The following is a 57,671-nucleotide window of genomic DNA, read 5'->3' as shown; positions in this document are numbered from 1 at the left end:
CCGGGCGGAAAACTGCTGGCTATTGAAATGGCTGCAGAAAATAAGTTGGTTAAAGAGGAACTGAAGCCATTAAAAGAATTATATGAAGCCGCACATTTTCGTATAGAAACAGAGTGGATGCGGGCATTCGATCATGCAGGTTTTCAGCGTATACAGGTGAAAAAACCCGATGTTCAATTTGACCCGGAAAATATAGACACGGTTCCTGACTTTGCAATTTCCGAGCCAATGGATCCAGCTTATTTTAATATTATGAAGGAGCATGAGGAAATGATGAAATACTATGAGGATAAATTGGGATTTCGCGTTTTTAATTGTATAAAGTAATAAATAGAATGCCGGAAATCCCGTTTAAAATGGATTCCGGCTTATTTTTTCATGCATCAATATCAATAAACTTTCTGCCCGAATTTCTTTTTGGAATGGTAATTTTCAACGTATCTTTATGAAAGGATGCTTTCGTATCTTTTTCGGATACATGGAATGGCAGGGTAATCAACCGTTCCGTTTTTTGAAAGGACTGTCTCCTGTCGTTATATTTGGTCTTATCATTCTTTTCTTCCAATATAGTCATATCCTCTGCCGCAATCCGAAGCCGATTCCCGATTATTTCCAGTTCAATCTGATCTTTTTTTATTCCCGGCAAATATGCTTCAACAATAATGTCCATATCTGTTTCATACATATTTACATCAAATGACTTTAAATTGAAGAAGGAATCGAAATTGCGGATGGATTCATTCAAGAACGAATCCATGTGATTAAAAATATCCTGAAATCCTGATTTGTTGGACCAAGGGAGATTATCTTTATTCGATGACATAAGCTTCACCTCTTATTTTTTGTTTTACTTTAGAATATGCGAATAGACCAATTGTGTAGTGGGCAAATGATTTAGAAAAAATAAGTGCTAATTCAGTGTAATGCTCTCTTTGCTCCATCCATACAATTTTCAAGATTTATACATTGACTTAAGTAAGTAAGCGGTATAATATTGATTATAGGTGAAAATCATTCTCATTTGACTAATTGATAACCTGTGAATAGCAACGGAACCTTTGGGGGTCGAGAATATGAGTTTTATTCAACTGAAAAATATAACGAAAAACTTTCATCGCAAAGGTCAGCCGGCTGTCAATAACCTTAATTTAAACATCGAGCAGGGTGAGATCGTTACATTGCTTGGACCAAGCGGTTGTGGAAAAACGACAACCTTACGAATGGTTGCAGGGTTTGAACAGCCTGATTCTGGAAAAATTAAAATAGATGATTTAACTGTATTCGATAATTATAAATCCGTTCCTCCTGAAAAACGTGGAATTGGGATGGTTTTTCAGGATTATACATTATTTCCACATATGACCATTGAGAAAAATGTGTCTTTTGGCCTGTCAAAATGGAGACGAAAAGACAGAAAACAAAGGACTGAAGAAGTTTTGGAACTTGTGGGGCTTGCCGATTACGCCCATAGATTTCCAAGTGAATTATCCGGCGGTCAGCAGCAGCGTGTGGCGCTGGCACGAGCAATGGCACCAAAACCGCATGTTATTTTAATGGATGAGCCATTCAGTAATCTGGATGCAGGATTGCGGGAGAAAATGCGTTTTGATGTGTCAAATATATTAAAACAGGCAAATACAACAGCTATCATTGTTACTCATGATCAAAAAGATGCTTTTTCTATCTCAGACCGTGTTGTAGTGATGAGTAATGGTATTGTTCAGCAGGTTGATGAACCCCGCAGGATGTACCGTTGTCCAAGGAACTGTTTTGTGGCGCAGTTTGTAGGTAAAACAAACCTGTTGCCGGGTAAGCTTTGTCCGGATATGATGCATGTGGATACCCATATTGGCCGGGTTTCTCTGCCTGAAAGGACGGAGCAGCTATTGGAAGAGGTTCACGTATCCATCCGCCCTGAGGGTTGCCGGTTAACAGAACAAGGGCAGTACAGCGGTAAAGTGGAAAGGGTAACTTATGGTGGAGATTATCAGGAGCTGGAAATCAGTCTGCCTGCCAATCCGCTTGTCAATGAACCGATGATTATTTATGCCCCGGTGGAAAAAGAAGTGGAGATCGGCTCCATTGTATCTTTTGAAATAACCCCCGAATTGGTAGCACTTGTTGAAAATTAATTAGACCCGATATATGTCATAAGGAAAACTGTGATAACTCAGTTGTCTCTGTTTTCCTTTTTAGTTTGATTTGATTTTGAACAACTAATAAAACCGAACTTGTGTTTAAAAAAAGTGATTGTTGACTTTAAAATGGATTTTCAATAGAATAAAGAAGCAAGTCTATAATTGATAATTGTTCTCAATTATGTCGGTTACATAAAGCGATTTCCAAGGAGGAGAATGAAGTGAAAACACAGGTTAAAATATTAATATTTATGATCTCCATCGCCGCTGCAGTGCTTGTTTTGGCTGCCTGCGGTTCTAATAATGAAGAAGAAACCATGGATAGCACACAAGAAGATGCTGCACTGGAAGAAACAGACGAATTGGTTGTTTATTCTGCCAGAAATGAACGGTTTGTGCAGGATTTACTTGATAAATTCAGTGAGGATACAGGCATTGAGGTAGCGGCTTTACATGGTGCTGACCCACTGCAAATTGAGGCAGAAGCAAATAATGTACAAGCAGATATATTTATATCCAATGACCTTGGAGCGCTCGGTTATTTACACAGCCAGGGTTACTTGGCAGGCACTGACCCCGAAGACATCGACACAATTCCAGAACAGTTCCGCTCGGAAGATAATGCATATTTTGCTATTTCAGCAAGGACACGCGGATTTATTTATAATAAAGAATTAGTGTCCGAAGATGATTTGCCTAAGAGTATGGAAGATCTGTTTGAAGAAGAATGGGCTGATGTGCCAAATGGCTATGCCATTACAAGAGGTGGGAATGGTGGTATGATTGGCAATGTATCTGCTCTCCGTCATGAATGGGGAGATGAAAGAACTGCTGATTGGATCAGTGCCATTCAGGAGCATGCAGCCGGAATTTATGAAGGTCACGGTGATATTAGGAGAGCAGTTGGTGCTGGTGAACATGCATTTGGGCTGGTGAATAATTATTATTATCATCAGCAATTGCTTGAGCCTGCGGATAATAATGTTGGTTTTATTTATCCGGATCAGGGAGAAGATGAAATGGGGGCCATTGCCAACGCTGCAGGTATCGGGAATGTAAATGGCGGTCCAAATGAACAAAATGCGATGATTTTTATTGAGTGGCTGCTGGAACCGGAAAACCAGAAGCAATTTGTAGGTGAATCATTGGAGCTGTTAATTAATTCCGATATCGAGGTGGACTACCCGGAAGAAGTCCAGGAACAGGTTGTCAACTTTGAAGATTTGAAAATACAGGATATGACCATCACGGACCTTGGAGAGCATTTTGAGGGTACGAAAGATTTAATTGAACAATCAGGCCTGGATCTGGAGTTAAGATAGTGTAAATCATCGCTATAGGAGCATTTTTATGAAGGGGAAAAAACATGAGAAACAAATAAAAAGAGACCAAAACAAGGCTGGCGGCATTATGCCTCAGCCTGTTTTAAGTTTCTTTAGAAAAAACTGGCGTTTAACCTGGGGTGGAAATCCGCCTGGGCCAATTCTTCTGATTATGGGTTTATTCGTGGCAATAGTTATGGCGATACCCATTATCTATGTCGTTTTTCAATCGCTGTTTGCAGGCGCTGATCGCTGGCTTCGCTTATTGGATGACCGAATCCCGGAACTTTTGTGGAACACACTGTCCCTTACATTGGTTGTAACTTTTTCAGCTGTTGTCATTGGAGTATCTCTGGCTTGGTTTGTAGTGCGGACAGATTTACCGGGAGGAAAAGTATGGCGGTGGTTGCTTGCGCTGCCACTGGTGATCCCTCCGTATGTAGGTGCGGTTACCTATATTATCGTGCTTGGACCGAGTGGTTGGGTTAGGGATCTATGGGAGGGAGCTGGCTTCCTGGGAGAATACAATCTTGACATTTACTCCTTTGGGGGTGTGGCATTTGTTTTAGTTATGTTCACTTATCCTTATGTCTATTTAATCGCAAGTGCTTCACTAAGAAGGATGAACAGAAACTATGAAGAAGTTGCCCGCTCGCAAAATATGTCGACAGGTCGTATTTTCTGGAAAATTAACCTGCCCTTTTTACGTCCGGCAATCGGTGCAGGTGCCATCTTAATTGCACTGTATGTATTGTCCGATTTTGGTGCGATTGCGATGATGCGGTATGTTACGTTCACGGCGGCCATCTATTTTCAGACGGCGAGTTTTGACACGGAGTCTGCAGCCGTATTGAGCCTGGTGCTGATTGTAATAACTGTCATTATTTTATGGATCGAAGGGTTTACAAAAAGGAAAAGTAATTACCATCAGACCTCCAATACATTTAAAGCACCGGTTCAGCTTTCCCTCGGGAAATGGAAACCGTTTGTACTTTCATTTGTCATTATTGTTTTTTTACTTTCGGTGTTGATTCCGATTGCAGTACTTATATACTGGTCATTCATTGGAGTGCAAATGGGTGCACTTGATTCCAGATTCTTTGGATTTGTGTGGAACAGCTTTCGCTTGTCAGGAGCCGCTGCCATATTATGTATGGTGTTGGCTATCCCAATTGTTTACTTAAAACTGCGTTACCCTTCTTTTATTTCCAACGGGATCGATAGGCTGAGCTATGCCGGTTATGCGCTTCCAGGTGTCATTGTGGCTCTTGGTTTTGTATTTATTTTCAATAATCATTTACCGGTATTGTATAATACATTTTATGTGGTTGCCATTGCATTTATTGTCCGTTTTCTGCCACAAGCGATGCAATCCACCACAGCTTCATTAAGTCTCGTATCTCCACGTGTGGATGAAGCCGCAAGAAGTCTTGGCTATCCACCATGGAAGGTATTAACAAAAGTTATTATTCCAACAATCTTACCTGGTGTCCTTGCAGGTGGGGCTTTAGTATTCGTCAGTTCAATAAAGGAGCTGCCTGCTACGTTAATGTTAAGGCCTCCCGGATTCGATACACTCGCCGTCAGGGTGTATTTCGAAGCAACGGAGGGAATCTATCATTTGGCGGCACCTGCAGCATTGCTGATCATTATTGTATCCATTCTGCCATTGCAGATTTTGTTAAGAAAGTATTAATGAAGACAGAAAAAGAATTTTGATATTTGTAAAGCAGCAGAAATAAGCTTAGTTTTCTCTTATACAGGAAAAACCGGGTACACACATGCGTGTATCCGGTTTTTCGTACTGATACTCAATAAATCGCAAGTTTAGACTACTGGGGCACAGAATGCCTCTTTGCATCGATTATTTCAATTACACGAAACAAACATAAAATTTATTTACCCGGTAGAAACACCGTCAAGAATCAATTTATTTTAACTGGAAATTGGTATGCTAAAGTCAAAGTTTTTATCTGAAATTTAGTAATAAGCGTAAAATCCGGTTTATTCATTAATAATTGACAGGTATTAATAGACAACGGCAATCATTTGTAGCTCATTATATCTCATCGGGAATAATCACGTTATTCACCGGTTTATGCTTTTTGACGTTAATTTTGCTTATGTTAATCTTATATAGTAACTAAAATAAAATAATTTCATTTCCAGGAGGTGAGAGCATCAATACAAGCGGAATTGGTGAAATGACATTAACAACTGATATAGAGACTGATTTTCATTTTCGTAAGCCGACCAAAGAAGATGGAGCAGCTGTATGGGAGCTGATTAAAGATACAAAGGTACTTGACCTCAATTCTTCCTACAGTTACATCATGTGGTGTGAAATCTTTGCTGAAACATCCATCGTGGCGGAACGGGAAGGGAAGACGGTTGGCTTCATTTCCGGGTTTATCAATCCGAATAATCCGGGTTCATTGTTCATCTGGCAAGTAGCTGTCAATGCTTCCGAACGCGGCAGAGGATTGGCAACCAAGATGCTTCGTCAATTGCTGCATCGTACAGCAGAAGATGTTCAATATGTAGAAGCAACGGTTTCTCCATCAAATAAACCGTCCCAGTCATTATTTAAAGGTCTTGCAGAGAAGCTTGACACCAATTGTGAGATCAGTGATTACTTTACATCAAACGACTTCCCGGATGAAGGGGAAGAGCATGAAGACGAATTACTGTATACAATTGGACCGATTTCAAAAGAAAATAAATAATTAAAGGATGATTTAGTTGACAACGGCAGTATTAAACGATACGAAAATGAAAACTTTTGAAGAACTGGAATCAGAAGTAAGAAGTTACAGCAGAGGCTGGCCGACGGTTTTTGACAAATCGAAGGGCTACAAGCTGTGGGATACAGATGGCAAAGAATACATCGATTTCTTTGCCGGTGCAGGTACATTGAATTATGGTCACAATGATGATGCCATGCAGCAAAAACTAATTGAATACATTCAGAATGATGGCATTATCCATAGCCTCGATATGGGTACAACCCCGAGAAAAGAGTTTCTCGAACGCTTCAAAGAAGTAATACTTACACCACGAAACCTTGATTATAAAATTATGTTTCCTGGGCCGACGGGTACAAACACGGTAGAAAGTGCATTGAAAATTGCCAGGAAAGTAACCGGGCGTGAAACAGTAATCAGCTTTACAAATGCGTTTCACGGAATGACGATTGGTTCTCTTTCCGTGACAGGGAACTCCTTTAAACGCCATGGCGCAGGTGTCCCGCTGCATCACTCGGTTTCCATGCCGTTTGATAACTATGTGGAAGGTTCCGATTCCATTGCATATCTGGAACGGTTTTTGGAAGATAGCGGAAGTGGTGTTGCACTGCCGGCTGCAATTATACTGGAAACTGTTCAGGGTGAAGGCGGCATTAATGCAGCGCGCATGGAATGGCTGAAAAAAGTGGAGGAACTGTGCAAACGCTGGGATATTCTGCTGATTATCGATGATGTCCAGGCTGGGAATGGCCGGACCGGTACTTTCTTCAGTTTTGAACCAGCAGGTATTGATCCGGATATTGTGTGCCTCTCCAAGTCGATTGGAGGAATTGGATTACCAATGGCGATCACGTTAATCAAGCCGGAGCATGACCAATGGGGACCTGGTGAGCATAATGGAACCTTCCGCGGTAATAATATGGCATTCATTGCGGCGACAGAAGCACTGAAAAAATGGGAGAATGATGATTTTTCCAATGAAATAAAAGCCAAAGGCGAATACTTGAGAAAAGCAGTGGATATGCTGATTGAGAAATATCCGGAATTAAACGGAGAAGCCAGAGGAAGAGGTTTAATGCAAGGCATTGCCGTAGAAAAAGCAGAATTAGCAGGTGAAATTTGTGCCGAAGCATTTAACCGCGGGCTGATTGTGGAAACTTCCGGACCGGATGATGAAGTTGTAAAATTCCTTCCGCCACTGATCATTGATCAGGAAGGCTTGGAAAAAGGGCTACAACTGCTGGAAGACAGCATAAAACACGTCCTTGCAAAATAAAATAACCAACAGCAATAAGCTATAGAAGATCAGACAGAGAGGGGAAAATAATAGATGATCGTAAAATCACTGGAAGACTTAATTGGAACGGAAGATCATACAAAATCCGAAAACTGGGAGAGCCGCCGTTTTATCTTGAAAAAAGACGGGGTAGGCTTCAGTATGAATGATACAATAATCAAAGCAGGGACAGATAATTTCTTCTGGTATAAAAACCATATTGAAGCGGTATACTGCATTGAAGGCGAAGGGGAAATTGAAAAGGTGTCCACTGGTGACGTCTATCAGATTAAGCCAGGAACCATGTATCTATTAGATGAACACGACAAACATCGTCTTCGTGCACGCACACAAATGCGTATGGTATGTGTGTTCAACCCGCCGTTGGTTGGAACGGAAACACATAATGAAGAAGGGTATTACCCGCTTCTTACTGAATAATGGTTTGAAAAATCACCTGGAATGGGAGTGATCCCATACCGGGTGATTTTTTTATTGGAAATGACTGGTGAAGTAGTTAGTATATTTGTAAATTAATCAATGTCGAACAAAACAAAAAAATACAGTAGTATGAAATTAAAAATCTGGTACAAAATACGATGGAAACTAAAAAACGAGGAGAGATTCGAATGTCACAACAGCAAGCACAGCAAACACTTCAGCAGATTCAGCAAATTGCTCAGCAATTGGAGCAGCAGGAACAGCAAAATGCCCAGCAGCTGCAGCAGCAGACCCAGCAGCCGGGAGCACAGCAGCAAGCAGGAAGCATGGGCGCCCAGCAAATGGCGCAAATGGAACAAAATGCGGCACAGCAATTACAGCAAATTCAACAGCTTTGCAATCAGTGTGAACAGGAAATGATGAATCCGTAACTGAACCATGACTGTGAGAATAGGCTGTTTAAGGCGAGACCATATTCACTCACGCAGGGTAGCGCCTTTATTCAGCCTCTTTTTGTTGTTGCTAAAATTCTTTAAGCAATAGGCAGGCATTTTTGGTTTGGTGAAATACCTTCACGTATTTGTTAAGTAATTCACATATACCAGACTTTGTTATCTGTGGAAGAAATCGCAACTGCTCCGGCCTGCAGTGCAGTCAGAACTATTTCTTTTTCACAAACCAATCCGCTTGCAATTATTGGTGTATTAATTTTCTCTTTTACCCATTTGATGGACTGTGGCATACCACCGGGGAGGATTTCAATGAAAGTTGGTTGTGATTGAGCTATTTGTTTGTCTATACTGTGGAAGGAAAATGAATCAACCAAGAAGAATCGATGGACTGTATAAAAATGATATCTATGTGCTGCATGAACCATATGAGCTTTAGTGCTAATAATGCCATCTGCATTAGTATGGTCATTTAGAAATTGAAGCGCTACTTCGTCATTTGAAACTCCTTCGAGCAGGTCCACATGTACAAATGCAAGTTTTCCATGATCTTTGATTTTATTTACGATTTGCCCAATGTTGATTATAGTACCGTAAAGGACAAAGACTGTATTACAATCAGTCCGAATTGCTTCTTCCAAGCCTTTTTCATCTTTTACAGATGCAATTACCGGATTTTCTTCCAAGTTTTTAATTACTTTATTATTACTCATCATATAACTCCTTATATAATAAAATACTCTAATAAAGTATTATACAACAACTAGATAAGTAGTAAAGGAAAAGTGCTTCAATTTGTCGATTCATGGTGAAATTTTCCCAAGGGAAGTTGACATAATGAAAATAAAAACATATACTATAAAACAGTTCCATAAGTTATAAACGAAGTTACTAGAGCCGAGAGAAAAGTAACTTCCCTTGGGGGAAGTGTGCTTTTCTCTCTTTTTATTCCTATATAAATCTGAGGAAATCTAAGGTGAAAAGGTGAAAAAATGGAAATAACACAATTCTCAATGGACTATTTTTCTTTGAAAGGAAAAACAGCTATCGTTACAGGAGGAAATACAGGGTTGGGACAAGCATTTTCCTTAGCATTGGCAAAAGCAGGGGCAAACCTGTTCATTCCAAGTTTTGTGGAAGATGATGGAACTACAAAGCATCTAATCGAAAATGAAGGCAGCCGAGTCGAATTTTTGCAAATGGACATTACAAAAGATGGAGCACCGAAGAAATTGATAGAAAAATGTCTGGAAGTTTATGGTTCACTTGATATTGTTATCAATAGTGCAGGTCTAAATAAAATTGCGAGATTCAAGGACTTTGACAGAACAAAATGGGACCCCATGTTGCAAGTGAATTTGACTGCTGCATTTGAAGTTAGTCACGAGGCTGGTAAATGGATGATGGAACAGCAACAGGGAAAGATAATAAATATATGTTCATTATTTTCCTTTCTTGGAGGCCAAGGTTCACCTGCCTATGCTGCCAGCAAGCATGGACTGGCAGGTTTAACTAAGGCAATGGCGGATGAACTGGGAGCCTATAATATTCAAGTAAACGGGATTGCCCCCGGTTATTTTGCAACAGACCTGACTAAAAAGACAAGGAATGATCCGGAGGCCAACCAAGGAATACTAAATCATACCCCCGCAAATCGCTGGGGAGAACCAGCCGACCTGATGGGAGCTGTTGTATTTCTTTCCAGTCAGGCAGCAAACTATGTAAATGGACATATTTTAACAGTCGACGGAGGCTACTTGGTTCGTTAGTGATGGAGAGGGATGATGAGGTTATGAAACATAACAAATATATCATCGGTGTCGATGGAGGTTCTCAAAGTACGAAGGTAGTAATTTATGATTTATATGGAAATAAGATAAGTGAAGGAAAGCAACCCCTCAAGCCAATGCATACTCCCGGAGATGGAATAGTTGAACATCCGGATGATGACTTATGGAATTCATTAATACATGCCAGTCAAAAAGCTTTAGAGCGTTTCCCCGGTAATAAAGAAGAAATAATCGGCGTTGGACTTTGTACGATTCGTTTTTGTCGCTGCCTTTTAAAGAAGAATGGGGAACTTGCAGCACCTGCGATGAGCTGGATGGATGATCGTGTATCCAAACCCTATGAACACACAAATAAGGAGACAGCATATGTGACGACATCCTCTGGTTATATTACACACCGACTGACAGGGGAGTTCAAGGATACTTCAGCTAACTATCAGGGGATGTGGCCAATCGATACTGATAATTGGGAGTGGAGTAAAGACCAAACTGTACTCAATTATTTTAATATCCCAAGAGAAATGTTGTTTGACCTTCAGCCGCCCGGGAGCATCTTAGGTCATTTAACAAAAGAAGCATCGGAAGCTACAGGTATACCGAAAAATATTCCTGTTATTGCTACTGCAAATGACAAAGCAGTTGAAGCACTGGGAGCTGGCCTTTTGAATGAGAACACAGCCTTGATTTCTTTAGGCACTTATATCGCAGGAATGGTACCTAGTGAGAAAAATATAAAAAAAACAACTGATTATTGGACGAACTTTGCATCTGTGCCAGGCAAGTATCTGCTGGAAAGTAATGGAATCCGTCGCGGTATGTGGACGATCAGCTGGTTTATGAGCCTTTTTGGGGAAGATTTAATCAAGCGGGCTGAAGCAGAGCAGTTAACGCCTGAAGCGCTTTTAAACAGGGAAGCTGAACTAAATGTTCCTGCTGGAAGTGATGGGCTTATTACTATTCTGGATTGGCTTGCTCCTTCTGACAAAACATTCCGGAAAGGTATGATGATTGGTTTTGATGAACGTCATACTGCTGCGCATATGTATCATTCCATTTTAGAAGGAATCTCCATGACAATGAAAAATAATTTAGAGGCGTTATTTGCAGAAAGAAAAATGAATATGAAAGAAGTATTTGTTTCAGGTGGCGGTGCCAAAGGGGACGTGCTCATGCAAATGATGGCAAACGTATTTGGGGTTCCTGCTAAACGGAATAAAATTATTGATTCTGCGAGTCTGGGAGCTGCGATTAATGCAGCTGTTGCCTTAAATGAATATTCAACCTATTCCAAGGCTGTTGAACAAATGGTTAGCACCAAAGATATATTTTCACCTGATCTGGAGAAGCATGACTTTTATAAAAAATTAAATACTGAAGTCTACCGGCATGTAACAGATTATACGGATGAGCTGCTAATGAAATTGTATTCCTTGAAAAATGACTAATAGAATATTTGACCACATCCAGGCGCTAACGGCATTTTTAAAGGAATGGCAAATGCCTTAGTATTTATGAGTTGTTGCATTACAGAGATTTATTTGTAAAAATATGTTTAAGGGAGCATAGATGAATGAGACTATCGAGAGAACAAATTATTAAAGATTTAAGAACTATCTTGTCGGAGGAACAAATTATTACAGACGAAAAGGTGCTCAAGGATAATAGTGTTGATCGATTTCGTAAATACGAGACCATTCACGGAGTTTACACACAGCCTATTCCTGCTGCAGTGGTAAAGGTGAAAAGTGCACAGGAAATTTCCAATCTTATTACTTACATGGATGAAAACAGAATAAATGCCGTACCAAAGACTGGCGGATCAGCAACTGAAGGGGGACTGGAGACTGCAGTTGAAAATTCTGTTGTCATTGATGGTTCGGAGATGAATGAAATTATAAATATTGATCCGTATAATATGCTTGCTACGGTTCAATGTGGAGTACCTTTAGAAGAATTGGAAAATAGTCTTCGCGAACAAGGGCTTACTACTGGTCATTCACCACAGTCTAAGCCACTGGCACAAATGGGAGGACTCGTGGCAACTCGAAGTATTGGCCAGTTATCTACATTGTATGGCGGCATAGAGGATATGGTGGTTGGGTTGGAAGCTGTATTTCCAAATGGCGAAATTACCAGGATAAAAAATGTTCCAAGACGGGCAGCGGGACCGGATATTCGACATGTTATTATAGGGAATGAAGGTGCTCTCTGTTACATCACGGAAGTAACTGTCAAAGTTTTTAAATACCAACCGGAAAATAATCAATTCTATGGTTATTTACTGGATGACATGAAAACTGGTTTCGAAATACTCCGGGAGGTAATGGTGCGAGGGTATAAGCCATCAGTTGCCAGACTTTATGACATAGAAGATGCAGCCGATCATTTCGATTTCTCCAAAGGTAAATGTGTATTGATCTTTATGGCAGAAGGACCTGAGGCAATTGTTCAGGCTACAGGTGAAGCGATAGAGGAGATCGTGGCTCAATATAACCACTGGGAAAAGGTGGACAGCAATAAGATACAACACTGGTTTGAAAACCTGAATTGGGATCCTGCTAAAGTAGAGGAGGAACGTAAAGAAATAAAGGAAACAAATAACATTGGTTTTACTACTGAGGTATCCGGCACATGGAGCAACATTTATGAAATATATGAAAACTGTATTCAGCGTATCAGGAAGGAAATCCCTGATATAACCATGCTGGGCGGACACTCTTCTCACAGTTACATGAATGGGACAAACATGTACTTCGTTTACTATTACGACGTAGTGAATATAAAGCCGGATGAGGAGATAACCAAGTATCATTATCCTATAAATAAGATCATCGTAGAGGAAACTTTAAAAGCAGGGGGCTCTATGGTACACCATCATGGGGTTGGTAAACACCGGACTCCATGGATTAAGGATGAATATGGCTCTTCCTATTATATTTTGGAAACCCTGAAAAAGGCATTTGATCCAAATGGAATTATGAACAAGGGAACGATTTATCCGGGCGATGAAAGCTGAATAATGATATAGTGTTATTCCCATGCTCTTTAGTTCGCGGAGGAGGTGACTAAATGATTGATTTTTTTAATTATGTTCAGAATGACTGGGACAGTATTTATGCATATACGATAGAACATCTGGAGCTGGTTAGCTTAGCAATTGTCATTGCCATATTCATCGGTGTTCCGCTGGGTATTTATTTGACTACAAATAAATACCTGGCGGAAACAGTATTACAGGTGGCTTCCATTATTTTAACCATACCCAGTATTGCCTTATTTGGGATCATGATTCCTATTCTTTCCATCATTAATCAGGGTATTGGCTTTCTGCCGGCATTAATTGCGCTCGTTCTGTATTCTCAATTGCCGATTATCAGAAATACGTATACAGCCATTCAGAATGTGGATCCCAATATAAGAGATGCTGCAAAAGGGATTGGCATGACCACTTTTCAACGCCTGGTCAGGGTAGAGATACCTAACGGGATGCCTTTGATCATGGCCGGCATTCGTACGGCTACCGTATTAAATATTGGAATTGGAGCGATTGCTGCATTTATTGGTTCCGGTGGACTCGGTGTTCTGATTAACTCGGGGATAAGCCGTGGAAACAGTAATATGGTGCTTGCCGGTGCTGTATTCGTATCACTTTTAGCTTTAATTGCAGATTTTATTTTAAAATTCATTCAAAAAAAGGTCACTTCTCCGGGAGTTAAATAGAGAATGAAAGCAGGTGATAAGTTGTGATCGACTTTAAAAATGTAACAAAGGTTTATGGAGGAGATGTCAAAGCGGTTGATGACATCACTCTGTCAGTGAATGAAGGGGATTTTGTTATCCTTCTCGGTCCCTCCGGCTGTGGTAAAACAACATTGCTTCGCATGGTTAACCAGCTTGAATCAATTACGAGCGGTGAAATCTATGTTAACGGTAAAAATGTAACGGAGATGGATAAAATTAAAATGCGACGGAATATTGGTTATGTCATACAAAGTAATGGCCTATTTCCCAATATGACCATTGAAAAAAACACGATGATTGTGCCTGATCTGCTCGGGTGGGACCGAAAGAAAAAACGGGATCGATTTAACTATTTGATGGATTTAATTGGGTTAAATCCAGATGAGTATCGGAAAAGGTATCCCCATGAACTATCGGGGGGCCAACAGCAGCGTGTTGGTGTGGCGCGAGCCATGGCTTCTGACCCGCCGGTTATGCTGATGGACGAGCCATTCGGTGCGCTGGACCCTATAATTAGAGAAAAAGTGCAGGATGAATTTTTGGCAATTCAAAAAGAAGTAAGGAAAACAATCCTTTTTGTTAGTCATGATATTGATGAGGCAGTCAAAATGGGCGATAAAATTGCTCTGCTTAGAAACGGAGAGATTATGCAATTTGATTCTCCGACAGAAATGCTGCACCGGCCTAAAAATGATTTTGTTTCGGAGTTCATCGGAAAAGACCGAGTACTTAGAAGCATGTCATTGTATACGGTAAATGATCTTGTGAAAAGCTTGGGACTCAAAAGCAAAGAAGTTGATGTAAAGGATACGAAGAAAATTACGATTGATACATCCCTGCGCATTGCACTTTCCATGCTTCTAAACAAGGAAGCTGACCAATTGCTGATAACAGATGATCAGGGTGAAGCCCACGGCAGTCTGACATTTGAACTGATTGAGTCATTTATTAATCAGGAAGTAAAGGGGCTTAGCCTGTAGATATGAATTCAAAGAAGATTATTGCGTATATTGTACGGATTACTCTGTGGGCACTGGTTATTGTTTTTTTCTGGTGGGCAATCAGCGAGAATATGTTTGATAAAATATTAAATGAACCGGATACATTTAGAGGACTGCTGATGGCACATATTCAACTCACTGCCATTTCAGCAGGATTGGCGATATTGACTTCTGTTCCTCTAGGTATTTTTATAACGAGGCCGCGTTTTCGTAAATCAGAATGGCTGATTGTCAATATTGCAAATCTGGGACAAACCATTCCAAGCTTAGCTATATTGGCGCTTGCAATGAGTTTCTTGGGAATAGGAATGCCGACTGCAATTGTAGCGCTATATGTATACTCTTTGCTGCCGGTTTTACAAAACACTATTGCAGGATTGGATTCAGTTCAGCCTGAAATGAAGGATGCTGCCAAGGGAATGGGTATGACGCCATTGCAAATATTGTTTCGAATTGAATTGCCCAACGCATCATCATCCATTCTTGCTGGCATAAGAACTGCAGTTGTACTAAATATTGGAACTGCTGCACTTGCCTATTTAATTGGAGGCGGCGGTTTGGGTGTCTGGATTTTCACGGGTATTCAGTTATATGACAACCAGACATTAATTTCTGGTGCTATACCGGTAACGTTGCTTGCTGTGTTAGTAGACTTTATCTTCCGGGGGCTTCAGTATGTGTTGGTGCCAAAGGGAAACAGGCTGGCAACAAAAGCAGTTACGGATTAAAAAAATTTAAGGAGAGAATTACTGGGATGAAGAAAAGAATTCAAGTTTTATTGACATTACTATTGATGGCTGCATTTTTAGCAGCATGTGGAGATTCTGATGGAGATGGGGAAAATAAAGAAATTACTTTTGGTGCAAAAAACTTTACAGAGCAATTTTTACTGGCTCAAATGGGAACCATTATTCTTGAGGAAAATGGGTATGATGTGGAGGAACGCAGTAACCTTGGAAGTACTGCTTTGAGACAGGCGCTTGAAAATGAGCAGGTGGATATTACATTTGATTATTCAGGAACAGGACTTGTTACGTATATGGGGGAAGATCCAATTGCAGACAAAGAGGAAGCCTTTGAAACGGTAAACGAATTGGATCAGGAAAGAAATGGAATTTATTGGACGAACCTTATGGAGGTAAATAACACATATACGATTGCAATGAAACAGGAAGTGGCAGATGAACTCGGGATTGTAAGCATTGCTGACTTGGCAGATTACGTAAACGAGAACCCGGGAGAATTACGCTTTGGTACAGATGCTGAATTTGGTAACCGTGCTGATGGGCTTCCGGGGCTGGAAGAAACATATGACTTTGCATTTGGCAGTGATAATATATCTGAAATGAGTTATGGTTTACAGTATGACGCTTTGGAGAATGATGAAGTAGACGTCGCTATGGGGTTTGAAACAGATAGTCGTATCAGGGAATTAAACCTTGTTAACCTTGAAGACTCGGAAGAATTTTTCCCTTCTTATAATGCGGCACTTGCCATGACGGAAGACACATATGAAAACCACCCGGAAATCCAGGAACTTCTACAACCTCTGACAGAGGAATTGGATAGTGAGATTATGCGTGAATTGAATTATCAGGTAGACATAGAAGAGAGATCTGTAAATGATGTAGCGAGAGAATACTTGGAAGAGAATGGATTATTGGAGTAAGGCTTATTTAATAAAAGATAGAGCAAACAGAATTTGTTTGCTCTATCTTTTATTTTCTTTTGGTCAGAATATTGTAATTTATGATACACTTGATGGGAGTTTGAGTTAGTTATTTCTGTTAAAGGAATTTATTGTTTGAATTCAATAAGTTTACACATGATTATTTGTTGTTCATTAGCAATAGCCATCTTGATGGTGGAAATGTTTGGATAGCAACCTTTTTCAAACAAAGGGGGATAATAAAGTCTTGGGAAATCGAAAAATAGCAGTTAATCTGGATCTGAAAGAAAGCTACCTGAAAACAATTAAAGAAGCAGCACCGGGATTTGATGTAGTTTCAGGTAATGACCTGGATGAATTACAGCCACACCTGGAAGAAGCAGAAATTATTGTTCGCTGGAGAAAGCCGATGGAGAAAATGGTAATAAAGCATAATAAAAATCTCCGGTGGATACAGAATTGGAGCGCCGGCGTAAATAATCTGCCATTGGAAGAGTTTGAGAGAAAAGGTGTGATCATTACAAGTGCCAATGGCGTTCATGCCTACCCGATTTCCGAAACTATTTTCAGTCACATCCTTGGTTTGACCAGAAAGCTGAATACATATATTCGTCAACAACAGGAAAAGAAATGGGACAGTGCTGGGCTTAAACTGGAAATTCATGAAAAAACAATCGGCATTATTGGAGTGGGGGCCATTGGCCGTGAAACTGCAAAAATTGCAAAGGCATTTAACATGAAAGTGCTTGGCATGAGGTATTCTGGAGAAATGACGGACAATGTGGACAGGATGTATACGCCGAATCAGCTTGATCAATTCTTGCCACAATGCGATTATGTCGTGATTACGCTGCCGCTTACGAAGGAGACATCCGGCATGTTTTCCAAAGATCAGTTTCGGAAAATGAAGGATACTGCATTTATGATCAATATTGGCCGCGGTCCCATTATAAAGGAAGATGATTTGATCCGGGCACTGCAAAATAACGAGATTGCCGGCGCGGGACTGGATGTTTTTGCAACAGAGCCGTTGCCGGAAGAAAGCCCGCTTTGGGAGATGGAAAATGTCATTGTGACTCCCCATACGGCAGGGGCAACAGAGCATTATACGAAAAGGGTGGTAGAGGATATTTTCCTTCCGAATTTAAAGAAATACGTACAGGGTGATGCGCCTGATATGAATGTGGTGAACTATTCCCGGGGGTACTGACATTTTTGCATATCAAAGAAGTTGACATAATGAATTTGCAGGTTATGGAAGTTGTCGAATGGGTGAATTATTATTTGAATCTGACAGAGATGTGTAGCGTCAACCTTGGGGAGTATCTTAGCATAATTGCTAACAGGGGATGAATCCATGTTTAGTTACTATAGCAGTCTTTCTTCAGAAGTATACGATATTGATAAATATATTGGCCGTTCATTTGGAGAGGTCGAGTTTTACAGCGAAAGATTGAACTCCTGCACGGGACCTATTCTGGAACCGGGAGTTGGAACAGGAAGAATTCTTATTCCACTTCTCGAAAAAGGATTAAAAGTCGATGGATTCGATGTATCTGATGAAATGCTAAAAATATGCCATAGAAATTGTAAAAAAAGAGGGTTGAATCCAAGGTTATTTAAAGGTCAAATGGAGTTGTTTTCCTCCGATGTAAATTATGAATCTATCATCGTACCAACGGGAACATTCCTGCTTTTGCATAGGAGAGAGGATTCCATCAAGGCATTAAAAAACTTCCATCATCATCTTTCGGATAGCGGGAGATTAATTTTGGATATCTATTTACCGACCGATTTATCAATGGACAAAATATCAACCAGAGCATGGGAACCGAGAAGAGGGGAAATGATTACCTTGGAAAGTAAAATAGTGGAAGTAGACTATATCAACCAGTACACCATATCCCATCATCGCTATGAGAGATGGGAAAATGGCAACCTGGTGCAGACGGAATTGGAACATTTTCCACTGCGCTGGTATGGAGTGGAGGAGTTTAAGCTAATACTGGAACAGTTGGGGTTTCAGGATATTGTCAATTCCGCGGATTATAAGTATGGGGAATATCCGACAGAAGGCAGTCAGATGATTACATTTGAGGCTGTTGTTCATAAGGGATAAGGTTTTATTGTATGCAGAAATAAATCAAAGCTATTAAAAGAATTTCGGTGGGGTTCTTTTTTTAAATCAGGATTAGTTGTCCATCTATGCTGTGTAACAAAAATTGTATAATGATTTATTTTTTCTAACCGGTATGTGTTGGTCGGCTCCCTGCATGTGAATTACCGATTCTGTCCGTTAAGGGTGTAAGAAAAGACAGCTTCTTCCTGTGTTATAATGGGATAATAAGTATTTAGATGGAGGAGATTTTACATGAGTCTTCCCGAGGAAAAGAAAGTAAGTGTCGATACTTTTTATCAAATGAGAGAAGAGACAGAACAATTATTGGAATATGTGGATGGCCTTGTTTTCATGTCCCCCTCACCTTCTACAATACAACAACAGGTCTCTGCCAGGCTTCAGGCAAAGTTGTTTAACTTTCTGGATGGAAGAAATTGTGAAGTCTTCAGTGCGCCTTACTATATTCATTTGCATAGAGATGATCTGGAAGATACGAATATATTTATTCCGGATTTATCTGTTATTTGTGACCTGGAAGGCCTGGAGGAAAATAAGTTTGTCGGTGTACCCGAAATAATTATTGAAATCCTTAGCCCATCTAACCAAAGTCATGATCTGATTACAAAGATGGAAGCGTATATGAAATACGGTGTAAAAGAATATTGGGTGGTCAACCCAATGCTTCGCGCGATTCAGCTTTATGTTTTAACAGGTGAGCAAGTTTACGAGCAAGCAGCTGTATTAAAGGATGAAGGAGTTATTACATCTTCCGTGTTGAAAGACTTTCAAGTGGGTTTAGGAGAGATTTTTCCATGATCACTGTTCACAGTTTGGGTGATATTTTTGTCACATAAATTTAATGCACACCAAGGCTATTCATACATGTTCAAAGAGAATCAACTCTCATTGGGGTTGTTTTTTCCTATGGAATCCTATGAGGGAAGTATTCCGGAAATGAATGTAAAGGAGCAGGTGAAACTTGCAAAGCAGGCGGAGAAAGCGGGTTTTGCTTCTTTATTTGTCAGGGATGTGCCGCTCCTTGACACGGAATTTGGCGATGCAGGTCAGATTCATGATCCGTGGGTGTTTCTTGGTTATATAGCCGCTCATACAGAAAGAATTGGTTTAGGAACGGGGAGTATTGTTACACCGCTGCGACATCCATTGCATGTGGCCAAAGCGGCAGCTTCTCTGGATCGGATTTCCGGCAATAGGCTGATACTCGGTCTTGCTGTAGGTGACCGTCCGATTGAGTTTTCCGCTTTTTCCGCAGATAGAGCAAAGCGTTCGCAGTTATTTCAGGAGTCATTGCATGTGATAAGACGAACGTGGAAGGAGTCGTTTCCGGAAATCAGCTCCACAACCACGAATTTGAAAGGTGCTGATTTACTTCCCAAGCCTGAAATGAGAGACATCCCGGTGCTTGTTACAGGAAATGCATCCCAGACACCTGCCTGGATTGCGCAATATGGGGATGGCTGGTTCTTTTATCAGAGAAATATGGACCTGCAGGAACTTCGGATAAAAGAGTGGCGTTCATTCACAAAGGAATTTAAACCGTTTGCCCAGTCCCTGTCTCTGGATCTGTCAGAAAATCCAAATGAAGAGCCAACATTTATACAGCTGGGATTCCGGAGCGGTCGTAATTATTTGATTTCCTACTTAGAAAACTTAAAGGAAATAGGTGTAAACCATGTGGCATTCAATTTTAAAGCAGCAAAACGCCCGGTGGATGAGATGATTCAGGAGCTGGGGGAGGAAGTAGTCCCGCATCATCCTCCATTATCAAGCGTATAATATTCTGGGGGAAAGAAGGTGAGCAGTTATGCCAACTTGTCAAAATTGTCATGAAAAGTGGAGCTGGAAGCAAACGTTTAAAAAGTCCTTTACCTTGGACACGGCAATACCATGTCCTTTTTGTGGGGAAAAACAATACCTGACTTCGAGAGCGAGAAAGCGGAGTGCTTTGCCGGCGGTTATCATTCCATTTATCATTTTTATCCCGTCTTTTTTCGGTGTATCATTTGCTGCCATGATAAGTATTTTCGTAAGTGTGGTGATAGGATTTACTATTTTTTATCCACTTGTCATCGAATTATCCAATGAGGAAGAGGCTTTGTGGTAAGCTGCTATATAGACCAGAGTTTGCATAGAAATATAGTATTATTGATCTAATGGGTGGAATACATTTACCAAATGTATTCCAAATTATACTGAAAGCAATAAAATTATGTACAAGTTGGAGTTGGTATTAATAGCAATAGGATTATTTCTGTTGGGTTATGGGTTGCAGAAAAAATCCCAATTATTAATTCTTTTGTGTGGGATGGTTTTCTTGGCTCCAACATTTTACTTCATTGGCTGGATTCTGATTTTACCTTTGGTGCCACCAATTGCGCTGGCTATTTCATACATCGGAAAGAGAAAGGTGACCCCAGCTTAAACATGATGGTGAAGAAAGAAATAATCTATAAGAAAACAGCTTGATGAAAAACCCGCTATTCATTAATTCGCTTAATGAATAGCGGGTTTTTGTTTGATCTTCCTTTTTTAATCCACTTTTTCAGGCTCCGGATACTCATATCCCTTTGTATCCACGGTTACTTCCTGCATCCGCTGATCTTCGAGCGGCTTGTCCATGTCGTCCCGCTCTGCCGACACAATTTCATCCGCCACTTCCATGCCGTCAGTCACTTCCCCAAATGCGGCGTAATCGCCATCAAGATGCGGAGATAGTTCCGTCATAATGAAAAATTGGGAGCCGGCGGAGTCAGGGTCCTGCGATCTCGCCATCGAAAGAATACCCCGGTCATGCTCTAAATTATTTTCAAAGCCATTGGAACTGAATTCGCCCGGAATGCCGTAGCCTGGATTACCGGTGCCATCACCCTCCGGATCTCCACCTTGGATCATGAAACCGGGAATGACCCGGTGAAAAATCAATCCGTCATAAAACCCGTCTTCCACAAGGGATACAAAATTGGCTACCGTATTCGGTGCAATTTCCGGATAAAGCTCCGCTGTGATTTCCTCACCATTTTCCATCGTGATGGTCACCACCGGGTTTTCCTCCACATCTTCCGGGTAATCGGATGATTCGTTTGTTTCTTCCGGCTGTTCTGCCGTTTCATCTGTCTGCTCCTCATCCTGTCCGCAGGCAGCCAACAGGATTAAAAGGGTCACTGAAATAAATAATATGACTTTATATCTTGTTCGCACGTTTTCTCTCTCCTTACTTTTCTAAAAAATAGAACCGCATCCAGTATAGCATGTTCCATTATTGAGGAAAACGGGAAAAAGGTCTCTTTCTTTACGCAAAATGTCCGCCAATCTTCTTACTTCGTTCAAGGGTAATTCCGGCATTGGTATAGCTCGTTGCCCGTAAAATAGCTGTGGAGCCATGCTTGGCACGGATAGCATCCATGACATAGCCGATATCCGTTTTTTTGGAGCGGTCTTCAAACAGACTCAGCTGGGTTTCCCCTTTTTCAAACAGATTGTCCAGAGTGACATAGACGCGGCGAATATTGCTTGTTCCATCATAAAATTTATGAAATAGCTGCATGCACACTTCATACATATCCATCGTGACATTTGTTGGGATGGAAATGGAACGGGAACGGGAAAAGCCGCCGCCGGTTTCTTTACCGTAGCCGATGCCGAGATGAACGGTTTTACCGACCTGGTTGGCAGTTCTGGCTCTGCGGCACACTTCCTCACAAAGATCGAGAATACAAACGGACACCTCTTCTTTTGTATAGTCGCGGAGCAATGATATGCCGTGACCAAAGCCTTTTTGTTCCGTTTTGGTAAAGTCGCCGTAGACAGGGCTTAAGTCAATGCCCCATGCGTGCCAATACAGCTGCTCTCCCATCACACCAAAGCGTTTTTTCAGTTGCTTCAGGCTGAATCCTGCCAGCTGTCCGAGTGTAACAATCCCCATCCGGTTCAGATTTCTTTTCATTCTGCCGCCGATTCCCCAAATATCTTCCACGGGAAAAGGCCAGAGCTTTTCTTTCACGTCTTCATATTTGCATTCGGCAATCCCTTCTTTTTTTGCGTGCAGATCCATGACGACCTTCGCCAGAAATTTATTATCCCCGATCCCAATCGATGACGTGATCCCAAAGCTGTCAAGAATATCGTTTTTTATTTTTCGGGCAACTTCCCGGCGGTTCCCGAATAATTTTTCCAGTCCGTTAACCGTGACCCACACTTCATCCACGGAATACTGATGGATGGCTTCTTTCGGCACATATTGATTAATCAGTCTGGTTATTTCCACAGACACCTTTAAATAGTCGGCCATATGTGCCGGGACAATGTGAATGTCTGGATCATCCGGCAACTCAAAAAAACGGCTTACATTGCTGATGCCATGTTTTCTTTTTAATTCCGGGGAGGCAGCCAGCACAATACTGCCTGACCTGTTCGGGTCCCCCACTACCGCCAGCATGATTTTCATCGGATCCAGCCCTAATTTGACCGCTTCCACACTTGCATAAAAAGATCGCATATCAATACAAAGTACATCATTTCGCGGATAAGCGGAATAATCCATGAATGTCACCACCTTAAAAGAACGTGTGTTCTTATTATATACAGGAAAATAACATTTTAGCAATGGAAATAAATACAACTTTTGAATAATGGAATTTTCGGAAATAAATTATTTGCTTGTAAGTTAAAAATAAGTATATTATCATTTATTGTAATTGTTATACAACTTAATGAAGGAAGGGAAAAGATGTACATCTTTTCCTATAACACCATTGGAGAGAAAGCGAAGGGATGTGAAGATCGGAAATACAGAAGAGTCGGGTCGACTGATCTTCATAAAGTCGATGAAGATCAGAAATGCATAATAGTCGGGGCCGACTGATCTTCATAAAGTCGATGAGGATCAAAATCACATAATAGTCGGGGCCGCCTGATCTTCATAAAGTCGATGAGGATCAAAATTACATAATAGTCGAGGCCGACTGATCTTCATAAAGTCGATGAAGATCAGAAATGCATAATAGTCGGGGCCGACTGATCTTCATAAGCGCGATGAAGATCAAAAATGCATAATAGTCGGGGCCGCCTGATCTTCATAAAGTCGATGAAGGTCAAAAATGCACAAAAGTCGCTAAAACCGATTTTCATAAAATAGTGGAGCCCCAATACGGAGCACGGACAGCAATGAAACTTACCAAATTTAAAGGGGGAGTGGGGAAATGTTACAACATATAAAAGTGCTTGATTTTTCCAAGCTGCTTCCCGGTCCATATGCCACGATGATGCTGGCGGATCTCGGAGCGGAAGTTTTACGGGTGGAATCCCCGAGTCTTCCCGATTTGATCAGGGAGATGGAGCCGATGGACGGGGAATCATCCGCGGCCCATCAGCATTTAAACCGTTCGAAAAAATCAATTACCCTGGATTTAAAAAAGAAAGAAGCAACAGATATAGTAAAAGAACTTATTCAGGAATATGATGTGGTGCTGGAACAGTTCCGGCCCGGGGTGATGGAGCGGCTCGGTTTGGATTATGAAACACTAAAGCAGGTGAATCCGAACCTCATTTATTGTTCTCTTTCCGGCTATGGGCAAACCGGGCCATACCGGGAGCGCCCCGGCCACGATAATAATTATCTCTCCATTGCCGGGATTAACGGCTATTCCGGGCGAAAAAAGGAAAGGCCAGTTCCCATGGGCATTCAGATCGCTGATTTGGCAGGTGGTTCTTTGCATAGTGTAATTGCAATTCTGACAGCAGTGACCCACCGGCAGCAGACAGGAGAAGGCCAATACATTGACCTGAGCATGACGGATGCAGCTTTTGCGCTCAATGCCATGTTTGGTCCCGGCTACATAACAAAAGGCGTCCAGCCGAAAGCGGAGGAGACCATGTTAAACGGTGAAACCCACTACGATTACTATGAAACAAAGGATGGGCGGTATTTTTCCGTAGGCAGTCTGGAACCCCGTTTTCGTCTCAACTTATGTGAAGCAATGGATTTGGAACATATGAAAGATGTAGCTTTAACCGAGAGACAAGAGGATATTGTACAATTTAAAGCGGCCATCAAAGAAGCCTTCCTCACAAAAAACTATGACACATGGACGGAAATTTTTCAGGAAATAGATGCCTGTGTGGAACCGGTGCTCAGCTTTTCAGAGGCGGTGAATCATCCGCAGATTCAGGCCCGGAATATGATCACAGAGGTTCCAAAACCGGACGGAAGCATGCAGCGTCAAATCAGCTCTCCATTAAAGTTTTCGAACTATGAGCAGGAATATAAGCATGTTGGGGCAAAACGCGGGGAGCACACTATGGAAGTGTTGCAAGACCTTGGTTTGAAAGAGGACAAAATAAATGAATTAGTTAATCGGGATGTTTTTGGACAAATAGAAAGGAAGTGAATACAGCTTGCTGGAGAAATACGGGCTGAAACAAATTAGACTAAATCTTCCATTTCGTTTAAACCATGTTAATTGCTTTATGGCTGAAGGTGAAAATGGCTGGAAGATCATTGATACCGGTCTGCATAATCAGGAAACGATGGACCGGTGGGAGGAAGAATTAGAGGGGAAAAAGGTAACAGATATTATTCTGACTCATTATCATCCTGACCATTACGGATATGCAGGTGCATTGCAGCAAAAGACCGGCGCTGATGTATGGATGTCGGAAATAGACGAAAAGAATGGAAAGCGATCCTGGGAACCAGAATCAATAGAAGGGTTGGAGCAAAACTACCGGCAGGCAGGCATTCCGGAGGGTATTGCCAGCGATATGAAAAATAATACAAAGGAGTTTGTTCCCCGGGTCACACCATACCCGACGGTGAACCATCATCTCCGTGAAAAAGAGACCATAATACTCGGAGACAATGTGTACGAAATTATTTCTGCACCAGGTCATTCGGACGGAATGGTCGTTTTTTACAATAAAGATAATAACCTGCTGCTCTCGGCAGATCAGATTTTACCTAAAATAACTCCGAATATTTCCTATTGGTTTCACGGTGATCCAAACCCGCTTCAATCCTATCTGGAATCGCTGGACAGGTTGAGTGAACTTGATGCCGAGGTTGTCGTGCCTTCACACGGCAAGCCCTTTTACGGTGCGAATGACCGGATCAGGGAAATACAGGCGCATCATGATGACAGGTTGAATGTAACGCTGGAATCTGTAAGTGAAGGGGGAACTGTTTACGATGTTTGTCAAAAACTGTTTCCCAAAACATTGACCGTACATGAGACACGCTTTGCCATCGGGGAAACACTGGCCCATTTGGAGTATTTACGCTACAAAGGGGAATGTGAGCGGAGGAAGAGTGAAAAGGGCTACTTATATTACAGATAATGGGTAAAAACTGGATGGACATTCAGGATCCTTATGGGAATGAGAAAGTGGTTTGTGGATATACTGAAAAAGGTCTGATGCAAGGAGGTATGTCCTATTTCTCAACAAATCCATCCTCCCCTTTTTCTGCTCCTTTTCAGCGTTATCCTGCTCATTGCATTTCCACCGCAGCTTACTGAAGCAAACAAAACAGGGGAGAGAGACTTAATGAAAAATCAATTGGATAAGTTTATTCATAACGAGTCTTTATTACTGGGAGCGTTAATTGGTGTAAGTGTTAAAGATGCAGAAACAAACGAGCAACTGTATGACCATTTTGGGGATACCCGGTTGCACCCCGCTTCAAATATGAAGCTTTTAACAGCTGCGGCGGCCCTGGATGTATTAGGAGAAGGACATTCCTTTCAAACAGAGGTTCATACTGACGGTAAAAGAGAGGGGAATACCCTGCAAGGAAATCTTTATCTTGTTGGAAAAGGGGATCCTACTCTATTGCCGGAGGATTTTGACACTTTTGCTGAAAAGTTGAAAATCCAGGGAATATCTGAAATTGAAGGAACCCTTATTGGGGATGACACCTGGTATGATAAAGTTCGACTGTCGACAGACATGATTTGGACGGATGAGCAGTATCATTACGGCTCCCAGATATCCGCATTGACGGCTTCAGCAGATCATGACTATGATGCGGGATCAGTCATCATAAAAATAGAACCGACTGCAGAAGGAGAATCCCCCAACCTAAAAGTTTTACCTGAAACAACATATGTAAATGTGGAAAATAAGGCATTGACGAGTGCAGCTGCCGGTGATGAGGACTATACTGTTTCACGAACGCATGGCGGCAATACCATAACAGTGGAAGGAACGGTTCCACTCGAACCTGATGAGGATATAGAGGAACGTATGAGTGTATGGGAACCGAGCGGCCTTGCCATGGACCTTTTTCAGCAGGCATTAAAAAAGCAGGGAATAGACGTTCATGGAGAGATAGGGCTATCTAAAGCACCAGAACAAACTGAAGTGCTTTTGAGTCACTCCTCCGAATCACTGGAAAAAATGCTCATACCCTTTATGAAACTAAGCAATAATAGCATTGGCGAAGTACTGGTGAAAGAAATGGGCAAGCAGGTATATGATGAAGGAAGCTGGGAAAAAGGTCTGGAAGTATTGGAAGAGGTACTCCCTAAATTTGGAATAAATATGGATACCATCTCACTGAAAGATGGTTCAGGTATTTCACATAATAATCTTATCCCGGCCAATGAAATCTCCAACCTTTTGCATGCTGCTCAACATGAAAATTGGTTCAGTGTGTTTCTCAATACGCTTCCACACGCCGGAAAGAGTGAACGCATGATTGGTGGTACACTGCGTGAGCGGATGCATGGTTTAAACGTGCAGGCCAAAACAGGGACAATAAACGGGGTGACCACCTTATCCGGTTACATGCAAGCAAACAGCGGCCGGAAATTAATTTTTTCCGTTATGATTAATAATATGCTGGATGATTTGGAGGATGAAGGAAAGGAACTGGAAGACAGGATAATAGAGATTATAACAAATCATGGGTAATTAAAATAGGGGCTTTTTTGGTCGTTTGTCGGCTGGAAAAGTCTTTTTTGTTGTAGTAAAATTTTAATATTTTTTAAAGGATCTTCAGGGTAATGGGGAAGATCGTTTCGATAAGTATATAAAATATACCAAGCAAATATTCCTGGATTTTCAGGATTAGCTATTGACATGTTCTTTATAAAGAACTAAACTATGAAGTAAGATACTCTTATAAAGGTTACCTTTCCAAAGTGTTGTTCTTGATATAGAATGAACTGGGCTTAACCACGAAGTTGAGGAGGACCACCAGATTACATACGTTAGTATAGCCGGCGGTCTGATTTCAGTTACAGATTAATGATAAACCGATTGATGCTTTTAACAGGAATGTAACCATTTAAAAGAGGTGCAAAAGGCAAAAGTTCTATTTGTGAAACAGTAAACAAAAAGGAAATCTAAGATTAGGAAAACAAGAGGTATAAATAATGATAGGAAAAAATATTAAAAAGTTGCGGGAGGAAAAGGGACTTTCCCTGTCGGAATGTGCACAACGGGCAAACATTTCCAAATCTTATTTTAGCAATATCGAAAGAAATTTAAACCAGAATCCATCTATCCATGTTCTGGAAAAAATTGCTGCTGTCCTGGAAGTTGATATTAACATGTTGGTTGGAACGGAATCCGACAATCAAAAACATTCCGATCAGGAGTGGATTGATTTTATCAATGAATTAAAAAAGTCGGGAGTAGAAAAAGATCAGCTGCAGGAGTTAAAAAAGGTTATCGAATTTGCAAAGTGGCAAAACGAACAAAAACAGAAAAATTCACGGTAATGCTTTTTGTATGAAAGCCATAAAGTAGGCATCCGCTCCAGAAAGAAGCGAATGCCTGACCACAGTTTCAATTAGCTCATGCCAAATGGTCCAAGCTGTTGGGATTGCTGTTGTTGCCCTCCGGCATTATTGTTGTTGTTCATCTGGGATTGCTGCTGGCCCCCGCCATTATTTCCATTCATCTGGGAGACCAGTGGGATCATTTGTTGCATGGTTTGTCCTAAGTTTTGGTTGTTACTCGTCATTGAATAAAACGTAGCTGCTCCAACACCTACTGATGCAATCAGCGGTATCCATACACCATTTTTTTGCATACAAAGCCATCCTTTCATGATCCAAATTATTTAGCTCGGACAGTAATAGCTTGCTGCAAAAACAGTGAATCATGTCAGGTATCATCTGCCAGTGAAAAGGCCCGAACAGCAGGAGACTAGACCAGCGTATTGTATGGAGGAAACGACAGTCCATTAGGAGAACGTCCCGGTGTTTCATTTCTCTGCTGCATTCATGCCTGCAAGTCTTCCGGTTACGAGTGCGGAGGTGATGTTGTATCCGCCGGTATAGCCGTGTATGTCAATGATTTCTCCGCAAAAAAACAGACCGTGCATAATTTTGGATTGCATGGTATTCGGTACAATCTCTTTAATGGAAATACCACCGCCGGTAACAAAAGCCTTTTCCAAGGGTTGGGAACCGTGGACATGGAATTCGAAATTCTTTACGTTATGTGCAATTGAACGGATTGTTTCTTTGGATATAGTGCCTGCCTTTTGTTCTTCACCTACTTTATTCATCCGAAGAAGAAATAAAAGCATTCTTTCAGGCACAAGTCCTTTAAGCAAGTTTTTCAGCGTCTTTTTTGGCTGTTTGGAAATGCTGTCCTGCATCCGGTTGATCAGTGTATGTTCCTTCTCATCAGGCAATAAATCCAGGGCCATTTTTACCTTCTCCCGCCCTTTCAAGAACTCTTTTACAGCAAATTGGGAACACCTTAAAACAGCCGGGCCGGAGATGCCAAAATGGGTGAAAATCATATCCATGCGGTGTGTAATGACCGGTTTGTTTTTTTGATTTAATACAGAAAGTGACACATCACGCAAAGAAAGTCCCTGTAAGTCTTTTCTCCGGATAAAATCCTCTCTTGAAATAAGCGGTACTTCAGTCGGGTATAATTCAGTAATGGTATGTCCGGCTTTTTTTGCCCATGCGTAACCGTCTCCGGTAGATCCTGTATGGGGAACCGCTTTACCTCCGGCAGCGATGACAATTGCATTGGTCTTTATTTTTTCACCTTCGGACAGAATGACGGTATGAAAGTCCTCATCATAGTGAACAGCATCGACCTTTGTATTTAATTGTGTTGTTACGTGAAGCTCATCCAACTTATGGATTAATGCATCTACAACAGACTTCGCCGAATTAGAAACAGGAAACATGCGTCCGTGGTCTTCTTCTTTCAATCCGACACCCAAATTTTCAAAAAAAGCAATGATATCCTCGTTGTTGAATACGGAAAAAGCACTGTATAAAAATCGGCCGTTGCCGGGTATGTGTCTAATTATTTCCTCTTCCGGGAGCCGGTTTGTCACATTGCATCTGCCGCCTCCGGAAATGGCGAGCTTCTTTCCCAATTTTTTACCTTTTTCCAATAGCAATGTCTTTGCACCGTGTTCTGCTGCGGCAATAGCTGCCATCAAGCCGGATGGTCCACCACCGATCACAATAACATCATATTTCATGCATCTTTCCTCCTGTTGGAAAAACTCCTCATGTTTTATATACTGCCTTTGTATCTTATCATTTACCTGCAGGAAAATACTATCATGATGCGGTAAAAAATTGACGTTATAGGATTGTCGGATTTAACAGGCAGTGGATTCACGTCATTTAGCATTCTTCGTGTCATCTTCTTGCTGGTCCATCCGTGAAGAATACTTCCTGCATTGCTTAAATAGAAATTCAGATAAACATTTACATTAATCACCAGCATTCAACAGCGCCGAATCAGGCACTGCACAGGAGAACCTTCCCAGTATTTCACGTGTTGTAATTAAATAAAGTGTGCTAAAATAGGATGAGGTGTTTGTTTTTTACTGCTATGGTTTTACATAAATGAAACAAACTCGTGTTGGAAATTTATTAATTGCGGGTGAAATGATGTCGAATATTATGAGAGGCACCATGCTTTTGACAGGTGCGTCATTTTTATCAAAATTTCTCGGAATGATTTATGTCATTCCTTTTCATCATCTTGTTGGTCCGGTCGGAGGTGCGTTATTCCAATTAGGCTATACGCCATACAGCATATTTATCAGTTTATCGACTATTGGTGTTCCGATGGCTGTATCGAAATTTGTTTCCAAATATAATTCCCTTGGCGATTATGAAACCGGCATGCGAATGTTTAAAGCCGGGATGGTATTGATGAGCATTACTGGTGTGCTGGCATTTTTGGCTCTTTTTTTTAGTGCTGAATTCCTAGCCGGTCAAATGATTACGAGTGACGATCCTGAAGACATTACGGTGGCGGATGTTACGTTTGTTATTCGCACGGTCAGTGTGGCGTTGCTTGTCATTCCTGCCATGAGTATTGCCCGGGGTTTTTTCCAGGGGCATCAGTCATTTGGCCCCACATCGGTATCCCAGGTTGTTGAGCAGATTGTGCGGATTGCCTTCGTCTTAGGCGGATCGTTTGTAATCATTCGTCTATTAAGCGGCACAGTAACTGCAGCGGTTGGTTTTTCCACCTTTGCAGCTTTTCTTGGGGCACTGGCTTCCTGTGCGGTTTTATATATTTACTGGAGAAAGCGCAAAGCACATATCAACAGGCAGAGACAGCAGCAAGTGCAAACCCATGATATACCAACAAGGGATTTATTTAAAGAACTGTTCCGTTATGCAGGCCCGTTTGTGTTGGTAGGTCTGGCCATCCCTTTATATCAATTAACGGATCAGTTCACATTTGAAAGAGCCATGGTCGCTATTGGGCAGGAGGAAATTTGGGCAGAAGCTTTTGCAACCATAAATTTCTACGGTCATAAGCTGGTCATCATTCCTATTACACTTGCTACAGGTTTATCTATTGCAGCTATGCCAGCCTTAACGAAATCATTTTTTGAAAATGATAAAGAACTTGTGACAAAACAAATTAATCAGGCGTTTCAAGTGATTTTAGTGTTAATTATTCCGGCAGTTGTCGGCTTGTCTCTTTTGTCTCACGAAGCGTACGGGGCATTGTACGGTATGCAAAATATAGAAATAACCGGGAACCTGCTTGCCTGGTATGCACCGGTTGCTTTGTTTTTCGCTCTATTTACAGTTTCTTCGGCAGTATTGCAGGGGATTAATGAGCAGCGGTATGCCGTCTACAGTTTGGCAGCCGGGCTACTGTTAAAAGTATTGCTGAATATTCAGCTGATCCATATGTTCGGGGCGAAAGGCGCTATTTTTGGTACTGCACTTGCTGCAGTAACTTCCGTTTCTCTAAATTTATGGCGGATTAAAGTCGCAATTAACTTTTCTTATAGACAGATCGTTAAGCGTACCATGCTGATCGGAATATTTGTTGTGATCATGGCTGCTACCGTCTTATTGCTGAAACTTGTTTTCGGGCTGTTTATTCCGTATGAAGAAACACAATGGGGAGCGACTGTCATGCTTGCCATTGGTGTAATTGGCGGTGCGTTCATTTATTTATGGTTTGCTTATCATTCCACATTGCTGGAGCGAGTACTGGGGAGCAAAATCAGATTTTTGGATCGAATTTTTGGGAGATAGCAGGAGGTTGTTAGCATGCGCTTGGATAAACTCGTATCCAATGCCGGTTATGGCAGCAGAAAAGATGTCAAAACTATGCTGAAGAAAAAAAGAATTACTGTTAATGACAAAGTCATCAAAGATGGCGGTTTTCAGGTGGACCCTAAAGCAGATATTGTCAAACTGGATGCGGAAACGGTTCATTATGAAAAACATATTTATCTTATGCTGCATAAGCCTCCCGGTGTCGTTTCCGCTACGACGGATGCAAAGGATAAAACTGTAATCGACCTACTGGACAGAGCGGAGAGGAAATTTAATCCATTTTGTGTCGGCAGGCTGGATAAAGATACGGAAGGCCTGCTTTTGATCACCAATGATGGAGCAGTAGCTCATGAGCTTACTTCACCGAGAAAAGAAATCGAAAAAACATATTTTGCTAAAATTGAAGGAACCGTGACAGAAGAAGATGTGGATCAGTTTAAAAAGGGAGTCGTGCTTAATGATGGGTATCAGGCGAAACCGGCCGGATTAAGCATTGTGAAAAGCGGTGACTTTTCCGAAGTGGAAATAACAATTACCGAGGGGAAATATCATCAGGTAAAGCGGATGTTTGAGGCTGTCGGGAAAAAAGTAATCTACCTGAAACGCTTATCCATGGGCCGAATTAAACTGGATAAGCACCTTCCGATTGGTGCTTACCGCAGACTGACAGAGGAAGAACAAAGCTGGCTGCAGACATTAACGAGCAGGAAGGACTGATATTTATGACCTCTCATTACTTTATTGCCATTCATTTGCCTGAGACGATACAGGACTATTTCTCCGAGTGGCAGCGGGAGCTGAAGCAGGAACTGCCCTATAAACAATGGCCGCATAAAAAGGACCTTCATATTACGCTGAAATTTTTAGGGCCGGTTGCCGATGACCAGTTAACCAATTTGGAAGAACAGTTACAGGACCTACAGCAATGTGCAGCCTTTTCCTTAGCAACAGGTCAGCTTGGAACATTTGGAAACCCCGTGAAACCGAGGGTGCTTTGGGCAGGAGTGGAGAAGACAGAACCACTTATACAATTGCAGAAAACGGTGGAGGATCAATGTGCCGCCGCAGGGTGGAAAAGGGAAAAGCGGAATTACCGTCCGCATGTTACATTAGCAAAAAAATGGAATGGTACTGAAATAAATGGCCTGGAACAAAAAATAAATAATAAGTCTCTGGAAAAGCAAGTATGGCACGTGAAAAATATTTTTTTGTTCCGTATACATCCGCAACAGACGCCGAAATATGAAGTTGTTTCCAATTATCCATTGCAGGGAGGTGGAGGTACTGGCTCAACTCATTAAATTACAGGATTATATATCCCGATATGAATGGGATGCCTATCGTTATCCAAGCCAATATATAAGACTGAAAAATGAGCAGTGGAAAAAGCTTTATGACGTTTGGGGAAATCCGGACCAGGAAGAAGCACATCCAGACCTGGAACCCGAACAAAAGCCAGCCTTTTCCCGCATTAAATCCTTATTTATAAAGAAGCGGGATGATCCCATTACTCAGAAGGAAGCAGAAGAGAAACAGGAAACACTGCCTGAAACTGAACAGGAGTTAAAACAGTATTTTCTTGATAAGCTGTTTGGCTTTCAGCTAAAATGGGCCACTTCGACGGTAACGGACAGTTCTTTCATGGATGAATCCTATTATACTGACCCTGTTTTGAAGTATTTCCTGCAGAGGTTTCCGGACACGTATCTTATTATGTATTATCCGATCTTTTCGATTAAAAATGCCCCTGTTGATGGAGAGATTATTATGGTCAGCCCCATCGGTGTGGAAATTGTTTACCTGGTGGAAGCAGAAGAAGGTGCCACCATCATGGCGGGGGATGAACGAACCTGGTTGATTGAAACAGCGCAGGAACAACGAAAAATATTAAACCCAGGCATTTCTCTGAAACGGACGGAAAGGATCATACAGAGTATATTTCAGGCCAAACAGCATCATTTCCCCATTAAGAAAACTATTTTATCCAGGGTTAATCCAATCGTTTTTGCCAGGGAACCATATCAGACACAGGTGATTGGCGCACAGCAATATGAGAGATGGTTTCAGGAAATGCGGCAATTGGATTCCCCGTTAAAGAGTTATCAATTAAAAGCAGCTGAAATTTTGCTGAAGTTTTGTCAGACTACAGCTGTAAAGCGTCCTGAATGGGAAGAGGATTCGGACGAGTTTGACAGCTGAAAACGGACAGTTTTTTTGGTGGAAGGAGGAGACAGCATTCCACTCAAATCACAAAAGGCAAAGTGTTTAGTCAGCTTTTTTGTTGATTTTCCCAGAGGGGATAGATGGTATGTATATTTTTATTGTAAATATAAAGGCTGGAAACGGCAGGGCAAAGCGGATTTTTTTAAAGCTGCAGAAAACGGAACTCTATAAAAGGCTGGAAAGCAAATATTATTATACTAAGTATGAAGGGCATGCGGAAGAGATTGCCCGCTCTTTGGTCCATTTGCAAGGCATTAAAGCGATGATCGTCGTCGGTGGAGATGGTACTTTACATGAAGTAATCAATGGCGTTGATCATTATGTCGTGCCAATTGCCTTTATACCCGGCGGCTCGGGAAATGACTTCGCCCGGGGAATTAAATTAAGGGATTCACCACTGGAAATATTGGAAAAAGTGGTGGGTGGAACCGCTGATGCTGTATATTATTTGGGGAATTACCACATGGATGGATCCGGCAAGCGTAATTTTGTCAATAGTATGGGCTTCGGTTTTGATGCATTGATTGCGGAAAAAGCAAACAATGCTTTTTATAAACGAATACTGAACTTCCTAAACATGGGTAAGCTTAGTTATGTTATAGCACTTCTTCAAATTATAATTACGTTTAAACCAATGGAATTAGAATTGAAAGATAATGGGAAAGTTACGAAGCTGAAGGATTGCTGGATGGTCTCCATTACAAATCACCCCTACTATGGTGGGGGAATGAAGATTAATCCGAGATCCAAAGTCCAGCCGCATAAGTTTTCTGTGCTTATTATTCATTCCATCTCAAAATGGAAAGTTTTGGCTTTATTTATAACTGTATTTACAGGAAAGCATATTCACTATCAGGAAGTGGAAGTTTTTGAAACAACATCTCTTGAAGTAACTACCAAGAAAAGTATTAATTACCAGGTGGATGGGCAGACAGACACATGTTATACGTGTAAGATCACAAAAGAAAGAGAAGGCATTCCCATACTGGGAACAGCCGAAAAAGATCAGCAGGGAAATTCCTGAAAATCCTGACTTATCCCTAAGATGCAATTTAAAATTAATTTGCTCTTTCACCTAAAAAAAAAACTATTTGTATTTTCCTCTCTATCATTATAGAATAAAATATTGAACCTTAAAATTGAAAGTTGTGAATGATCTATGGTGGACTGGTTGAAGCGAGTGCTAGGAAATGAATGGAATATTTCACCGGCAGGCGGCCTGACAGGTGATGCGTATTTGGCAACAAAAAATAATAAACGGCTTTTTCTGAAGCGGAATTCCTCTCCATTTCTCGCTGTTCTATCCGCGGAAGAAATTGTACCAAAGCTGATCTGGACAAAGCGAATGGAAAACGGGGACGTTATTACTGCTCAGGAGTGGGTGGAAGGAAGAGAGTTAAAACAAAGTGAAATGAAAGGGAAACAGGTAGCGGAACTAATCCGGAAGATCCATGATTCCCAGGAGCTGCTTTACATGCTGATGCGACTTGGCAAATCCCCATTAACCGCTGATGTCCAATTCAAAATGGTTAAAAAGCGGCTCGACACCTTGAAGCTGCTTCAGGCTTACCGGGAAGTCCGAACCGCTTTACATTATTTGGAGGAGCTATTACAGGTAACCGAGCAACAAAAGCCGGTAGTTTGCCATGGAGATTTAAACCATAATAATCTGCTGATGACAAAAGAAAATAATCTGTATCTGGTGGACTGGGATAATGCCCGAATTGCTGATCCCGTGATTGATTACGGTATGGTGTTAAAATGGTATATTCCAAAAGAAGAATGGAATGACTGGTTAAAGAATTATGGAGTAACAAATGATACGAACTTTTATGAACGAATGTACTGGTATTTAATATTGGATACTCTTCATTATATCAGCTGGCACAGTGAGCGCAATGAGCCGGACAAGGTAACGGAGCGGCTAAAGGATTTGGAGGAATTGAATGTTCTCATAAAAGATTTCATCTTAACTTAATAAAAAATCCATTTACTTTAACGTATGCTGGTCAATGGCATTGATCCAGCTATCAATATTTTGTTTGTTATTTGTAATGTGATTGGCAACATTTGCCGTACTTTCACCTTCTAAACCATATTGCTGTATTTGCGGCAGCAATTGCAGCAAATGATCATCGTGAATAGTCCCGTTGTCAATCATAGATTGAACCAGACGGGCAATTTGCTGATATTCACTGGGAGTGGCAGTGCTTTCACCGGCATGTTCATCCAATAGATCGACCAGAAGGGTTAATTGATCGTTTACAGTTAAACCCATAAAAAAATCACCTCACTAATAGTTTTGTTATTTTTACTTATTGTATACAGTTAAAATTCGAGCAAGGAGCGTTATAAAGATGCGTCAACGGAATAAGCCGTGGGCTGATGAATTTATAGAGAGTCACACTGATATTATTATACCTGCGCCAATGGAAAAGAAAGGAAGCTGGAAAGAAGTCTTTGGAAATGAGAATCCGGTTCATCTGGAGATTGGTACAGGAAAGGGTCAGTTTATTGTTGGGATGGCAAGGAAATACCCACATATTAATTTCATTGGCATCGAAGTGGCCAAAACAATTATTGTCCGTGCTGCACAAAAGGCAATGGATGCAGATTTGCCGAATGTAAAACTTCTGCACGTAAATGCCGCTAATCTTTTGGAGATTTTTGCGGAGGATGAAATATCGCAGCTGTATTTGAACTTTTCCGATCCATGGCCGAAAAATCGTCATGAAAAAAGAAGGCTGACCTACTATCCTTTTTTAAAGCAATATAAGCAGGTGCTTGATTCAGAAGGAAAAATTATATTAAAAACCGATAATCAGGGCTTCTTTGAATATTCGTTGGTCAGTTTTTCCCAGTTTGGCATAAAGCTGCAGGAAGTGAATCTCGATTTACATGAGGTGGATGACCCGGATAATGTCATGACCGAATATGAAAAGCGGTTTTCTGCAAAAGGGCAGCCGATTTATCGGTGCATCGCAGGTTTTAAGCAATAGTTGGAAATTGTATTGGACTGTATTCTTGATTTTCCTTCAATATAAATAATTTCTATAGCAAACGCTCAGATTTTAAATCTGAGCGTTTTAAAGTTATTGACGTTATATTATTACTTCTCCTGATAAGCAAAATACGCCTGAATTAAAGCTTTTGCAGCGATGGGCAGCGCCCGCTCATCAATGTCAAATTTCGGATGATGATGCGGATAATCACTGCCTTCTTTATGGGCGCCGGTAAAGAAATATGTGCCAGGTTTCTCCATCATATAATAGGCGAAATCCTCGCCGCCCATGACCGGCTTGACTTCTTTTGTTTCCTTCACTTCTTTAATATTACTGCTTGCTTCAAGCACCAATTCCGCTTCTTCTTTATGGTTAACAAGCGGCGGGTATCCCTTAAAATAGTCAAATGTATAAGTTGCATCGTTCGCAGCGGTTACCCCTTGCAGGATGTTTTCCATTTCCTGAATAATCATATCCTGCACCTCTGCATTGAAATAACGGACCGTTCCTACAATTTTGGCCGAATCAGCAACGATATTAAAGGCCTGGCCTGCTTCAAATTGGCCTACGGTGATAACGGCTGTTTCCAATGGATCCAACCGTCTGCTGACGATTTGCTGCAGCTGTGTTACAAGTTGCGAGCCGATGACTATCGCATCCTTTGTTTGATGCGGGAGTGCCCCATGGCCGCCCTGGCCCTGGATTTTTATTTCAAATCGATCTGCCCCCGCCATGAATTCAGCTTTGGAAGTTTCAATGGTACCAAGCGGTGTTGTTGCCCATAAATGGGTGCCGAATACTGCGTCTACCCCTTCCAGTGCACCAGCTTCTATCATTGGCATTGCCCCGCCGGGAGCCAATTCTTCTGCATGCTGATGCAGAAAAACAATGGTGCCGGACAGTTCTTTTTGATATTCTTTCATTACTTTGGCCAGTGTCAGTAGTGTTGCTGTATGGCCATCATGTCCACATGCATGCATAACCCCGTCTATTTTGGATTTGTAAGGGACATCTTTTTCATCCTGGATTGGCAGTCCGTCAAAATCAGCGCGTAAAGCAATGGTTTTTCCGGGCTTTTCCCCTTTTAAAGTGGCAACTACACCGTTTCCGCCAACCTTGGTTTTGTACGGAATACCCAGCTCTTTATAAAAATCTGCGATATAGGCAGCGGTTTTCGTCTCATGGAAGGAAATCTCCGGGTATTGGTGCAGGTACCTGCGTATTTCCACCGTGTCATCAAAATGGTTATCAATATCCTGAAATATCTTTTCAAGCAAAATAACTCCCCCTATGTACTTTTCCAACTATTATAACATTGGAACGCAGCTCACAGTAAATAAAGTTTCAGGTTATTAAATTGCCACAAGATGTCCAAATAAAGAGATCAGGACGACACTGACTATTCCCACGGAGACTGCAGCTGTAAAGCCGATATAAAACGGTTTTATACCAATACCCTTAAAGGCGGAAAAATTGGTTGATAAGCCGACTCCGGCCATGGCCATACCAAGCAGGTAGGTAGTACCAAAAGAACTGGCATTCGTATAAAAGTTTTCCCAGGCAGTTACACTGAGGAAACCAAATGCTGCATTCATATTTTCCAATGTCATATCCCCTATGGTGCGTAAAAGGGAGAGCAGCAAAAAGCCAACGACAAATCCCGGAATAAATGTGTACCATTTTGGCAATTGTTGTTCTTCACCTGTTTTATCTGTCTTTTTGCTGTTTGTATTTTTGAAAAATAAATATGATATAAATGGAATGATAGCAATGATAAACAAGTTTCTTGTCAATTTTGTAACGGTAGCCACATCAACAGCCGTTTGAGTTTGATAGAGCTGGTCATAAATTAATGCAGCACCTGTCACCTGTGCCGTGTCATGTATGGCAGTTCCCAGAAACATTCCTGCTTTAATTGGATCACCTGCAAATACAAAGTTGGCCAAAAACGGATACAGCAGCATGCCGGTTAACCCGAATATAGTGATATTAGCTACGGCGTAGGAGATCTCATCTTCCTTTGCTTTGATGACAGGTGATGTTGCCATAATGGCAGTTACACCACAGATTCCTGTTCCACTGGCTATTAAGGTGCCCAATCGGTAGGACTGCTTCATTTTATTTGTTAAATACAAGGTAACGAATAATCCTGCGGCAATACATGCGACAATCAGCGGTATTCCAAAAGCACCGAGCTTCAACGCTTCCATTAAACTTAAACGAAGTCCCAGCAGGATGATTCCTGCACGCAATACATATTTTACGGAAAAGGAAATTCCTTTAGTAAAAGCATCTGAAAGGCGAACGGTATTACGAATTATAATTCCTATTATAATAGCAACGAAAATACCGGATACTGGTGTGTCACTTTCCGGTGATAAAAGACCGGCCTGGATCAAGATGTATCCTATGAATTCCGCTCCATAGATGCCGAGGAACATAACGGCGAGACAAAGGAGGAGGCCAGGGAGTAACCTGACTATGGAATTCCATTTTTCACTGATTAACAAAGACTTCATCCTCTCTTAAATAATTTAGAAATAAATTTCCAGTACATAATCTTTATGTTAACAATTTAATTACTGTATATAGACTACCAAAAAAGGTATTTTTACGCATAAATAAAAGTTTAGCTTTTAAATTATATAATCATAATGAGCCTGATGAAGTTCAAATAAACAGGAATAGAAGGCTAATGACTTGATTTTACTTACCAACTATATGGCTTTAATTGAAGAAATGGAAAGAGGCTGGGACATAACTTTAAAGTCTTGAACAAAAACCGAACAAATCATGGTGATAGCGTATCACAGGACGCCTCGTATATTCCCGGAGCTGGGTAAGTGGTTTGTTTGGGTTTTTCTCCAATAAAATTAGTTATGTCCCAGCCTCTCTTTTGGATGGTATGTTGTTATAACACAATAATCAGGCTTCACCATATATTATTGGTTTATAATTTGATCGTTGTTTCGACCATCTTGCTCATGTTCCATCTTATTTTCCTCTTTAAGTGCTTTTCTTCTCCAATAGGTAGCGAGTATCGGTCCGGAAATATTATGCCATACACTGAAAATAGCGCTGGGAACAGCAGCAATTGGAGCAAAGTGAGCTGTTGCCAGAGTAGCTCCCAGTCCTGAATTTTGCAGTCCAACTTCCATGGACAATGCTTTTTGTTTCTTGAAATCCAACCCAAAAATTTTAGCCATTAAATAGCCCAAGCCCAGACCGAGTAAATTGTGTAAAATGACAACGGCAAATATTAATAGACCGGTTGTGGCTATGTTTTCCTGATTTCCTCCGACTACTGTGGCAACGATGGCTACGATAGCGATAACAGAGACTAAGGGCAAAGCCTGGACACTTTTTTTCTACCTGCTTGCTGAAAAATGCTCTTAATGTGATACCTAAAACAACCGGGATAATGACGACTTGTACGATGTCCCAAAAAAGAGCTCCGGCAGAAACCGGAAGCCATTGGCTCGCTAAAATCCACACTAACAAAGGTGTCATGATCGGTGCTAAGATTGTAGACGATGCGGTAATACTAACTGATAAAGGAGTATCTCCCCTGGAAAGAAAAGTCATGACATTTGACGCTGTACCACCTGGACAGCAACCGACAAGAATCACTCCCACAGCTACTTCCGGGGGCAACTGTAAACCTACGGCCAATGCGAAAGCGATGAGCGGCATGATGACAAATTGTGCCCCGACCCCGATGGCCACATCTTTCGGTCTTTTAAATACTTCTTTAAAGTCCTGCGTGGTCAGTGTTAACCCCATTCCAAACATGACCACCCCAAGCAGTATGGATATGTATGGGGCTATCCAAATAAAAGTATCCGGTGAAAAGAATGCAATAATGGCAAATGCTAAAACCCAAATGGCAAACGTATTACCAACAAATTGACTGAAGTTTGCTAACTTCTGCATTAATATCCCCTCTTTCTTATATGTTAAAATAAATTATATTATATTATATCTGATTATAAAGAATATTATTGATTAAACAAGTGCATTTGCTCAAAAAATAATTAAATTACTAAGAATATGGCCTGAGTTTGGAATTGTTAATAAGAAAGATGAAAGGTTTTATAATTAATAATGGCAAGTCTTTTATAAGTAACTGATTCTTGTGATCTGTTATGATAAAGTTAATGCGATATTTTATATAGAATTCAAATTTTTTACAAGGAGGAGAAACAGAATGGAAACATTACAGGTTGGTAGAGCAAAATTAACCTGGCTGAACGGGGGAGTAAATTTCCTGGATGGTGGTGCTATGTTTGGGGTGGTTCCGAAGCCTTTATGGAGTAGAAAGTATCCGTATAATGATAAAAACCAAATTGAACTGAGAACAGATCCGATATTACTGCAGCTGAACGGGAAGAATTATCTTATTGATACCGGCATGGGGAATGGAAAATTAACGGACAAGCAACTACGAAATTTCGGGGTGAAGGAAGAATCTTCCGTAGATTTATCTCTGAAAGAACTTGGGCTGACTCCTCAGGATATCGATGTGGTGCTTATGACTCACTTACATTTTGACCATGCGTGCGGCTTGACAAAACCGGATGGACAGGGCGGGTTTGTGTCAGTTTTTGAAAATGCAAAAATTTATACTTCTGCAGTCGAATGGCATGAAATGAGAAATCCGAATATACGGTCAAAAAATACATATTGGAAAATGAACTGGGAGCCAATCGTTAATCAAGTGGAAACATTTAAGCAAGAGAGAAAAGTGACTGATGGTTTAAAGATGGTTCATACGAGCGGGCATAGTGATGGGCATTGCATCCTTGTCTTTGAAGATGGGGAGGAATGCTTCATTCATATGGCGGATATCATGCCAACCCATGCCCACCAGAATAAATTATGGGCACTGGCCTATGATGATTATCCGGTCACTTCTGTCCATGAAAAAGAGAAATGGATGGATTTCGGATATAACAAGCAGGCATGGTATACGTTTTATCATGATGCCTATTACCGTGCGATGAAATTTAATGAAAAAGGGGAGAAGATTGATGAGATAGTGCGGGAACGGTATGCGTATGGAGGAAATTAGTACAAGAACGGTTCATTGATTTTGAAGTACCCGGATTCTTTTCGGGTACCATTTTTTTATAAATGATATTTGCGATTAAATCATTGTTTTTCCGATCGCAATATATTATTATTTACGTATTAATAAAAAAATGCAGTGACTTGTTCATTGTTTCACTAGTATGACTATCTTATACAGTGGATGTGTGGAAGGAGAATCAGCTTGAAAATAGGAATAGATAAAATAGGATTTTACGCACCGCATTTATATCTGGATATGGAAAATTTAGCGAAAGCAAGAGGTATTGATCCGGATAAATTTACGATTGGAATCGGTCAGGAAAAAATGGCACTTACACCAATCACACAGGACCCGGTAACGCTTGCTGCGAATGCCGCGTCGGAAATGCTGACCGAAGAAGATAAACAGGCGATAGATTTTGTTATTTTTGGTACAGAAACCGGGGTGGATCACTCGAAATCAGCTGGAGTGTATGTGCACCATCTGCTTGGAATAAATCCTGCAGCAAGAACAATTGAAGTGAAACAGGCATGCTACGGTGCAACGGCAGGAGTTCAAATGGCAAAGGGACATATTGCGTTAAATCCCGAAAGTAAAGTATTGGTACTTGCTTCGGATATTGCCAGATACGGGCTGAATACCGGTGGAGAATCCACACAGGGAGCAGGTGCAGTAGCGCTGCTGATCAGCAGGGAACCAAAAATTTTGGCTTTTGAAGACACGAGTACGTATTTGACAAATGATATTATGGATTTCTGGCGTCCGATTTATTCCGATAAAGCATTTGTGGACGGGAAATTTTCCAATGAACAGTATATTGCATTCTTCTCCAAAGTATGGGGGAGCTATAAAGATAAAACGGGGCATAGCATCAAAGACTTTGAAGCTTTGTGTTTTCATCTGCCATATACAAAAATGGGTCTGAAAGCATTAAGGACTATTTTTGATGAAGGCAGTGAGGAAGATAAAGATCGATTAGTGGAAAATTATCAGCAAAGTACTCTCTATAACCGAATTGTCGGAAACATTTATACCGGTTCTTTATATTTAAGCTTATTATCTTTACTGGAAAATAAAGAGAATCTAAACCCGGGCGTGAGAATTGGTTTATTCAGTTATGGGTCGGGAGCCGTTGGTGAATTTTTTACAGGAATTATCCAGCCGGGCTATGAGAAACATTTAAGGGTGGAACAGCATACTAAATTGTTTGCGTCACGGAAAGAAGTTTCTGTAGAGGAATATGAACAAATCTTTGAAGAAACGTTACCCGTGGATGGGTCCACTGTTGAGCTTGAGATTGACAACGACCCTGCAGCAATCTGTCTGGCAGGGATAGAAGATAATAAACGTCAATATATTAATAAAAATAATTAAATGAAAAAAGCTCGGGAATATTCCCCGGGCTTTTTTTAGATAATCCACCGGTAACCGGTCGGCATGCAAATATTCTTATGTTAAAAATACAATCATTACATTATTATGTCGTTTCAATGGAATCAATGACAGTGCCTGTTTCTACATCCACATAAAACTCATACTGTTTATTTTCCCCATCAATATTGCGGGTGACGCCGCCTTTATACGCATCATACAACAAGCCGTTCATTTCCACTTCCTCCGGTTTCATATAAATCCAGGACCCGCTGATTGGACCGCTTTTCTTAAATGTTTCTTTCGCACGTTTTAAAGCTCTTTCCGGTGTTATCTTTTGCATGTTTTCCATCTGTTGTCTAGCTAAATAACCTACTGCTACCCCCATTCCCGCAGCAAGTGCAACTCTTTTTACACCCATTTTACGTTCACCTCTATCAGTGTTTTGTTTTTTCTGTATTTACCCCATAGTATACAGCAAACGGGAAAAAATAGAAATCAATAAAACAATCAATGGGAAAGTGGAAATAATTTGTCTTCTTCCGTTATACTGAAGATATTGCATAGAAAATTTATGGAGGGATTGCATGAACCAGGAAACGAAGGATTTATTTAGAAATTTAACCGAACTGCAGGGTGCACCTGGGAATGAAAAGCTTGTACGCACATTTATGAAAAAAGAATTGGGAAAATACGCGGATAAAGTGATTCAGGATAATCTCGGCGGCGTTTTCGGCGTTAAAAATGGAGAAGGACCGAAAGTGATGGTTGCGGGTCATATGGATGAAGTTGGTTTTATGGTCACGCAAATTACGAAAAATGGCATGATTCGCTTTCAGACACTTGGCGGCTGGTGGAATCAGGTGCTGCTTGCCCAGCGTGTACAGGTGATGACGGATAACGGACCTGTAGTGGGGGTGATTGGATCCATCCCACCACATAATCTAACGCCGGAACAGCGGAAAAAGCCGATGGAAATAAAGAATATGCTGATTGATGTCGGTGCAGATGATAAAGAAGATGCAGAGAAAATTGGTGTAAAGCCAGGACAGCAAATCGTTCCTTTAACACCATTCACGCCAATGGCCAACGAGAAAAAGATTTTGGCAAAAGCTTGGGATAACCGTTATGGCTGCGGCTTATCCATTGAATTGTTAAAAGAATTACAGAATGAAACAGTTCCCAACCAGCTTTATTCCGGTGCTACCGTACAGGAGGAAGTAGGTCTGCGCGGTGCTCAGGTTGCGGCAAATATGATAAAACCGGATATTTTTTACGCGCTTGATGCTTCTCCGGCTAACGATGCCAAGGGTGATGAAAAGGAATTTGGCCATATTGGAAAAGGGGCGCTGCTCAGGATTTTTGACCGGACGATGATCACGCATCGTGGTATGAGAGAATTCATTCTGGATACGGCGGAATCCAATAACATTCCATATCAATTCTTTGTTTCCCAGGGAGGAACAGACGCAGGACGTGTGCACATTTCCAATGACGGAGTTCCTTCTGCAGTCGTTGGTATTTGTTCCCGGTACATTCATACTTCCGCATCGATTATTCATGTGGATGATTATGCAGCTGCAAGAGAATTGCTTGTTAAGCTGGTAAAACAGACAGACCAGAATACAGTGGATCAAATCAGGCAGGCATAACAGCAGAAATGGATGGTTCATGATGATTGTAACGATCGGTTCCTTAAACCCGGCGAAAATGAATGCGGTACGAACTGTCTTTCCGGACAAAGAAGTCAAGGGGATAAAAGTTTCCTCCGGCGTTGCTGCACAGCCTTTTTCTGATGAAGAAACGAAACAGGGGGCAATAAACCGCGCGAGGAAATGTTTGGAAAAATTCCCTTCCTCCATGGGCATTGGTCTGGAAGGCGGTGTCATGTTTGTGGGTGATCAGCTGTTTCTTTGTAATTGGGGAGCATTGGCAACGCCTGAAGACAATCTATTTACAGCAAGCGGTGCAAGAATATTACTGCCCGGGGAAGTTGCTGTCCGCTTACGGCAGGGTACCGAACTCGGAGATGTGATGGACAGTTATGCAGAAAAGAAAGCGGTCCGCAATAATGAAGGCGCTGTTGGTATTTTTACTAATGATCTTGTTTCAAGGCAGGCTATGTTTGAACATGTCGTTCGGCTACTGAAAGGACAGATGGAATATTGGACAGGAAAAAAGCAGCGGTAGTTACCGCTGCTTTCATGTATTATTCATAGATATATGCGATAACATCCAGCGCCTGCTCGACCGTTTCCACCGTAACATTTGCTTTATTGGACAGCTCTTTCAACGGATGAACCAAAGATGGGTCACGTACAATAATTGTAGGTTTGCCCATTGTAATGGCGGCACTTGCATCCATAGCCGTATTCCACTGTTTGTATTTTTCCCCGAATAAAGCAATAACCACATCGGCTTTTTGCATTAATACCTGCGTGCGGAAATTATTCACACTGGATGCTGCGTCATCACGATATACATTATCCGGCTGTTTTCCGAGAATGTCCTCCCCAACATCGTCGGAACGATCATGATTCGTCTGCGGTGCAACAAAAGTTAAAGGCAGATCCTTCTCCTTGGCAATTTTTTTAACATCTTCACGCCAATCATCGTGAATTTGTCCTGCTAAATAAACCGTTAGTTCCATCATATCCCTCCATTGTTTTTCTTCCATCTATCTATTATAGTAAACAATATCTGTGTTAATTTAAAGCAATTGCTATGACATAGACTGCTGTTATGAGATAATATACGAAAATAGGGGGGGACATGTAAATATTCTCCCTGCCATTAATAAGAACATCTAAACAACGATGCGTGTATATAAACCCTAAAGGGAGGAAAGGCAATGGAAAATTTACGGACAATGGAACAATTTGAGGAGAAAACAAAGGAAAATAAAGTTGTTATGTATTTCACTGCGGACTGGTGCCCGGATTGCACATTTATCGAGCCTGTTTTGCCGGAAATCGAGGCGGAGTTTTCCGATTTTACGTTTGTACAGGTGGATCGTGATAAATTTATCGATATTTGCCGGGAATATGACGTGTTTGGCATACCAAGCTTTCTTGTTTTTCACCAGGAAAAGGAAGTGGGAAGATTTGTAAGCAAAGACAGAAAGACAAAGGAAGAAATTACGCAGTTTCTACGTGAGCTTCCCGTATAACAGGATTCGGATGCCAGCTCTTGATGTAAAATGAGGAGGCAAAAATATGAAAATGACAACAGTCAAACTGAAAAATATACTCAAAGAACGATTTAACACTGAAAAATACCGAACATCCTATAACAGAGATAAAGACACTTTCCGTGTGGAATGGAAAGATTCGAAGCAGGGAATCACCATAACCCTGCCAAATGTGGTTTCCAAGTATGATGAGCGGGGAGAGGCGGCCATTGATGAGTTAACAGAGCATGTGGAGGAAGCACTTCGCATTATGAATGAAGATCACCACCTCTCCGGCAAGGAAAAAAATATCTTTCCTGTCATTCGTGCCACTTCCTTTCCGACTGAAACAAAATCAAAGCAAAAAATGGTATATAAAGACCATACAGCAGAAACAAGGATATATTATGCCCTTGATCTTGGGAAGTCCTATCGGCTGATTGATGAAAGCCTGCTAGAAAAGGAAGGGTGGACGAAAGAAAGAATCGATGAGGTTGCAACATTCAACCTGCGCTCACTGAAGATTGATTATAAAAAGGATACCGTTGCTGATAATAATTTTTATTTTGTTGCTAAACAGGACGGTTATGATGCAAGCCATATTATAAATGAAGCATTTCTGGAGGAAATGAAACTTAATGCCAAAGGAGAAATGGCTGTTGCCGTTCCACATCAGGATGTACTCATTATTGCAGATATCCAGAATAAAACCGGTTATGATATTCTGGCGCAGATGACGATGAAATTTTTCGCAGAAGGCCGGATTCCGATTACATCACTGCCGTTTATTTATGAGGATAAACACTTGGAGCCTATTTTTATTCTTGCAAAAAACAGGCCGGAAAAGAATTAGAAAGGATGATTGCAATGGACGTTTATTATAATCAGCAAGGGATTGGCGATGTACTTATTTTTCCGTTGGGGGAAGCAGGTCGCGACCAAATAAGAAGTGAAAAACATGGGGATGTTGTAAAAATAACAAATGAAGCCGGAAATATTATTGGTTATAACATTTTCAATGCTTCCCGCTATTTTTCTTTGGATTCTGCCGGAAGAATTCCATTGAGTGAAGCTTTGGCAGGTGAAGTACAGGAAGTTTTGAAAAAAAATGGGCTGGACGATGAGTTGAATCTGGATCTCAGTCCCAAATTTGTAGTTGGCTATGTTAAAGAAAAGAGCAGCCATGAAAATGCCGATAAGTTAAGTGTATGTCAGGTGGATGTTGGCGACTCCACGCTGCAGATTGTCTGCGGGGCACCGAATGTGGAACGGGGACAAAAAGTTGTTGTTGCCAGGGTTGGTGCGGTTATGCCAAGCGGATTGAAAATTAAACCGACAGAATTGCGGGGAGTCCCATCGAATGGTATGATATGTTCGCAAAAAGAACTGGGTTTGCCGGATGCACCAAAGGAAAAAGGTATTTATGTGCTTGATGAGACGTATAAAACGGGAACTCCTTTTGAATTTTAATATAAAGGTCAGAATGAAATGACGAATGGCAATCTTTAGGGAGGCGGGTTGTCATTCTTTTTGGCTGCAGTCTGAATGAAGGCCTATCTTACTCGGCAAGCAGCCGCATTTTCCGGATGATTTTATCGGCAAACAGGTGTAATAATGCTAGAATAGAAGTATTGCAAGAAAAAGAAATGAGTGAGTAATAATGTGGGGTAAATGGAAAAAGAAATTAGGGAAGCTTTTTTTTGAAGATGAGTCGGATGAACAGCAGGAAATAAGACAGGAAAACAGAAATCCGAATATAGAGGCAAAGATAACCTATCAATATCCAAAAGAAAAACCCTTTCGTTTTCCTGTCATCCCAGATCAACAAGCACAGCAGCCGAAACACAAATCAAATGCAGATAACCCGGCCTATAAGCGGAGAAATACTGAACCAAGCCGGGGACATCCGAAGACCACAAGAAAAACAGAGCATAAACCTTCAAGAAAAATATATAAAAAAGATTCGGATGAGCCATTTAAACTGACAGAAGTTCCATCACCTATTTACGGTTACCAGCCCCGTGTCAAAAATAAAGAGATAGAGAATGTTCCGGCCTATAAACGTAAAAAAGAAAAGGTGAGTGAACTTGAAACAGCAGAAAATATTTTTTCATCAGAAGAAACAGAAGGGATTAACCAAACAGCGGCGGGGATGATTACAGGTGAAAATGATAGAAATCAGGAAAAGGAAAGTTCGCAACAGAAACAGGAGATATTTGTAAACAAATCGGAGGTACAACCTGTTTTAGCCGAAGATCCGGGAATTGAGAAAAGAACAGGTGACGATGGGCAACATCCCAAAGAAGCACTTGCAGCAAAGCCGGATACAACAAATGAAGAACAAAGAAGTGAAGCGACTGTTCAGGAAAATGAGAAATTTCACCAAAAGAATATACAAACAGACAGACAAACACGTTCCCGGGAGAAATCAGGCAACCGGGATTCCAAAGAAAGCAATGATACATACCGGAAATACAGCCGGAAGAAACTTAGAAATCAGCAGCAGGCGGGCAATGTTCCTTTCAATGTTATGATGACCCCGGCGGATAAAAAGAGACAACTGGAGCGGGAAAAACAGCATAAAAGCACTGTTACTGAAAACAAAGTAACGGATCGTATTCCGTTCCACTTGCTTGATGATAAGGAGGAATCCTCCAATGGGGATCATCGGTGGATTCGCCAGCAGAGGGAATTGTTGGAGCAGACGTTAAAGCATTTTAATGTAAAAGCCCGTGTCGTAAATGCCGTCCAGGGTCCAACAGTAACCCGCTTTGAAGTACAGCCTGAACTGGGCGTGAAAGTCAGTAAGGTAAAAAATTTAAGCGATGATTTAAAATTGAATATGGCAGCAAAAGATATACGAATTGAAGCCCCTATTCCCGGAAAGCGGACCATTGGCATTGAAATCCCGAATAAAAAGTCACAGAAGGTCGGACTGCAGGGGTTATTTGAAACGGATGCCTTTAAAAACAGCGACTCTCCGTTAACCATTGCATTAGGTTTGAACATTGAAGGAACACCGCTTATCACTAATATACAAAAGATGCCGCACGGTCTGATTGCAGGTGCTACCGGTTCCGGGAAGAGTGTTTGTATTAATACCATTCTGGTTAGTCTTTTGTATAAGGCAAATTATGAAGATGTGAAGTTTCTTTTGATTGACCCAAAAATGGTGGAGCTTGCTCCTTACAATGGTGTTCCGCATCTTGTATCCCCGGTAATAACTGATGTAAAAGCTGCGACCCAGGCGTTGAAGTGGGCAGTCCGGGAAATGGAGGAGCGCTATGAAAAGTTTGTGGAAGAAGGAGTACGTGACATTGAAAGGTTTAATCAAAAGGTAACCGGACAGGGACGCAATCATGAGAAAATGCCATTTATCGTCATTGTGATTGATGAGCTGGCGGACCTAATGATGGTCGCTCCACAGGATGTGGAAGAAGCGATCAGCCGAATTGCTCAAAAAGCAAGAGCATGCGGGATCCATTTGCTTCTGGCTACACAGAGACCGTCTGTGGATGTAATCACCGGTCTGATAAAAGCCAATATACCAACCAGAATTGCCTTTAGCGTATCTTCCCAGGTGGATTCACGCACGATCCTGGATACATCGGGCGCGGAGAAACTGCTTGGCAAAGGGGATATGCTATTTATTGAAAATGGTACAGGAAAAAGCATCAGATTGCAGGGACCATTTGTTTCCGACGATGAAATAGAACGTGTGACCGGATACGCCAGAACGCTGGCAGAACCTGAATACTTATTTGAACAGGAAACACTTCTGAAGGAGGTTTCCACGGAAGAAACGGAAGATGAACTTTTGCAGGATGCGATCGAATTTGTCTTAAACCAACAAGGTGCAAGTACGTCATTATTGCAGCGCCATTACAAGATCGGCTATAATCGTGCAGCAAGACTGATTGATACTTTGGAAAACAAAGGGATTATTTCCGGTCAAAATGGCAGTAAGCCAAGGGAGGTACTTGTTACAAAAGCGCAATTGGAAGAAGAATACTAAGAACAGCCTACTCTGACCTTTCATTTATCAGCACCTATATAATAAATGGAAATGTAGTAAAGATGCAGGCTTTTATTGGGATGAACATCTAAAACATTAAATGTATACAATGGGGTAAAAGCATAGTGAACCCCGATAGGTAAAAATGCTCGTCTTATAATGTTTATGCCCAGGTCACCATTTTTACACAACGGAAGAGGAATCATGCAAATTTCTGCGCATTTCCAGAAAGAGGAGAGAATGCAGGATTGCCTGTATTATCATCAATTCCTCCATTCCTTATATACGTAGAAAAATGGCCGCAATAGGCCTGCTGGTAAATGTTATTATGCAAAAGGAAAATAGGTGTCTGTCTTTATACAGTTAAGTGGGTACCTTAAAAACGAAAATTAGTCATTTATGGAAAAGAGAAATTTTATTTTCATACCGTGTATATTTTGATATAATGTGAAAATAGGTGCGAGTGCCCTTGTGACAGACAGGAATAGAGGTTAAACGTTCAAGTAAGATTAAATGCAGTATTTAGACATAAACGTAAATGAAATTTGAATAATTGGAAGACCGAACCCGCTGAAAATGTGGATCAGGTTACCATACAGCATAATTTGGAGGTTCTTTTTTATGACAACTTACCATTTTATTGGTATAAAAGGGACAGGAATGGCTTCATTGGCTCAGATCCTTCATGACTCAGGAGAAAAAGTCCAGGGATCTGATGTGGAAAAACGTTTTTTTACTCAGAAGTCATTGGAAGAAAAGGGTATTCCGATTCTCCCTTTCTCAGAATCAAATATACAAGAGGGGCATACTGTCATCGCTGGAAATGCGTTTGCAGATGATCATCTGGAAATACAAAAAGCAATGGAACTGGGTTTGACTTTTTACCGTTACCATGAGTTTTTAGGTGAATGGCTAAAACAGTACACAAGTATTGCAGTTACCGGGGCCCATGGTAAAACTTCCACAACAGGTCTTTTATCCCACGTATTGAACGAAGCTTTTCCGGTTTCCTATTTAATAGGAGACGGGACAGGGAAGGGGCATGTGGATAGTCAGTACTTTGTTTTTGAAGCTTGTGAATACCGAAGGCACTTTTTGCAATATGAGCCGGATTATGCGATTATGACGAATATAGATTTTGACCATCCGGATTATTTTACAAGTATTGATGATGTGTTTGATGCCTTTCAATCCATGGCGGACAGGGTGAAAAAGGGGATCATTGCCTGCGGAGATGATGAAGAACTGCAGCACATTCAGACAAAAGTTCCTATTGTGTATTATGGGTTTAATGCGTCCAATGATTTTCAGGCACAAAATGTGCAGGAGACAAAGGAAGGCACGGAATTCGATGTGTTTGTACGCAATACGTATTATGACACGTTCACGATTCCCATGTATGGGGACCACAACATTTTAAATGCATTGGCAGTGATCGCTATATGCCATTATGAAGATATGAAAGTGGAGGAGATTAAGAAATTAAGTACCTTCCAAGGTGTAAAACGGCGTTTTACCGAAAAAGAAGTCAATAATCAGATTGTCATTGATGATTATGCCCACCATCCGAAAGAAATCACAGCTACCATTGAATCAGCCCGGAAAAAATATCCGGATAAACCGGTAGTGGCTATTTTTCAGCCTCATACATTTACAAGAACCAAAACATTCCTGCAGGAGTTTGCCGACAGTTTAAATGAAGCGGATCATGTATATTTATGTGATATTTTCGGTTCTGCCAGGGAGGAGACAGGTGTACTTACCATAAATGATTTACAAAAATTGATTGATGGTTGCAAAATTCTGGAACTGTCGGATACTCGGGTTTTGGGATCTCACGAAGACAGTGTACTCATATTTATGGGGGCAGGAGATATTCAAAAGTTTCAGGAAGCGTATGAAAATGCAGTTACAGCATGAACGATAGTATAGTGAATCTTATCTAAGATTTGCTATACTTTTTTTGATATATTTTTCCTTATGCTGACACGTTTTCATACAAATTTGTCAAATGGTTAATATAATAAAGATAAGTATGCTTGCTTTTTTACCATTAAATTTGTTTCAATAGAGTAGAGAAAGGGTAACATTTATGTAAGGTTTAGTCACATATCCAAGGCTTCCATGAGATAGTACGATCGGCAGCAGGAATCATACTCTCGTTTATAGCATTCATATGACAGGTTATGAAGAGACTTGTCTTTCTATCTCATCAGCTTTGTTTTTAAAGACCCTGGTCACGACAACACCGTACATGCTCATTCAGGTACAGTAAAGGGAGTGATAATCAAAATGGAAATTATGTTGTATATTGCAGCATTCATCGCAGTAGTTGCTTTTGTGGTATTGGTCGTGTATGCGGTCACTACGTTTAAACAAGTACAAAAGACGATGAGCAATGTAACAGAAACGCTGGACGGGCTTGAAAAGCAAATGGAGGGTGTCACTACCGAGGCAACACAGCTGCTTAACAAAACAAACCGATTGGCAGAAGATCTGAATCAAAAGTCCGAGAAAGTGGACGGGTTGTTTGATGGTGCAAAGAGTATTGGAAACTCCGTGAAAGGTTTTAATCAATCGCTGCAACAACTCTCAAACAGCATCTCCAAAACAGCATCTGAAGACCCAGAAAAAGTTTCACAAGCTGTTAAATGGGGATCTGCTATTATTGATTTATGGAAAAAAAAGAAAAATTAAACAAGAGGAGGAATTCGGAATGGCGGACAATAACATAAACACGAAGGATTTTATTATTGGTACATTAATTGGTGGAATGGTAGGTGCAGCAGCCGCGTTATTATTTGCTCCAAAAACCGGAAAAGAATTACGCGGTGACATTAACCAAGGTGCAAGCCAAGTGAAGGACCGTGCGATTGAACTGGGAGGCCAGGCACAGGAAAAAGGTGCAGTATGGAAAGATAAAGCATATACAACCGGAGCAGAACTAAAGAGAAAAGCCATGGATACCAGCTCCGAGCTTACGAAGAATGCTACAGATAAAACAAAAGAATTAACAGGGTCTGTAAAGGAAAAGATTGAAGAGAAGCGCCGACAAGGAGAAAGTGCCGTTGACAAAGCTGCAAATGAAGCACAGGAAGCAGTGGAGGAAGCTGAAAATACAGCAGAAGACATGAAAAAAACACAATAGGGTGAAAATGTAAACTCATGCACTTGAACGGAACGTTCAAGTGCATATTTTATGGTACGGTCATCAATTAACTATGAAAAAATTTTGCAGGCGCCTGAACATGTTTATTTGAAAATTGAGCTCTAAATACGAGCAATAAAAGGCATAACCCTCATTTACGATAAATTGATCAAATGTATAACTAAAAAATGCAGAACTTGCCATAGTGTTTGCAAATAAGACGGCTTTTCTTATATTAATTTTCAAATGTTATCGACAAAGAAATAATAATTAGCTATAATGGTGACTAATTATAAATTTTTAACTGAGATGAGGGAGAGATGAGCTATGGAAAATATTGAACAATTACGCGAGCAGCTGGATGAAGTTAATGCGGATATGTTATCACTTATTAATAAACGTGCTACACTCGTTCAGCAAATAGGAGAAATAAAATCAAAACAGGGTACGAAACGGTTTGATCCAGTTCGTGAAAGAGATATGCTGGATAAAATAACGGATAAAAATGATGGACCGTTTGAAGATGCCACAATTCAACATATATTTAAGGAAATTTTTAAAGCAGGCCTTGAGTTGCAGGAGGATGACCATCGGAAGGCACTGCTTGTTTCCAGAAAGAAAAAGCCTGAGAATACAATTATTGATATAAAAGGCGCAAAAGTGGGAAATGGAAATACGCAATATGTGATGGGCCCTTGTGCTGTTGAAAGTTATGAGCAAGTGGAACAGGTGGCAGAAGCCGTGAAAAATAAAGGGTTAAAGTTGTTGCGCGGTGGTGCATTTAAGCCGAGAACTTCTCCCTATGACTTCCAGGGGCTGGGTGTGGAAGGACTGCAAATATTAAGAAAAGCAGCAGATAAGCACGGCTTGGCGGTAGTCAGCGAAATCATAAATCCTGCCCATATTGAAGAAGCATTGGACTATGTCGACGTGATTCAAATTGGTGCGAGAAACATGCAAAACTTTGAATTACTGAAAGCGGCGGGAGACGTCGATAAGCCAGTATTGTTAAAACGCGGACTATCAGCAACAATTTCCGAATTTATCAATGCAGCAGAATATATCATATCCCGCGGGAATGGAAATATTATACTTTGTGAAAGAGGTATCAGAACGTACGAGAAAGCGACAAGAAATACGCTGGATATTTCCGCCGTACCTGTATTGAAAAAGGAAACACACTTGCCGGTCATGGTGGATGTGACACATTCAACCGGAAGAAGAGACTTATTATTGCCAACAGCGAAAGCAGCTATTGCCATTGGTGCGGATGGTGTCATGGCAGAAGTGCATCCGGATCCGGCTGTTGCTCTCTCCGATTCGGCACAGCAAATGGATATTCCAACATTTAATACATTCATGGATGAGATTCTTTCTATGGATGAGCGGATGAAAGCAGCAGAAACCCGTTAATTATTATAGTGGAAATGTGATTTCCTATCGGATGAAAAAAAGGCTGGCCATCATAAAAATGGCAGCCTTTATTTTTTGCAGGGATTTTAGTAGGATAGCTCAAATACAGTGTTTCTTTTTGTAATTTTTTTCATTGTGGAGTATGATAAAGAAAATAGAGGACGATAAGAGATATATTGCAGGAGGTTATAACGGTGAACATAACAATCTATGATGTAGCAAGAGAAGCGAACGTTTCCATGGCAACTGTATCAAGAGTGGTAAATGGAAACCCAAATGTAAAACCGACAACAAGAAAGAAAGTATTAGGCGTCATTGAGCAGCTGGGCTATCGTCCAAACGCAGTGGCAAGAGGGTTGGCAAGCAAAAAGACAACAACTGTCGGTGCAATAATTCCTGATATTTCCAGTATATTCTATGCTGAGTTGGCAAGGGGAATTGAAGATATTGCTACTATGTATAAATACAATATTATATTGAGCAATTCGGACCAGAATAAAGATAAAGAACTGCAACTGATAGATACCATGCTGGAAAAACAGGTGGACGGCCTCATTTTTATGGGAGGACATATTTCTGAAGAGCATGTACAACAATTTCAAACGGCTCCGGTTCCGGTTGTTTTAGCAGCAACGTATGACGACCAGGCCGTTGTTCCATCAGTAAATATTGATTATGAACAAGCTGCATATGAAGCCACCAAATCTCTAATTGATGGCGGGAATAAACAGCCGGCATTTATATGCGGTCAGGATGACGGGCATATAAATGAGCTTAAATATAAAGGGTATACCCGGGCATTACAGGAGCTGGCAGGTGCTGTTAATGAAGATTATATCATCCGCGGAGATTATTCCTATGATTCCGGTGCAGAAGCAGTACAGCAGCTGCTGGAATTGAATGAGAGTCCGACAGCCGTTTTCGTTGCTTCGGATGAAATGGCGCTTGGTGTTATTCATGGGGCCCAGGATAAAGGGTATCGTGTACCGGAAGATCTCGAAGTGGTCGGTTTTGACAATACGAGGCTTGCCACCATGGTTCGACCGACATTATCCACGGTTGTCCAGCCTATGTACGATATTGGTGCGGTAGCAATGAGACTTCTGACCAAATTTATGAACAAAGAAGAAGTAGATGAGCAAAAAGTAATCCTTCCTCATCGAATTGAAAAAAGGCGTTCAACTAATTAAATAATTTGCCGATATAAGGAGTAGAAATAAATTTTAATGCCTTGTGCAGTTCCAAGTTCGTTCTGCATAAGTGTAATTGGCTTTTTCCGCAAGGCTTTGCGATAAGCCAAGTGTTTAAGGGGCGGGATTATGAGAAAACGGGATATATTAACTCCTATCGGCATTACATTTGGTTTTATAATGATTATGCTTGCAGTGGCATCCAGAGGCGGAACAGAAGGTGCCGTAAACTTTTTGGATATTACATCTATTTTTATCGTTATCGGCGGGTTGATTGCCTCCATGTTGATTAATTTCAAGATGGAACAGATTAAATTGACAAGAAAGGTGATGAATGAAGCCTTTCATAAAAATGAACAGCGGCTACCTGAATTAATTGCTTTATTTATACGTTTATCAGAACGGGCGCGAAGAGAAGGCCTCCTTGCATTGGAAAGTGATATAGAGGAAGTGGATGACCCATTTATTCGTAAGGGCATCCATCTTGCTGTTGATGGAATTGAACCGGAAGTTATTAATGATATTATGAATGCAGAAATAACAGCGATGGAAGACCGCCATTACAGAGGCAGGGCCCTGATTGAAAAAGCTGCTGAATATGCCCCGGCCTGGGGAATGATTGGAACACTTGTCGGGCTCGTTATGATGCTGAATAGCCTGGAGGATCCGGCCACTCTTGGTCCGAGCATGGCTGTGGCATTATTGACCACATTATACGGAACGATTCTGGCTAATTTGTTTTTCTCCCCGATGGCAAGCAAGCTGGAGAGTAAAACAGAAGAAGAAGTATTTATGAAACAGGTAATTATTGAAGGGATTATTGGTGTCCAGTCTGGAC

General features: G+C 41.1%; 56 protein-coding genes and 1 pseudogene (2 of these 57 cut by a window edge). 45 read left to right on the top strand and 12 right to left on the bottom strand.

The annotated features are described in order from the left end of the window. On the top strand, positions 1-327 hold the 3' portion of the coding sequence (locus tag ACZ42C_RS07355) for a class I SAM-dependent methyltransferase (protein WP_461180769.1). 387 nt of this gene lie to the left of the window's left edge; the window shows 327 of its 714 coding nt (coding positions 388-714); its start codon lies beyond the left edge, outside the window; its stop codon occupies positions 325-327. A gap of 49 nt (positions 328-376) precedes the next feature. Here ACZ42C_RS07355 and ACZ42C_RS07350 read toward each other — a convergent pair whose 3' ends face one another. Then, positions 377-823 (bottom strand): Hsp20/alpha crystallin family protein, encoded by a 447-nt coding sequence (locus ACZ42C_RS07350; protein WP_461180768.1) that lies wholly within the window; start codon positions 821-823, stop codon positions 377-379. 250 nt (positions 824-1,073) lie between these two features. Here ACZ42C_RS07350 and ACZ42C_RS07345 point away from each other — a divergent pair, with 250 nt between their 5' ends. The 7 genes from ACZ42C_RS07345 (at position 1,074) to ACZ42C_RS07315 (ending at position 8,352) form a co-directional block, all read left to right on the top strand. Continuing rightward, positions 1,074-2,132, top strand: a complete 1,059-nt coding sequence (locus ACZ42C_RS07345) for an ABC transporter ATP-binding protein (protein WP_461180767.1) — start codon at positions 1,074-1,076, stop codon at positions 2,130-2,132. A gap of 227 nt (positions 2,133-2,359) precedes the next feature. Then, the gene (locus ACZ42C_RS07340) at positions 2,360-3,460 is read left to right on the top strand and encodes an extracellular solute-binding protein (protein WP_461180766.1); all 1,101 of its coding nucleotides are present in this window, start codon (positions 2,360-2,362) and stop codon (positions 3,458-3,460) included. 28 nt (positions 3,461-3,488) lie between these two features. Continuing rightward, entirely contained in the window at positions 3,489-5,156 is a 1,668-nt protein-coding gene (locus ACZ42C_RS07335; RefSeq protein ID WP_461180765.1) for an ABC transporter permease, read from the top strand. 508 nt (positions 5,157-5,664) lie between these two features. Further along, a complete protein-coding gene (gene ectA, locus ACZ42C_RS07330) occupies positions 5,665-6,186 on the top strand; it encodes a diaminobutyrate acetyltransferase (RefSeq protein ID WP_461180764.1) in 522 nt (173 codons plus the stop codon). 16 nt (positions 6,187-6,202) lie between these two features. Beyond that, a complete protein-coding gene (gene ectB, locus ACZ42C_RS07325; protein ID WP_461180763.1) occupies positions 6,203-7,480 on the top strand; it encodes a diaminobutyrate--2-oxoglutarate transaminase in 1,278 nt (425 codons plus the stop codon). Between the two features lie 54 nt (positions 7,481-7,534). Continuing rightward, complete coding sequence (locus tag ACZ42C_RS07320) at positions 7,535-7,921, top strand: ectoine synthase (protein WP_461180762.1); 387 nt, start codon at positions 7,535-7,537, stop codon at positions 7,919-7,921. A gap of 188 nt (positions 7,922-8,109) precedes the next feature. Beyond that, positions 8,110-8,352, top strand: coding sequence for a hypothetical protein (locus ACZ42C_RS07315; RefSeq protein WP_461180761.1), 243 nt, complete (start codon positions 8,110-8,112; stop codon positions 8,350-8,352). Positions 8,353-8,513: 161 nt separating this feature from the next. Here the strand turns inward: ACZ42C_RS07315 and ACZ42C_RS07310 are convergent, their stop codons facing one another. Continuing rightward, positions 8,514-9,086 carry a glycerol-3-phosphate responsive antiterminator gene (locus ACZ42C_RS07310; protein ID WP_464891340.1) on the bottom strand — a complete coding sequence of 191 codons (573 nt, stop codon included), beginning with the start codon at positions 9,084-9,086 and terminating at the stop codon, positions 8,514-8,516. Between the two features lie 276 nt (positions 9,087-9,362). On the opposite strand from ACZ42C_RS07310, the gene ACZ42C_RS07305 reads away from it, so the two are divergent. The 12 genes from ACZ42C_RS07305 to ACZ42C_RS07250 all read left to right on the top strand — a co-directional run bounded on the left by ACZ42C_RS07305 (position 9,363) and on the right by ACZ42C_RS07250 (position 20,815). Next, complete coding sequence (locus tag ACZ42C_RS07305; RefSeq protein WP_461180759.1) at positions 9,363-10,139, top strand: SDR family oxidoreductase; 777 nt, start codon at positions 9,363-9,365, stop codon at positions 10,137-10,139. A gap of 23 nt (positions 10,140-10,162) precedes the next feature. Further along, entirely contained in the window at positions 10,163-11,605 is a 1,443-nt protein-coding gene (locus ACZ42C_RS07300) for an FGGY-family carbohydrate kinase (RefSeq protein WP_461180758.1), read from the top strand. A 125-nt stretch (positions 11,606-11,730) separates the two neighbouring features. Then, complete coding sequence (locus ACZ42C_RS07295) at positions 11,731-13,176, top strand: FAD-binding oxidoreductase (RefSeq protein ID WP_461180757.1); 1,446 nt, start codon at positions 11,731-11,733, stop codon at positions 13,174-13,176. A 53-nt stretch (positions 13,177-13,229) separates the two neighbouring features. Next, positions 13,230-13,880, top strand: coding sequence for an ABC transporter permease (locus ACZ42C_RS07290; RefSeq protein ID WP_461180756.1), 651 nt, complete (start codon positions 13,230-13,232; stop codon positions 13,878-13,880). Between the two features lie 23 nt (positions 13,881-13,903). Beyond that, positions 13,904-14,881 (top strand): ABC transporter ATP-binding protein, encoded by a 978-nt coding sequence (locus ACZ42C_RS07285; protein ID WP_461180755.1) that lies wholly within the window; start codon positions 13,904-13,906, stop codon positions 14,879-14,881. Between the two features lie 2 nt (positions 14,882-14,883). Further along, entirely contained in the window at positions 14,884-15,630 is a 747-nt protein-coding gene (locus ACZ42C_RS07280; protein WP_461180754.1) for an ABC transporter permease, read from the top strand. A 26-nt stretch (positions 15,631-15,656) separates the two neighbouring features. Beyond that, on the top strand, positions 15,657-16,571 hold the full coding sequence (locus ACZ42C_RS07275; RefSeq protein ID WP_461180753.1) for an ABC transporter substrate-binding protein: 915 nt from the start codon (positions 15,657-15,659) through the stop codon (positions 16,569-16,571). 247 nt (positions 16,572-16,818) lie between these two features. Continuing rightward, positions 16,819-17,781, top strand: coding sequence for a D-2-hydroxyacid dehydrogenase (locus ACZ42C_RS07270; protein ID WP_461180752.1), 963 nt, complete (start codon positions 16,819-16,821; stop codon positions 17,779-17,781). A 147-nt stretch (positions 17,782-17,928) separates the two neighbouring features. Further along, a complete protein-coding gene (locus ACZ42C_RS07265) occupies positions 17,929-18,690 on the top strand; it encodes a class I SAM-dependent methyltransferase (RefSeq protein WP_461180751.1) in 762 nt (253 codons plus the stop codon). Positions 18,691-18,942: 252 nt separating this feature from the next. After that, complete coding sequence (locus ACZ42C_RS07260; protein ID WP_461180750.1) at positions 18,943-19,506, top strand: Uma2 family endonuclease; 564 nt, start codon at positions 18,943-18,945, stop codon at positions 19,504-19,506. A gap of 66 nt (positions 19,507-19,572) precedes the next feature. Next, positions 19,573-20,487, top strand: coding sequence for an LLM class oxidoreductase (locus ACZ42C_RS07255; protein WP_461180796.1), 915 nt, complete (start codon positions 19,573-19,575; stop codon positions 20,485-20,487). Positions 20,488-20,515: 28 nt separating this feature from the next. Next, positions 20,516-20,815, top strand: a complete 300-nt coding sequence (locus ACZ42C_RS07250; protein ID WP_461180749.1) for a TIGR04104 family putative zinc finger protein — start codon at positions 20,516-20,518, stop codon at positions 20,813-20,815. Positions 20,816-21,240: 425 nt separating this feature from the next. Here the strand turns inward: ACZ42C_RS07250 and ACZ42C_RS07245 are convergent, their stop codons facing one another. Together ACZ42C_RS07245 and ACZ42C_RS07240 are read right to left on the bottom strand one after the other, a co-directional pair. Next, positions 21,241-21,909 (bottom strand): peptidylprolyl isomerase, encoded by a 669-nt coding sequence (locus tag ACZ42C_RS07245; RefSeq protein WP_461180748.1) that lies wholly within the window; start codon positions 21,907-21,909, stop codon positions 21,241-21,243. Between the two features lie 91 nt (positions 21,910-22,000). After that, entirely contained in the window at positions 22,001-23,251 is a 1,251-nt protein-coding gene (locus ACZ42C_RS07240) for a DNA polymerase IV (RefSeq protein ID WP_461180747.1), read from the bottom strand. Positions 23,252-23,909: 658 nt separating this feature from the next. Between ACZ42C_RS07240 and ACZ42C_RS07235 the strand changes: the two genes are divergently transcribed. The 4 genes from ACZ42C_RS07235 (at position 23,910) to ACZ42C_RS07220 (ending at position 28,430) form a co-directional block, all read left to right on the top strand. Then, a complete protein-coding gene (locus ACZ42C_RS07235) occupies positions 23,910-25,097 on the top strand; it encodes a CaiB/BaiF CoA transferase family protein (RefSeq protein ID WP_461180746.1) in 1,188 nt (395 codons plus the stop codon). Between the two features lie 7 nt (positions 25,098-25,104). Continuing rightward, entirely contained in the window at positions 25,105-26,043 is a 939-nt protein-coding gene (locus tag ACZ42C_RS07230) for an MBL fold metallo-hydrolase (protein WP_461180745.1), read from the top strand. 207 nt (positions 26,044-26,250) lie between these two features. Further along, positions 26,251-27,618, top strand: coding sequence for a D-alanyl-D-alanine carboxypeptidase/D-alanyl-D-alanine endopeptidase (dacB, locus tag ACZ42C_RS07225; RefSeq protein ID WP_461180744.1), 1,368 nt, complete (start codon positions 26,251-26,253; stop codon positions 27,616-27,618). A 464-nt stretch (positions 27,619-28,082) separates the two neighbouring features. Then, entirely contained in the window at positions 28,083-28,430 is a 348-nt protein-coding gene (locus ACZ42C_RS07220) for a helix-turn-helix domain-containing protein (RefSeq protein ID WP_461180743.1), read from the top strand. A gap of 71 nt (positions 28,431-28,501) precedes the next feature. Here the strand turns inward: ACZ42C_RS07220 and ACZ42C_RS07215 are convergent, their stop codons facing one another. Together ACZ42C_RS07215 and ACZ42C_RS07210 are read right to left on the bottom strand one after the other, a co-directional pair. Then, positions 28,502-28,744: a hypothetical protein gene (locus ACZ42C_RS07215; protein ID WP_461180742.1), complete on the bottom strand. Its 243-nt coding sequence runs from the start codon at positions 28,742-28,744 to the stop codon at positions 28,502-28,504. A gap of 174 nt (positions 28,745-28,918) precedes the next feature. After that, positions 28,919-30,169, bottom strand: a complete 1,251-nt coding sequence (locus ACZ42C_RS07210; RefSeq protein ID WP_461180741.1) for a BaiN/RdsA family NAD(P)/FAD-dependent oxidoreductase — start codon at positions 30,167-30,169, stop codon at positions 28,919-28,921. A 418-nt stretch (positions 30,170-30,587) separates the two neighbouring features. Here ACZ42C_RS07210 and ACZ42C_RS07205 point away from each other — a divergent pair, with 418 nt between their 5' ends. From ACZ42C_RS07205 to ACZ42C_RS07180, 6 genes are all read left to right on the top strand, one after another. Beyond that, positions 30,588-32,207 carry a putative polysaccharide biosynthesis protein gene (locus tag ACZ42C_RS07205; protein WP_461180795.1) on the top strand — a complete coding sequence of 540 codons (1,620 nt, stop codon included), beginning with the start codon at positions 30,588-30,590 and terminating at the stop codon, positions 32,205-32,207. Positions 32,208-32,222: 15 nt separating this feature from the next. Then, the gene (locus tag ACZ42C_RS07200; RefSeq protein ID WP_461180740.1) at positions 32,223-32,948 is read left to right on the top strand and encodes a pseudouridine synthase; all 726 of its coding nucleotides are present in this window, start codon (positions 32,223-32,225) and stop codon (positions 32,946-32,948) included. Positions 32,949-32,953: 5 nt separating this feature from the next. Next, a complete protein-coding gene (thpR, locus tag ACZ42C_RS07195) occupies positions 32,954-33,532 on the top strand; it encodes an RNA 2',3'-cyclic phosphodiesterase (RefSeq protein WP_461180739.1) in 579 nt (192 codons plus the stop codon). After that, entirely contained in the window at positions 33,474-34,430 is a 957-nt protein-coding gene (locus ACZ42C_RS07190) for an NERD domain-containing protein (protein ID WP_461180738.1), read from the top strand. The genes thpR and ACZ42C_RS07190 overlap by 59 nt, the downstream gene beginning before the upstream one ends. A 109-nt stretch (positions 34,431-34,539) precedes the next feature. After that, positions 34,540-35,478: a diacylglycerol/lipid kinase family protein gene (locus ACZ42C_RS07185; protein WP_461180737.1), complete on the top strand. Its 939-nt coding sequence runs from the start codon at positions 34,540-34,542 to the stop codon at positions 35,476-35,478. Positions 35,479-35,616: 138 nt separating this feature from the next. Continuing rightward, a complete protein-coding gene (locus ACZ42C_RS07180; protein ID WP_461180794.1) occupies positions 35,617-36,432 on the top strand; it encodes a phosphotransferase in 816 nt (271 codons plus the stop codon). A 12-nt stretch (positions 36,433-36,444) separates the two neighbouring features. Here ACZ42C_RS07180 and ACZ42C_RS07175 read toward each other — a convergent pair whose 3' ends face one another. Beyond that, a complete protein-coding gene (locus tag ACZ42C_RS07175) occupies positions 36,445-36,732 on the bottom strand; it encodes a YtzH-like family protein (protein WP_461180736.1) in 288 nt (95 codons plus the stop codon). A gap of 79 nt (positions 36,733-36,811) precedes the next feature. On the opposite strand from ACZ42C_RS07175, the gene trmB reads away from it, so the two are divergent. Further along, positions 36,812-37,453 (top strand): tRNA (guanosine(46)-N7)-methyltransferase TrmB, encoded by a 642-nt coding sequence (gene trmB, locus ACZ42C_RS07170; protein ID WP_461180735.1) that lies wholly within the window; start codon positions 36,812-36,814, stop codon positions 37,451-37,453. A gap of 110 nt (positions 37,454-37,563) precedes the next feature. On the opposite strand, the gene ACZ42C_RS07165 is transcribed toward trmB, so the two are convergent. The 3 genes and pseudogenes from ACZ42C_RS07165 to ACZ42C_RS07155 all read right to left on the bottom strand — a co-directional run bounded on the left by ACZ42C_RS07165 (position 37,564) and on the right by ACZ42C_RS07155 (position 41,389). Then, positions 37,564-38,733, bottom strand: coding sequence for a M20 metallopeptidase family protein (locus ACZ42C_RS07165; protein WP_461180734.1), 1,170 nt, complete (start codon positions 38,731-38,733; stop codon positions 37,564-37,566). Between the two features lie 75 nt (positions 38,734-38,808). After that, complete coding sequence (locus tag ACZ42C_RS07160) at positions 38,809-39,975, bottom strand: YeiH family protein (RefSeq protein ID WP_461180733.1); 1,167 nt, start codon at positions 39,973-39,975, stop codon at positions 38,809-38,811. Positions 39,976-40,398: 423 nt separating this feature from the next. Beyond that, positions 40,399-41,389: pseudogene (locus tag ACZ42C_RS07155) on the bottom strand (bile acid:sodium symporter family protein). A 274-nt stretch (positions 41,390-41,663) separates the two neighbouring features. On the opposite strand from ACZ42C_RS07155, the gene ACZ42C_RS07150 reads away from it, so the two are divergent. Continuing rightward, positions 41,664-42,527 (top strand): YtnP family quorum-quenching lactonase, encoded by an 864-nt coding sequence (locus ACZ42C_RS07150; RefSeq protein WP_461180732.1) that lies wholly within the window; start codon positions 41,664-41,666, stop codon positions 42,525-42,527. A 201-nt stretch (positions 42,528-42,728) separates the two neighbouring features. Next, positions 42,729-43,901 carry a hydroxymethylglutaryl-CoA synthase gene (locus tag ACZ42C_RS07145; RefSeq protein ID WP_461180731.1) on the top strand — a complete coding sequence of 391 codons (1,173 nt, stop codon included), beginning with the start codon at positions 42,729-42,731 and terminating at the stop codon, positions 43,899-43,901. 103 nt (positions 43,902-44,004) lie between these two features. Here the strand turns inward: ACZ42C_RS07145 and ACZ42C_RS07140 are convergent, their stop codons facing one another. Next, complete coding sequence (locus ACZ42C_RS07140; protein WP_461180730.1) at positions 44,005-44,319, bottom strand: PepSY domain-containing protein; 315 nt, start codon at positions 44,317-44,319, stop codon at positions 44,005-44,007. Positions 44,320-44,485: 166 nt separating this feature from the next. Between ACZ42C_RS07140 and ACZ42C_RS07135 the strand changes: the two genes are divergently transcribed. Together ACZ42C_RS07135 and ACZ42C_RS07130 are read left to right on the top strand one after the other, a co-directional pair. Then, entirely contained in the window at positions 44,486-45,550 is a 1,065-nt protein-coding gene (locus ACZ42C_RS07135; protein ID WP_461180729.1) for a M42 family metallopeptidase, read from the top strand. A gap of 22 nt (positions 45,551-45,572) precedes the next feature. Continuing rightward, the gene (locus tag ACZ42C_RS07130) at positions 45,573-46,088 is read left to right on the top strand and encodes a DUF84 family protein (RefSeq protein ID WP_461180728.1); all 516 of its coding nucleotides are present in this window, start codon (positions 45,573-45,575) and stop codon (positions 46,086-46,088) included. Positions 46,089-46,107: 19 nt separating this feature from the next. On the opposite strand, the gene ACZ42C_RS07125 is transcribed toward ACZ42C_RS07130, so the two are convergent. Further along, on the bottom strand, positions 46,108-46,548 hold the full coding sequence (locus ACZ42C_RS07125) for a YtoQ family protein (protein WP_461180727.1): 441 nt from the start codon (positions 46,546-46,548) through the stop codon (positions 46,108-46,110). 201 nt (positions 46,549-46,749) lie between these two features. Between ACZ42C_RS07125 and ACZ42C_RS07120 the strand changes: the two genes are divergently transcribed. The 10 genes from ACZ42C_RS07120 to motP all read left to right on the top strand — a co-directional run. Further along, the gene (locus ACZ42C_RS07120; RefSeq protein WP_461180726.1) at positions 46,750-47,067 is read left to right on the top strand and encodes a thioredoxin family protein; all 318 of its coding nucleotides are present in this window, start codon (positions 46,750-46,752) and stop codon (positions 47,065-47,067) included. Positions 47,068-47,113: 46 nt separating this feature from the next. Further along, positions 47,114-47,920, top strand: coding sequence for a DUF1444 domain-containing protein (locus ACZ42C_RS07115; protein ID WP_461180725.1), 807 nt, complete (start codon positions 47,114-47,116; stop codon positions 47,918-47,920). A gap of 14 nt (positions 47,921-47,934) precedes the next feature. Then, positions 47,935-48,537 (top strand): YtpR family tRNA-binding protein, encoded by a 603-nt coding sequence (gene ytpR, locus ACZ42C_RS07110; protein WP_461180724.1) that lies wholly within the window; start codon positions 47,935-47,937, stop codon positions 48,535-48,537. A 190-nt stretch (positions 48,538-48,727) separates the two neighbouring features. Then, a complete protein-coding gene (locus ACZ42C_RS07105) occupies positions 48,728-51,082 on the top strand; it encodes a DNA translocase FtsK (protein ID WP_461180723.1) in 2,355 nt (784 codons plus the stop codon). Positions 51,083-51,703: 621 nt separating this feature from the next. Then, the gene (murC, locus tag ACZ42C_RS07100; RefSeq protein ID WP_461180722.1) at positions 51,704-53,002 is read left to right on the top strand and encodes a UDP-N-acetylmuramate--L-alanine ligase; all 1,299 of its coding nucleotides are present in this window, start codon (positions 51,704-51,706) and stop codon (positions 53,000-53,002) included. A 372-nt stretch (positions 53,003-53,374) separates the two neighbouring features. Next, positions 53,375-53,779, top strand: coding sequence for a DUF948 domain-containing protein (locus ACZ42C_RS07095; RefSeq protein ID WP_461180721.1), 405 nt, complete (start codon positions 53,375-53,377; stop codon positions 53,777-53,779). A 19-nt stretch (positions 53,780-53,798) separates the two neighbouring features. Continuing rightward, positions 53,799-54,230 (top strand): YtxH domain-containing protein, encoded by a 432-nt coding sequence (locus tag ACZ42C_RS07090; protein WP_461180720.1) that lies wholly within the window; start codon positions 53,799-53,801, stop codon positions 54,228-54,230. Between the two features lie 327 nt (positions 54,231-54,557). Continuing rightward, the gene (locus ACZ42C_RS07085) at positions 54,558-55,643 is read left to right on the top strand and encodes a bifunctional 3-deoxy-7-phosphoheptulonate synthase/chorismate mutase (protein WP_461180719.1); all 1,086 of its coding nucleotides are present in this window, start codon (positions 54,558-54,560) and stop codon (positions 55,641-55,643) included. A gap of 194 nt (positions 55,644-55,837) precedes the next feature. Beyond that, positions 55,838-56,833 (top strand): catabolite control protein A, encoded by a 996-nt coding sequence (ccpA, locus tag ACZ42C_RS07080; RefSeq protein ID WP_461180718.1) that lies wholly within the window; start codon positions 55,838-55,840, stop codon positions 56,831-56,833. A 129-nt stretch (positions 56,834-56,962) separates the two neighbouring features. Beyond that, positions 56,963-57,671 carry the 5' portion of a flagellar motor protein MotP gene (motP, locus tag ACZ42C_RS07075; protein WP_461180717.1) on the top strand. Its footprint extends 116 nt past the window's final position, so the window shows 709 of its 825 coding nt (coding positions 1-709); it begins with the start codon at positions 56,963-56,965; its stop codon lies off the right edge, out of view.

This window comes from Virgibacillus kimchii, from assembly GCF_055379185.1.
Note: the sequence above shows the minus strand (reverse complement) of the source record. Positions and strands in the feature narration are given on the sequence as shown.

Coding starts and splice junctions, on each gene's coding strand:
- ACZ42C_RS07350 (WP_461180768.1), bottom strand. CDS start 823: ATGTCATCGAATAAAGATAATCTCCCTTGGTCCAACAAATCAGGATTT.
- ACZ42C_RS07345 (WP_461180767.1), top strand. CDS start 1,074: ATGAGTTTTATTCAACTGAAAAATATAACGAAAAACTTTCATCGCAAA.
- ACZ42C_RS07335 (WP_461180765.1), top strand. CDS start 3,489: ATGAAGGGGAAAAAACATGAGAAACAAATAAAAAGAGACCAAAACAAG.
- ectA (WP_461180764.1), top strand. CDS start 5,665: ATGACATTAACAACTGATATAGAGACTGATTTTCATTTTCGTAAGCCG.
- ACZ42C_RS07320 (WP_461180762.1), top strand. CDS start 7,535: ATGATCGTAAAATCACTGGAAGACTTAATTGGAACGGAAGATCATACA.
- ACZ42C_RS07315 (WP_461180761.1), top strand. CDS start 8,110: ATGTCACAACAGCAAGCACAGCAAACACTTCAGCAGATTCAGCAAATT.
- ACZ42C_RS07310 (WP_464891340.1), bottom strand. CDS start 9,086: ATGATGAGTAATAATAAAGTAATTAAAAACTTGGAAGAAAATCCGGTA.
- ACZ42C_RS07305 (WP_461180759.1), top strand. CDS start 9,363: ATGGAAATAACACAATTCTCAATGGACTATTTTTCTTTGAAAGGAAAA.
- ACZ42C_RS07300 (WP_461180758.1), top strand. CDS start 10,163: ATGAAACATAACAAATATATCATCGGTGTCGATGGAGGTTCTCAAAGT.
- ACZ42C_RS07295 (WP_461180757.1), top strand. CDS start 11,731: ATGAGACTATCGAGAGAACAAATTATTAAAGATTTAAGAACTATCTTG.
- ACZ42C_RS07290 (WP_461180756.1), top strand. CDS start 13,230: ATGATTGATTTTTTTAATTATGTTCAGAATGACTGGGACAGTATTTAT.
- ACZ42C_RS07280 (WP_461180754.1), top strand. CDS start 14,884: ATGAATTCAAAGAAGATTATTGCGTATATTGTACGGATTACTCTGTGG.
- ACZ42C_RS07275 (WP_461180753.1), top strand. CDS start 15,657: ATGAAGAAAAGAATTCAAGTTTTATTGACATTACTATTGATGGCTGCA.
- ACZ42C_RS07265 (WP_461180751.1), top strand. CDS start 17,929: ATGTTTAGTTACTATAGCAGTCTTTCTTCAGAAGTATACGATATTGAT.
- ACZ42C_RS07260 (WP_461180750.1), top strand. CDS start 18,943: ATGAGTCTTCCCGAGGAAAAGAAAGTAAGTGTCGATACTTTTTATCAA.
- ACZ42C_RS07255 (WP_461180796.1), top strand. CDS start 19,573: ATGTTCAAAGAGAATCAACTCTCATTGGGGTTGTTTTTTCCTATGGAA.
- ACZ42C_RS07250 (WP_461180749.1), top strand. CDS start 20,516: ATGCCAACTTGTCAAAATTGTCATGAAAAGTGGAGCTGGAAGCAAACG.
- ACZ42C_RS07240 (WP_461180747.1), bottom strand. CDS start 23,251: ATGGATTATTCCGCTTATCCGCGAAATGATGTACTTTGTATTGATATG.
- ACZ42C_RS07235 (WP_461180746.1), top strand. CDS start 23,910: ATGTTACAACATATAAAAGTGCTTGATTTTTCCAAGCTGCTTCCCGGT.
- dacB (WP_461180744.1), top strand. CDS start 26,251: ATGAAAAATCAATTGGATAAGTTTATTCATAACGAGTCTTTATTACTG.
- ACZ42C_RS07220 (WP_461180743.1), top strand. CDS start 28,083: ATGATAGGAAAAAATATTAAAAAGTTGCGGGAGGAAAAGGGACTTTCC.
- ACZ42C_RS07215 (WP_461180742.1), bottom strand. CDS start 28,744: ATGCAAAAAAATGGTGTATGGATACCGCTGATTGCATCAGTAGGTGTT.
- ACZ42C_RS07210 (WP_461180741.1), bottom strand. CDS start 30,169: ATGAAATATGATGTTATTGTGATCGGTGGTGGACCATCCGGCTTGATG.
- ACZ42C_RS07205 (WP_461180795.1), top strand. CDS start 30,588: ATGTCGAATATTATGAGAGGCACCATGCTTTTGACAGGTGCGTCATTT.
- ACZ42C_RS07200 (WP_461180740.1), top strand. CDS start 32,223: ATGCGCTTGGATAAACTCGTATCCAATGCCGGTTATGGCAGCAGAAAA.
- thpR (WP_461180739.1), top strand. CDS start 32,954: ATGACCTCTCATTACTTTATTGCCATTCATTTGCCTGAGACGATACAG.
- ACZ42C_RS07190 (WP_461180738.1), top strand. CDS start 33,474: ATGAAGTTGTTTCCAATTATCCATTGCAGGGAGGTGGAGGTACTGGCT.
- ACZ42C_RS07185 (WP_461180737.1), top strand. CDS start 34,540: ATGTATATTTTTATTGTAAATATAAAGGCTGGAAACGGCAGGGCAAAG.
- ACZ42C_RS07175 (WP_461180736.1), bottom strand. CDS start 36,732: ATGGGTTTAACTGTAAACGATCAATTAACCCTTCTGGTCGATCTATTG.
- trmB (WP_461180735.1), top strand. CDS start 36,812: ATGCGTCAACGGAATAAGCCGTGGGCTGATGAATTTATAGAGAGTCAC.
- ACZ42C_RS07160 (WP_461180733.1), bottom strand. CDS start 39,975: ATGAAGTCTTTGTTAATCAGTGAAAAATGGAATTCCATAGTCAGGTTA.
- ACZ42C_RS07150 (WP_461180732.1), top strand. CDS start 41,664: ATGGAAACATTACAGGTTGGTAGAGCAAAATTAACCTGGCTGAACGGG.
- ACZ42C_RS07140 (WP_461180730.1), bottom strand. CDS start 44,319: ATGGGTGTAAAAAGAGTTGCACTTGCTGCGGGAATGGGGGTAGCAGTA.
- ACZ42C_RS07135 (WP_461180729.1), top strand. CDS start 44,486: ATGAACCAGGAAACGAAGGATTTATTTAGAAATTTAACCGAACTGCAG.
- ACZ42C_RS07130 (WP_461180728.1), top strand. CDS start 45,573: ATGATTGTAACGATCGGTTCCTTAAACCCGGCGAAAATGAATGCGGTA.
- ACZ42C_RS07125 (WP_461180727.1), bottom strand. CDS start 46,548: ATGGAACTAACGGTTTATTTAGCAGGACAAATTCACGATGATTGGCGT.
- ACZ42C_RS07120 (WP_461180726.1), top strand. CDS start 46,750: ATGGAAAATTTACGGACAATGGAACAATTTGAGGAGAAAACAAAGGAA.
- ACZ42C_RS07115 (WP_461180725.1), top strand. CDS start 47,114: ATGAAAATGACAACAGTCAAACTGAAAAATATACTCAAAGAACGATTT.
- ytpR (WP_461180724.1), top strand. CDS start 47,935: ATGGACGTTTATTATAATCAGCAAGGGATTGGCGATGTACTTATTTTT.
- ACZ42C_RS07105 (WP_461180723.1), top strand. CDS start 48,728: ATGTGGGGTAAATGGAAAAAGAAATTAGGGAAGCTTTTTTTTGAAGAT.
- murC (WP_461180722.1), top strand. CDS start 51,704: ATGACAACTTACCATTTTATTGGTATAAAAGGGACAGGAATGGCTTCA.
- ACZ42C_RS07095 (WP_461180721.1), top strand. CDS start 53,375: ATGGAAATTATGTTGTATATTGCAGCATTCATCGCAGTAGTTGCTTTT.
- ACZ42C_RS07090 (WP_461180720.1), top strand. CDS start 53,799: ATGGCGGACAATAACATAAACACGAAGGATTTTATTATTGGTACATTA.
- ACZ42C_RS07085 (WP_461180719.1), top strand. CDS start 54,558: ATGGAAAATATTGAACAATTACGCGAGCAGCTGGATGAAGTTAATGCG.